Consider the following 57,671-nt stretch of genomic DNA (forward strand, 5'->3'; position numbering starts at 1 on the left):
CTAGATATGACAACAGCAAGTTTTAGATTGGTTCTTGAGGCCAATTGTGGAAGAAGCCAAGCACGGGACACCACTTCTTCTGCTGTCCCCTGTAAAATCCAAAATGGGATAGTAAAGACGACAAAAGTAAGCGAATAAGGATTCAAGCGAATGGATTCCAAACGATATTGCCCCAAGACCATCAAACCTAACAAGGTCAGAAGAAAAAGTGCCAAACCTAGGCCAAATCCTTTCAGAAGACTGCTAAGGAAATTTTCTCTATAAAATCCCAAGGTTCTAATAGATCTTTTCTCAACTTTTTTAGTCCATCTGAACACAGTGTTGAGAATAAAACCAAAGGACAGCAATGCTAAAATTAAACGAAAGTCACTTGTTTTATCCGTCAAGCTCTGCTGCAAGGTTTGCAAGTAAGTTGCAAGATTTTGACCAGACTCTCCAAAATTTCTAGCAAGTCCGATGAGAGCTAACAAGCTAATACCATACAAAGTATATGCAACAAACTCTCCTATAAAGACAAAAACAAAGGCTAACAAAGGACTTGTGTAAAAATTTAAACTCATTTGGGAAGATTGGAAGTCTTTAAATATTCTTTTATTCTTCATGTTCCTGCCCTCATTTCTTCTATTACATACTATTATTATATCATTTTATAGTAGCAATTCAAGAAGGAAAAGAAAATATAGATGTTATATTTTCTGACACGAAAATATAAAAATTTGCCTTTTCATTCATTTTCTGATATAATGGGAAAATATTCGGAAAAGGAGACTAAAAATGAAGAAAAAAATACTAGCATGTTTGCTCATTTTATTTCCCATTTTCTCACTAGGTATGGCAAAAGCTGATACTGTTAAGATTGTGTCTGATACAGCTTACGCACCTTTTGAGTTTAAAGATTCAGATCAAACCTATAAGGGGATTGATGTTGATATTATCAATAAAGTCGCAGAAATCAAAGGATGGAACATCCAAATGTCTTATCCTGGCTTTGATGCAGCTGTAAATGCAGTGCAGTCAGGTCAGGCAGATGCCATTATGGCAGGTATGACAAAAACAAAAGAACGTGAAAATGTCTTTACCATGTCTGATACCTATTATGATACAAAAGTTGTCATTGCTACCACAAAGGCGAATAAAATCACCAAATATGAGGAACTTAGCGGGAAAACAGTTGGAGTTAAGAATGGAACTGCCGCTCAACGTTTCCTCGAAAGTATCAAAGATAAATACGGTTTTTCTATTAAAACCTTTGATACAGGTGATTTGATGAATAACAGTCTAAGTGCTGGTGCTGTAAATGCCACCATGGATGACAAACCTGTTATTGAGTATGCGATTAACCAAGGACAAGATCTCAGCATCAATATGGATGGTGAGGCTGTTGGAAGCTTTGCTTTTGGCGTCAAGAAAGGGAGCAAGTATGAACACTTGGTTACCGAGTTTAATGAAGCCCTAGCACAAATGAAGAAGAATGGTAGCTTGGAGCAAATCATCCGAAAATGGACCGCTTCTACAACTACGACAAGCCCAACGACAACTACTGCTGCTGGACAAAAAGCTACTCCCGTGAAAAGCAAGTACATTATTGCCAGCGACTCATCTTTCGCCCCATTCGTCTTTCAAAATTCAAGCAATCAATACACCGGTATTGATATGGACCTCATCAAGGCCATTGCCAAAGACCAAGGTTTTGAAATTGAAATTACCAACCCAGGATTTGACGCAGCCATTAGTGCTGTTCAAGCAGGACAAGCAGATGGTATCATTGCTGGTATGTCTGTAACAGATGCTCGTAAGGAAACCTTCGACTTCTCAGAATCATACTACACAGCAAATACGATTCTCGGTGTGAAAGAATCAAGCACCATTGCTTCTTATGAAGACCTCAAGGATAAAACTGTCGGTGTTAAAAACGGAACTGCTTCTCAAACGTTCCTTACTGAAAATCAAAGCAAATACGGCTATAAGATTAAAACCTTTGCAGATGGCGCATCTATGTATGACAGTCTGAACACTGGCTCTATCGATGCCGTGATGGATGATGAGCCAGTTCTCAAATATTCTATCAGCCAAGGACAAAAATTGAAAACTCCAATCGCTGGAACTCCAATCGGAGAAACAGCCTTTGCGGTTAAAAAAGGCACAAATCCTGAATTGATCCAGATGTTCAATAACGGACTTGCGAACCTCAAAGCTAACGGAGAATTCCAAAAAATTCTTGACAAGTATCTAGCTAGCGAAACATCATCTGACTCTACAAGTACGGTTGACGAAACAACTATCTGGGGTTTGCTTCAAAACAACTATAAACAACTTCTTAGTGGACTCGGAATCACTCTTGCTCTAGCTCTTATCTCATTTGCAATTGCCATTGTCATCGGTATTATCTTCGGTATGTTTAGCGTTAGCCCATACAAATCTCTTCGTCTGATCTCTGAGATTTTCGTTGACGTTATTCGAGGAATTCCGTTGATGATTCTTGCAGCCTTCATCTTCTGGGGGATTCCAAACTTCATCGAGTCCATTACAGGCCATCAAAGTCCAATTAACGACTTTGTAGCTGGTACCATAGCCCTCTCACTCAATGCTGCTGCTTATATCGCTGAAATTGTTCGTGGTGGGATTCAAGCTGTTCCAGTTGGGCAAATGGAGGCCAGTCGCAGTCTTGGTATCTCTTATGGAAAAACCATGCGAAAGATTATCTTGCCACAAGCAACTAAATTGATGTTGCCAAACTTCGTCAACCAATTCGTTATCGCTCTTAAAGATACAACCATCGTATCTGCTATTGGTTTGGTGGAACTCTTCCAAACTGGTAAGATCATCATCGCCCGTAACTACCAAAGTTTCAAGATGTATGCAATCCTTGCTATCTTCTATCTTGTAATTATCACGCTTTTGACTAGACTAGCGAAACGCTTAGAAAAGAGGATTCGTTAATGGCAAAACTAAAAATTGATGTAAATGATTTGCATAAGTATTATGGAAAAAATGAAGTTTTAAAAGGCATTACTACTAAATTCTATGAAGGGGATGTTGTCTGTATCATCGGTCCTTCTGGTTCTGGTAAATCCACTTTCCTCCGTAGCCTTAACCTTCTCGAGGAGGTAACGAGTGGTCACATCACTGTGAATGGTTATGATTTGACTGACAAATCAACCAATGTCGACCATGTTCGCGAAAACGTTGGAATGGTCTTCCAACATTTCAATCTCTTCCCTCACATGTCCGTTCTAGAGAATATCACTTTTGCTCCTATTGAACACAAACGGATGACCAAAGAACAAGCTGAAAAATTGGGGATGGAGTTGCTGGAGAAAGTCGGTCTTGCAGACAAAGCTAAGGCAAATCCAGATAGCCTTTCAGGTGGTCAGAAACAGCGTGTAGCTATCGCTCGTGGACTTGCCATGAATCCTGATATCATGCTCTTCGATGAGCCAACTTCCGCTCTTGACCCTGAGATGGTCGGAGATGTACTAAACGTTATGAAGGAATTGGCTGAGCAAGGTATGACCATGATCATCGTAACCCATGAGATGGGATTTGCTCGTCAGGTGGCTAACCGTGTGATCTTTACGGCTGATGGTGAATTCCTGGAAGATGGGACACCAGATCAAATCTTTGATAACCCGCAACACCCTCGTCTAAAAGAATTTTTGGACAAGGTCTTAAACGTATAAAACGAAAGTGTGAGGTTCTCCTTACACTTTTTTAATTGCGTATTGGATTTTTGATTTTTTTGAAAATTATGATAAAATAAAAGCTATGATAATGAGAAAATCTCATCCCTAGTCCAACTAGGAAAAAATATAGAAATTAGGTAGCTAGATGTCATCAAAGGTTATTGTTACAATTTTCGGTGCGAGTGGAGATTTAGCCAAACGCAAACTCTACCCTTCCCTTTTCAGACTCTATAAATCAGGCAATCTCTCTGAACATTTTGCAGTTATCGGAACAGCTCGTAGACCATGGAGTAAGGAATATTTTGAATCTGTAGTTGTCGAGTCCATCCTTGATTTGGCAGATAGTACCGAGCAAGCCCAAGAATTTGCTAGCCACTTCTACTATCAAAGCCATGATGTGAATGATACGGAACATTACATTGCTTTGCGTCAATTACAAGCCGAACTTAACGAAAAATACCAAGCTGAACACAACAAGCTCTTCTTCTTGTCTATGGCACCCCAGTTCTTTGGAACCATTGCCAAGCACCTCAAATCTGAAAACATTGTTGATGGCAAAGGTTTTGAGCGCTTGATCGTTGAGAAACCATTTGGTACAGACTACGAAACAGCTAGCAAACTCAATGAAGATCTCCTTGCGGCCTTTGATGAGGAGCAAATCTACCGTATTGACCATTACCTAGGTAAAGAGATGATCCAAAGTATCTTTGCTGTTCGTTTTGCCAACATGATCTTTGAGAATGTTTGGAATCGCGAACACATTGATAATGTGCAGATTACCTTTGCAGAACGCTTGGGTGTTGAAGAACGCGGTGGCTACTATGATCAATCTGGTGCTCTTCGTGATATGGTGCAAAACCATACTCTCCAACTCCTCTCTCTTCTAGCCATGGACAAACCAGCTAGCTTTACAAAGAATGAGATTCGTGCTGAAAAGATAAAGGTCTTTAAAAACCTCTATCATCCAACTGAGGAAGAATTGAAAGAACAGTTTATCCGTGGTCAATATCGCTCTGGAAAGATTGATGGTAAGAAATACATTTCCTACCGTAGCGAGCCAAACGTTAACCCTGAGTCTACAACAGAAACCTTTGCGTCTGGTGCCTTCTTTGTAGATAGTGATCGCTTCCGTGGTGTCCCTTTCTTCTTCCGTACAGGGAAACGTCTGACTGAAAAAGGGACTCATGTCAATATCGTCTTTAAGCAAATGGACTCTATCTTTGGAGAACCACTTGCTCCAAACATTTTGACAATCTATATCCAACCAACTGAAGGATTCTCTCTCAGCCTCAATGGGAAGCAAGTCGGTGAAGAATTTAACCTGGCACCAAGTTCTCTGGATTACCGTACAGATGCTACTGCTACTGGAGCCTCACCAGATCCATACGAGAAATTAATCTACGATGTCTTGAACAACAACTCAACCAATTTTAGCCACTGGGATGAGGTAAGTGCTTCGTGGAAATTGATTGACCGTATCGAAAAGCTCTGGGCTGAAAACGGAGCTCCACTCTACGATTATAAAGCTGGAAGCATGGGGCCACAAGCTAGCTTTGACTTACTTGAAAAGTATGGAGCTAAATGGACCTGGCAACCAGATATCGCCTATCGTGAAGATGGCCGTTTAGAATAGCAAAAATATCCTGCAAGATGACTTGCAGGATATTTATTTTGTATTAAATCAAGCCTTCTAAGAGACCCTTCATAAAGTTTTCTGAGTTAAATTCCCCGATATCATCGATTTTTTCACCGAAACCAATCAATTTTACTGGGATATTGAGTTCTTCACGGATAGCCAGAACGACACCACCACGGGCAGTTCCATCAATCTTAGTCAATACAATACCGGTAACAGGGGTAATTTTCGAAAATTCCTTAGCCTGTACTAAGGCATTCTGCCCAGTTGATGCATCAAGAGCCAGGAAGGTTTCATGAGGTGCTTCAGGAACGACACGTTTGATAATACGACCAATCTTTTCCAACTCGGCCATAAGGTTGTCCTTGTTTTGCAGACGACCTGCTGTATCAATCATGAGAATATCAATCCCTTCGGCTACGGCGCGTTCCATTCCATCAAAGACCACACTAGCAGGATCAGCCTTTTCAGGTCCTGTCACAACGGGAACATCCACACGACGGCCCCATTCAGCTAGCTGGGCAACAGCTCCAGCACGGAATGTATCTGCCGCAACCAGCATGACCTTCTTGCCAGCTTGTTTGTAGCGATGAGCCAATTTTCCGATAGAAGTTGTTTTCCCAACACCATTGACTCCGACAAAGAGCATGACGGTCAAGCCATCTTGGAAATGGATTTGTTCATCGTAGTTGCCATCTTTCTCATAGAGCTCAACTAATTTCTCGATAATGACACGGCGGAGTGCGTCAGGCTTTTTAGCGTTTTCTAATTTGGCTTCATAGCGTAGTTCTTCTGTTAAGTTTGAAGCGACTTGCACACCGACATCGCTCATGATGAGCAGTTCTTCCAATTCCTCGAAGAATTCTTCATCGACAGAACGGAAGTTGGCAAAGAAGGCATTCAAACGAGCACCAAATCCCGTACGCGTTTTCTTGAGACTGCGGTCATATTTTTCCTGAACGGTTTCTTCAACCTGAGGAAGTTCTTCTACGACTTCAGACGCTAGCTTTTCTTCTGTCTCTTGGTTCTCTTCTTCTGGAGCTTCTTCTGTCTCTTGGATTTGCTCCAATTCATCAGCTTCTAGCTCAGGCTCCTCTTGGTTTGTTTCCTCAACCAGTTCTGGTTCAATGACCTCATCTGTCGTGACCTGAGGGAGTTCTTCTCGAGCAAGAGTTTCTTCCACTTTGTCCGTTTCTGTCTCTTCTTGGCTTGTTTCCTCGACTGCCGTCTGGTTTTCTTCAACCTCTTCTGACAAATCAAGATTTTCCAGAGCTTCTTTTACAACATCTTCAATTTTCGGCTCTTCTTTTTTTCCGAATAGACGGTCAAATAATCCCATATTCTAGTTCTCCTTTAACACGTATTCTTCGATAGCCCAAGCAACGGCTTCCTCGTCGTTGGTCATCGGGGTAATCACATTTGCAACTGCCTTAACTGCTGGAACTGCATTTTGCATAGCAACTCCCAAACCTGCCCACTCAATCATGGAAAGGTCATTGGCCTCGTCCCCACAAGCCATGACTTGACTTTGATTGATTCCTAAGTGTTTAATTAATTTCGATAAGCCTATTGCCTTGTGGACGTTTTTCGGTGACCATTCCAATAAGAGTTCACGCGATTTGAAGATTTCATATTGGTCAAACAATTCTGGAGAAATCTGTTGAATAGCTGCATCCAAAGGTTCTTGGGCAAAGGCAGTCACACATTTATTATACGTCATCTGACTAGATAGATCTTCAAAAGCGACAGGTACGAAAGTCAAGGCTGGGTTGAACTTAGCATATAGACTTTCATGGTCTGACTGGATTTGATAAACTGTACCTTCTGAAATGGCATCTAACGGTAATCCGAGTTTTTCAGTTTCCTCGTACAAGCGTGCCACATCGTCGATTGAAAAAACCGTTTTATCGAGAATCTCTCCTGTATTTTTCTGTACCAGACCACCATTAAAGGTGATGGTGTACTCGTCCTCCTGACCATCAGTCCCTAGCTCATGGAGAAAGAAATCCATAGCCTTCAAAGGACGACCTGTTGTCAGAACGACCTTGATGCCACGATCACGCGCAGCTTTGAGGACCTCCTTGGTACGATCTGTAAGCTTTTTATCCGTTGTCAGCAAGGTACCATCCAAGTCCAATGCAATCAATTTAATATCTGCCATTATAAGCCCTCCATATAAGCCATCACTGACTGGTCCTTATGGTGGCCAATCACTGTCTCTGCTAATTCTAAAATCTCTGGTCGCGCATTTTCAGGAGCGATTGGGTGTCCAACAACCTGCATCATATGAAGGTCATTGAGATTATCGCCAAAAGCCATGACCTGATCCATGGTTAGACCAAGTTTTTTTGCCAGCTCAACAATAGCCACACCCTTATCAACATAGTCCAAGACAATATCAATGGATTCAAAACCAGTTGTCATGGCTTTCACACCAGGAACATTTTCGTTGACCCAGGACTCTCCAGCCTCTATCGTTTCTTCAGTAAAGTTCGTGGTAAATTTAAAAATCTCATCCGTGATATCTTCCAAACTCGCTACTTTTTGAATGTTTTCATTGTAGTGACGGCTAAACATGAGATAGGTCTCATCCACTGTATCCAATACATAACAAGCTTTTTTCCCAGTCAAGAGCATTTTTCTTTCATCAAAATAGGGCGATTTCTTTAAAGCTTCAAAAGTCCTCAAGTAAAAATCCCGAGACATAGTAGCCTCATACATATCCTCGCCATGAAACTCAACATAGCTCCCATTTTCAGCTATAAAAATCACTTCATTACGCACATCCGCAAACAACTTTTTCAGGGACAAGATACCGCGACCTGAAGCCACTGCAAAATAAATCCCCTTTTCCTTGTAGGAAACAAGTACGTTTTTAAGGCGTTCCATATCAAACCGACCCTCTCCATCTAGAAAGGTTCCATCCATATCGGTTGCTACAAGTTTAATCATAAAATCCTTCATTCTCCAATTGATAAATCTATCTTCTATTATACCATAGATAAGTTTAAAAAGATCCAGTACAGTAGGATAGCACTACTTTTTCGAAGAAACTTCAAAAGGCCTAAAAATTAGAATCGTAGAACTTTTTTCAGATAGTTTAAAAAGTTTGTATTCCCCTTCTCTTTTCTCTATAATGGAGAGAAAGGAGATGACTATGACAGAAATAAAACATGAAATTGATGCAAACTTTGCAGGCCGACTCAATATCCTGCGCGCGGGTGTTCTCGGTGCCAATGATGGGATTATTTCCATCGCTGGAGTCGTTATCGGTGTTGCCAGTGCGACAAGCAATATCTGGATTATCTTTTTATCAGGTTTGGCTGCTATTCTCGCTGGTGCTTTTTCTATGGCAGGTGGCGAATATGTCTCTGTATCCACTCAGAAAGACACGGAAGAAGCCGCTGTCGCTAGAGAACAATTGCTCTTGGATAAGGATATCGAATCTGCAAAACAATCCCTCTATGCTGCTTACCTACAAAATGGTGAGTGTGAAACGTCAGCCCAACTCTTGACCAACAAGGCCTTTTTGAAAAATCCTCTCAAAGCCTTGGTCGAAGAAAAGTATGGAATCGAATACGAAGAGTTTACCAACCCTTGGCATGCTGCCATTTCTAGCTTTATCGCCTTTGTACTGGGAAGTCTTCCTCCTATGCTTTCGATCACTGTCTTTCCAAGTGACTATCGCATTCCTGCTACTGTTTTTATCGTGGCCCTTTCCCTTCTCGTCACTGGCTATACCAGTGCTAAATTAGGAAAAGCACCTACGAAAACTGCTATGATCCGTAACCTCTGTATCGGACTTCTCACCATGGGAGTAACCTTCCTCTTAGGACAACTCTTTAGTATCTAAGATAAAAGAAATACCTCGATAAATATCGAGGTATCTTTTTTTACATTTGCACAATCTTGCGATAGCTTCTTGAGGTAATCATAAAGATTAAAACATAGACGATGAGGAAGATGGCACAAATGGACAATGTAACAGTCAACATCATGATCGCATCTAGTACCCCAATGACTTTTAGGATGAGGCTAAGCATATGATAGGCAAAGGCAAGGTGTAGGAAAGCAAAGAGCAATGGGAGGAAGAAAACAGTTAGGACCTGTTTATTAATGGTTTGCTTGATTTGCTTTTGATCGAGACCGACTTTTTGCAAAATGATAAAGCGTTCACGGTCTTCATAGCCCTCAGAGATTTGTTTGTAGTAAATAACCAGGACTGTTCCCACCATAAAGATGATGGAGAGGAAGATACCGATAAAGAAGACCCCACCAAAGAGAGCACTCATCTGCGCACTGCTATCAGCTAGATTGCTTCCGTAAACATAGCTTCCTTCTTTGCTTAATTCTCTATTAAAATCACCAAGGAATTTTGAATAGTCGTTGGCAAGTTTGAGTTGCTCTTCCTCACTAGCTGTTACATTCATACCACCGTAGTATTGATTAAAGATGGAAGAATTAGGATGCTGGTCAAGAAAGACTTGTAGGTCAGGAACAACCAGATAGTTATAGTCCGAAGTTAGAATATTGTACTGATTTGGGACATGTTCAAGAATAAAATCTTTTTTGATTTCTTCTTTGATCGTGTAGGTCTGGTTATTTAGAGTCAGTTCTTTCTGTCCTTGAAGTTCTTTGTTTTTAGTAAACAATCCAACTTCCTTTCCTGAAAGTGCAAGTTTCTGACCCGTCATATTCTCGTAGTCTTTTTGATCAAAGACCATAAAAATAGTTTTCGGTTGAACACGATTTTGACCTTTCTCAAAAATGGTTAATTTCGTACCTTCTTGATTTGCTACACCAAAGTTACTGTATGTAAGGACTTCTTTCTTTGTAACAGTCAATCCCTTATCACTAGCATACTGGTCTAGGAGTTTATTTATGTCTTCTTTTTCAACATTCTGCCCTGTAATCCCAAAATCATGTGGATTCATGACTTTCTTGAAAGTTTCAGAGCCTTTAAAGATACTCGTTGCAGCAGACATAGTCACCAAGACCATAGTTGAGAGAATAGCAATCGTCGCTAGACCAACCGCATTTTTCTTCATACGAAAAATGAGATTGGATACGGAAATCATGTTGTTAGGTTGGTAATAGTAACGCTTGTTTTTCTTCAAGATTTGTAGGAAAACTGTGATTCCTGCATTGAAGAGAAGATAAGTTCCCAAAATTACCAACAAGACTGCTACGAAGAAAATCAGAACAGCAGAAAGTGGATTTTCAACTGTAACTGCTAGGTAATAACCAGCTCCCAAACTGATTAGACCTAGAATGGTTTGAAGGCCTAAGAAACGTCCTTTTTTCTCACCACTGGCTTTTTCACGAGAGAGCTGAAGGGCATTCATGCGGGCGATGCGAAAGGCATTGATAAAAATCAAGCCTAGGAAAATAGCGCCAAAAACGATAAGAACTAGGATAAAGACTATTGGTTGGAAGGTTGAAACGAGCTCCACCTTCATTTTCATCAACTTCAGAAGAAGGGCAAAGATTAGCTTATCAAAGAGAGCTCCTAGGCCGAGACCAGCTGTCAGCGTTAAGGAACCAAAAATAATAAGCTCCTTAAAAACCATACTGATCAAATGGCGCTTTTCTAATCCAAGCATACCATATATACCCAGCTCTTTGGAACGGTTCTTCATGACAAAACTATTGGCATAAAAGACGATGATGGCAGAGGCTATAGTGACAATCACCATACCAAGACCGAGTGTCATAGAGATAGTTTCTCCACCCCTAATCTTGCCAATATTAGGGTTAAGGGTCAATGAGTAAAAGAGATAAGTAATGGTCACAGCTAAGAGAACAGCTAAAGCAAAGGGATAGTAGAGTTTGCGGTTTTTAATCAAGTTGGATACCGCTAACTTATTGGTTAATCGGAACATACTAATTCACCTCGCTTGCCATAACAGTCAAAGTATCAGAGATTTCTTGGAACATCTGACGCTCTGTCTTGTCTCCACGGTAGATTTGGTTGTAAAGAATGCCGTCCTTGATAAAGAGAACGCGCTTGGCCCTGCTGGCTGCTGCCGTTGAGTGAGTTACCATGAGAATGGTTTGGCCACGTTCATTGATTTCATCAAAAACATCTAGAAGAGCTGTAGATGACTTGGAATCAAGGGCTCCAGTTGGCTCATCGGCAAGAAGAATTTCAGGTTCAGTGATGATGGCGCGTGCTACTGCTACCCGCTGTTTTTGACCACCAGAGATCTCGTAAGGGTACTTCTCTTGTAATTGGTTGATACCCAAATTTTCAGCGGTCACTACCAATTTCTTCATCATCTCCGTGATAGGTTTTCGAGATAGAACTAATGGAAGTAAGATATTGTCCTTAACAGACAAGGTATCTAGCAAGTTAAAGTCTTGGAAGACAAATCCCAACTTCTCACGACGAAAACTCGAAGCCTGGGAATTCTTAATAGTGGCTGTGTCTGTTCCGTTTAAGTAAACCTGACCACGAGTTGGTTTGTCAAGCATAGCTAAGATATTGAGTAGGGTTGATTTCCCTGAGCCAGACTCTCCCATGATAGCAACGTAGTCACCCTTTTCTACGGTAAAGTGAATATCTTTGAGAGCTTCTACTTGGTTGCCTTGGAAACGTGTTTTGTAGATTTTTTGAACGTGTTTTACATCTAAAAGTGTCATGATCTTCTCCTTCTTAATATCCCATCAATTGAAACTGTGCTTGCATCATAGCGCATCCCAGTTGAACACGCTCGATATCTTTTTGACTTGGTTTTCTTCTTTTCTTTTGTAAGATTCTTTTCATGGTTTTGCTCCTTTGTTCTTTATGAGTCTAGTTTATCTCAAAAAAAGAGGTCTTGCCATAACCTAACCTTACAAAAGGGACTTTAATCTTACATTTTTGTAAGATAGAAGAATATCAAGCAATTTCGCTATCAATATTTTACCATAAAAGAAAGGCAAGAAGAAAACCCTTGAAAATACAAGGGTTAAGATTCACTATTCAGTCTGCGTCAATCAGTAAGAAATGTAGCTACGATTTGATAATATATTCTTTCATTTAATTATATTTCTATATAAGTAGAACAGTTTTCTTCTAAAGAAAAATCGTCTTTTATCAACATAGTTAAATCTTTTGAAGTCAAATTTTCTCTTTGATCAATTCGAACAGCTTGATTCATTATTAAGTCTTCATAAAGATTTCGAACGAAACGACCGTTAGAAAAATTGGTGGGATTACTTTCTAACTTATCATTAAAATAATTTAATAATATTTCTTTTAGCTTGTCGTCTATCTGGTAGTCATCTTTTCTTGCTAGAGTTTCAAGAATATCTAACAATTCTGTAGAAGAATAATTTTCAAAATTAATAAAATAATTAAAGCGAGACTTCAAACCAGGATTCGATTCAAAAAAATGATTCATTGGATCAGTATATCCTGCAACAATAACAATTAGATCATCTCTTGAATCCTCTAAAGCCTTTGTCAATTCTGTTAAACATTCTCGTCCATATGAATCAGTATTGTCATTTTCTGTAATACTATAAGCTTCATCAATGAATAAAACGCCACCTTTTGCTTTTTCAATGACACTTTTTACCTTTAAAGCTGTTTGACCTTGATAACCAGCGATTAAATCCGTTCTGGAGACTTCGGTAAAATGCCCCTTTGAAAGAAGGCCTAATTTATAATACATCCGACCTACAATTCTGGCCACTGTCGTCTTTCCAGTACCAGGATTCCCCATAAACGCCATATGTAAAGTTCTCTTTGGTACTTTTAGCCCAGAATCTTTTCTTTTGGACTGAACTTTTTGATATATAACTAACCTCGAAACTTCCTCTTTAACTTTTTGTAAACCAACTAATTGATTTAATTCCTTCATCAATTCATCCAGAGAAGAGTTGTTACGTTTTCCTAACTCCTTCCCTAATATTTCAAAAATATAAGAGTAACCTAAATAACAAGCTAAATTATCAGATAATTCTTTTAGCGTTTGACTTATCTTGCTTATTTTATTCTCTTTTTGAAATAAATATATAGATTTATATAGATCAGCTACTTTATTTGTGTCAGAATGATCAATTATAATCTCATTCACTTTTGTGTGAAAAGTCGACTCGTTACCCAGTTGTCGATCCAATTTTTTGGTGCTCTCAATTAGCTTGTCACGAGATACAGTCATAATTTACCTCAAAAATATAAATACTAAAGTGATTATCAACATTCCAATAGATACTCCTGATACAATAAAGAGTGTAAGAAGACAATTTGAAATAAATTGAATTTGTTGTTTACTTTCTTCTAACTCTCTTCTAAGCTCCTCGAGTTCAGCAGTATGTGAAATAGGTTCTAAAGGGATTTTAGCTGAAAATTGTTCTAATTTATCAATTCTTTCATCTAACGAAGATAGAATTCTTTTATGTTCCTCAATGGCTTCTTTGTGATTGTTTTCATTGAATTTTTCTTTAAATTGCTTTAGTACTTGGAGTGTAGATGCCTGTTTCTCGATTGTTTTATCAATACGAGCTTGTTCTTTTAATATTTTTTTATTTGTATGATCAATTGCTGCTACAGAAGAAAGAATTGCTTGAATATAATCCTTATCTAACGCCTCCAAAGCTTTATAAACTTGACCAAATTCTTCAATAAGTGTTTGTTGATTATCATAAAATTTTGAAATGTAATTTTGAATTTGTTCAACTAAAGTATTAAACTCTCGCCCGTTTACTCCATGTTCAGCAAATTCAAAACCAAAGAAATCATCGTGGGTTCTAACTTTGTCAAAATACAATTCCTCTTGACTTTGTTCAGCAAACTCTTTCAGATGTTCTTTCGCTTCATCAAAATCATGATGGCTAAGATTTATTTCAAATTTTTCTTGTTCTTGCTCAACTACTTCTTGTTCCATATTTATCTCCCTAATCTAATAATTCTTGTAATAATGCATCAATCTCATCAAAGTCACTTTTATCGTCTGTCCTAGACTCAGAAAAAATATCTGATAATTTTTCTTTCATCAAAGATGCAGCCAGATCATGTCTTTCTTTAATGGTACTAACGATTGAATTTTTTTCAACTTGTAGCTTAATATTTTTGACATCTAACAATTGATCTTGAATGACTAGCATTTCATTATTTTGATCAATTTTCTTAGAACTTAATTCAGTAATCTGTTTATTGACAATTTGCTGATCAATCATTTTTAATACAAAAGCGCCAATAATTCCAGATAAGGTCGCTCCCATAAATGTTCCAATAACACTACCAATTGTACCCAAAAGTGGTATAGAGATAGCCAAAACTGGAAAACTTGCTGTTAGAGATGCTCCTAATGCTTCTCCCACTACAATAGCACCTGTAGCTGTTAAACCTGCAACAACAATTTTACCGATCTCTAGCATCATTATCTGAACACTTTTTTCTTTGTTCTCTGGATTATTTAGATAATCAATCGCTTCTTTTAATGACTTCCAACCTTGGTGTATAAATGTCCATGCTTTTAGAAAAGTGTTAATTACAGGTCCAACTATCGCAGAAGCAATCATCGTAACCACTGATTTCCCAACGTTTAATAAGTGATTTGATAAGTTGTTTACAAATGAAATGATGGCCTCTTTTACCTTTTCAATAAAAGTTGATAAGTTTCTTTCTGTATCTTTAAGCCAAGAGATAAATTTTGAAATTAACTCTCGCAAAAATTCTGATAGTAACTGTAAAAGCGCTGCTTTCAAAGCTTTTCCGGAAACTTTTAACGCCTCATTGCGGCGTGATTTTTTACCAGATTTTATAGCTCGCTTCTCAGCTTCGTCTCTTACTCGGTCGTATTCAGCGCGTGCCTCTTTATCTTTCTCTCTTAACTGTTTCTCTTCTTTTGAACTAATATTATGGACTTCTCTAGCATATTGCCCTTTAGAATTTGGATTATCTAATAATTCAGTTGTAGATTGATCACCCTTCGCTTGATTAATTTCACTCCTTATTTCGTTAAGATTAGCTTTGCTATTTGCGAAAGCATATTGTTGATCTTCATCCATAAAGGCATTGGCTTTTGGATCACGTATAATCTCTCCAGCAGAGACTGTGTGATCCATTTGAGTTCCTTTTTCTTTTGAACCTCTTGGTCTATTTTCATCTAAAAATTTTCTCGCATCTTTTTTTATGGTATTCACCATTTTACCTGAACGAGTTGAGTGTGTTTTAATATTTCCTAATTCATCTCTTTCAAACTTTTTTTGCCATTTTGTATATCTGTCCTCATATATACTTCTATCCGAGTTATGAGTAATAAATTTTCCTTTTTCAAAATTTTCAGCAGTTTGTATATGTGCTTCTTTTCGCAAATCTAGAGTTTGACCATTGTTATCTTTAATAAACTCATTACCAATTTGAGCAGCAAGTTGAAGTTGTACTTGTTCCCAAACTATATTTTCAATAGATTCTTGAAGGTATTCATTATTTTGTAATTTTTCTCTATCTATATCAAGTTGCTCTATGTGTTCAACAACATCCTTAAGGTTATTTTCTAAAGAATTTTCTATTTCAAGTAACTTTTCATAGTCAAAGTCAATTTCAGAACTTTGTAATTCAAACGTTTTATTTTCGTTAGCCATATTAATCTCTCTAAATTATTGTATTCACTGATTTATTATACCATTTCAGGATTTGATTTGACAAGTTTAAAAAAACTTCGTCCTCTTGGACGAAGTTCATGCTTCTACTATTATCACCAAAACCATCCATCATTATCTTCAATGGCTTGGGCTTCCTTACGCTTGCGTGGTCCTGTTCCGTACATTTCGGCTTCGATTTCTTCTTTAGTTGGCAGGATAGAGGCAAGGATGATGTAGATTATCACACCAATTCCAAAATTTGCTACGGTAAAAATTGCGAAGAGAAAGCGGACTAGGGTTACATCAAAATTCCACTTGTCTGATAGACCAGCTAAAACTCCTGACACCATACGATTTCGTCTCATTTTATAAAATTTTGTATTCATGATTGTTTCCTCTTTCGGTATTCTTACAAATAGTATAGCATGAAACGCAACCAAGAACATCAGTCCGTAGGCCGATTTATGATGACGAGTTTACCTCGACAAACTCCACAGCGATAGCGTTTGGTATCAATCCTTCTCTTACGCTGATAACTTTGCTGGCAGGATTGGTACTGATAGACTAGGTAGGCACTTTGAGTTTGTGTTTTCAAGGTTGGTACATAGCGCAGTCCATCCACTTCTTTCAAAAGTTCCTTAAAATCTCGATCCCTATGGCGATAACCTTTTTTCTGAAAATAAAGGTGGTAGTGACAGAGTTCATGGCGCACGATTTTGCGAAAGACTTCCAAACCTAGTTCCTGATAAACCTTGGGATTAAAATCCAAATGCCCATCCTTTGGGAAAAATCGTCCACCTGTCGTTCGCAGACGAGAATTCCACTGGGCTTGGTGGGTAAAAGGTCTACCAAAGTCTTCGAGGGAAACAGACTGAACGTACTCAGTTAGATTCATCTGGAGCTAGGAGCGACAGATTAACTTTTTCACGTTCAGTATCGATTTTTTTAACCCAAACCGTTACCAAATCTCCGACGGACACCACTTGGCTGGGATGTTTGATAAATTTGCGACTCATATGGGAAATATGAATCAAGCCGTCCTCGTGAATCCCGATATCAACGAAGGCACCGAAGTCAACGACATTACGCACCACACCCTCCAGCTTCTGTCCGACAACAAGATCCTTGATATCCAGAACATCTTGACGAAGCACAGGTGTATCAAAAGAATCACGGAAATCTCGACCCGGTTTGAGAAGATCAGCAATGATATCTTTAAGGGTTTCTGGACCGAGGTCTAGTTCTTTCGCCATTTCTTTGACTGAAAGGGACTTGAGTTTGCTTTGAGCTTCTTCATTCAAGTCCTTGATATCCAAGCGTTTGAAGAGTTCCTTGACCGCAGCATAGTTCTCTGGGTGAACTCCAGTATTATCTAGGATATTGCTACTTTCAGGAATACGGAGGAAACCTGCAGCCTGCTCAAAGACTTTAGCTCCCAAACGAGGAACCTTCTTAATTTGAGCGCGTGAAGTGATTTTTCCTTCTTCTTCACGGTATTTGACAATATTTTCAGAGATGGTTTTATTGAGTCCAGCTACGTGTGAAAGAAGAGCTGGGCTTGCCGTATTGACATTGACACCGACTTGGTTTACCACGGTATCCACGACAAAGTCTAGACTTTCAGACAGTTTCTTCTGACTAACATCGTGTTGGTATTGACCAACACCGATTGACTTGGGATCGATTTTTACCAATTCAGCAAGGGGATCTTGCAAACGACGGGCGATAGAGATAGCCGATCGTTTTTCAACGGTTAATTCTGGAAATTCCTGACGAGCAAGGTCGCTAGCAGAGTAGACAGAAGCGCCACTTTCATTGACGATAACATAGCTGACTTCAGGGAAATCTTTCAGAACTTCCGCCACAAAGGCTTCACTTTCACGACTAGCAGTACCATTTCCGATGGCTACAATCTCTACACCGTATTGACCAATCAAATCTGCCAAATCTTTCTTGGCTTCTTCGATTTGACGAGCAGAGGCTGGTTTGACAGGATAAATGACCTGAGTTGTCAGCATTTTTCCTGTTGAATCCACGACAGCTAGCTTGGCACCTGTACGAAAGGCTGGGTCAAACCCAAGAACCACGCGCCCTTTCAGCGGAGCAACCAAGAGCAGATTGCGCAGATTGTCAGAAAAGAGTTGAATAGCTCCCTCTTCTGCCTTCTCAGTTAATTCTGTCCGAATGCGTCTCTCGATAGATGGCAAGACCTTTTTCTTAACAGATTGCTGAACTACTTCATCTATGTAGGCATTTTTCACCTTGAAACGAGCTGCAAAGAAGGTAAGAATACGGTCCGTCGCATGTTCAAAACCGACCTTCAAGACACCTATCTTCTCTCCACGATTGAGGGCCAAGGTACGATAACCCTGCATATTTCCAACTGTCTCAGAAAAATCATAGTAAATCTGAAAAACCTGCTTTTCATCGAGACTTTCATCCTTAATTTGAGAAGTAAGTTTAGAGTGTCTCAGCACCTCCTGATAAGTCATGGCGCGCAGTGTAACATCTTCCGATAAGGCTTCGACCAAGATATCAACCGCACCAGCCAAGGCTTCTTGACCAGTCGCAAATCCTTCACAGATAAACTTCTCAGCTTCTTTCTCTAAATCAGCTACATTCTGCAAGATCAAGCGAGCAAGAGGAAAGAGTCCAGCTTCTCGGGCAATGGTTGCCTTGGTCCGACGCTTTTCCTTATAAGGAAGATAGAGTTCTTCAACGTCTGCTAATTTTTCAGCTGCCAAAATAGCTTCTTCCAATTCCTTGGTCAGTTTGCCTTGTTCTCGAATCTTAGCTAAGACAGCTTCTTTACGGTCGTTGAGATTTGTCAGACTTTTATCCAGGTCAATAATAGCCTTAATTGCCACCTCATCCAGACTACCAGTCATGTCCTTACGGTAACGCGCGATGAAGGGAATTGTCGCCCCCTCAGCCGTCAAACTTAGAACGGTATCGATTTGCTTTAAGGTTACACCCAAATCTTGGGAAATTTTTTCATATTTTTTATCCATGAATCTATTATACCATAAGGAACAGCCCTTGTTTCGTCCTACCCTTTTTTACCTCTTTGATTATCAAAATAATCCCTTTTCCACAAAATAATAGTATAATAGAGGTAGAATTTAGAAAAGAGGTAGGCCCATGGCTGTTAAATTTACAAAAACCGATGACTTGGACAAGATGTTTGAGGAATTTGCCAAACTTCCTGACTTAACACAGGTCACTTTCCCAGATGACAAAGACAAAAAAGAAAAAGTTGAGAAGAAAAAATAGATGACTGTTTTCCAATCTCTTCCTCCTAGCATCTTACAAGCCGGGGCTATTTTTCTCTCCATCATGATTGAAGCCCTTCCCTTTGTCCTGATTGGGAGTCTTATTTCGGGATTGATTGAGGTCTATATCACGCCTGATAAAGTTTATGAGTTTCTTCCTCGAAATCGTTGGGGGAGGATCTTTTTTGGTACCTTCATTGGCTTTCTCTTTCCTTCTTGCGAATGTGGAATCGTTCCGATTATCAATCGTTTTCTGGAAAAGAAAGTGCCCAGCTACACAACGGTTCCTTTTCTGGTGACTGCTCCCATCATCAATCCTATCGTTCTTTTCGCTACATATTCTGCCTTTGGCAATTCAATAAAACTTGCCTTCTTGCGAGCTCTGGGAGCTATTGTGATTGCTTTGGTTCTGGGGATTTTCCTAGGATTTTTCTGGAAGGAACCCATTCAAAAAGAGAATCCTATCGCTTGTCATGAACATGACTTTTCACACTTGACTCCTGCTAGAAAGGTCTTTCAGGTCTTTATACAAGCTATTGATGAGTTTTTCGATATGGGCCGTTACTTGGTCTTTGGCTGTCTCTTTGCGGCTATCGTGCAGGTCTATGTCCCGACTCGGATCTTGACCTCTATCAGTGCTAGTCCAGTCCTTGCTATTCTCTTGCTCATGTTTCTAGCCTTTCTCCTCTCTCTTTGTAGCGAGGCAGACGCCTTTATCGGTGCTTCTCTCCTCTCGAGCTTCGGCCTAGCGCCAGTCCTTGCTTTTCTGGTCATTGGCCCCATGCTTGATATCAAAAATCTCCTCATGATGAAACACTATCTCAAAGCGCGCTTCATCTGGCAATTCATGGGCATCGTGACAGTTCTTGTCTTGCTTTATTCTTACATGATAGGAGTGATGCTATGATTCGATTTATCATTTTACTGGGCTATTTTGTCTTAACTCTTTATCTGCAGCTATCTGGCAAGCTTAGCCACTACATCAATCTCCACTATTCCTATCTAGTCTATATCTCAATGGTCCTTTCTCTTCTGTTGGCTCTGGTCCAATTCTACATCTGGATTAAAAAAATCAACTCTCACAGCCATATGGAAAGTCGTCACGCTAGACAAATCAGCATCCTTTTACTGTCTCTACCTCTCTTAATTGGAATTGCCTTTCCGACAGTAAGTTTAGATTCGAGAACCGTATCTGCCAAAGGCTATCATTTCCCACTCTCTGAGGGAATCGACACAGCTATTCAGGCAAGCGAAGGTACATCTAGTCAATACCTCAAACCCGATACCAGTACCTATTTTTCCAAGTCTGCTTATGAAAAGGAAATGAGGACAACAGCTGATAAATACCTATCCCTGCCAACCATTCAGGTTACAGATGAAAACTATATGGAGGTCATGGAAGTTCTCTATGACTATCCTCAAGAGTTTGAAGGAAAGAAAATCGAGTTTACAGGCTTCGTCTATAACGATCCTAGCCATCCAGATAGCCAGTTCCTCTTTCGCTTTGGCATCATCCACTGTATCGCAGACTCTGGAGTATATGGACTCCTGACCAAGGGAAACTCACGCCAGTATCCTGACAATACCTGGATTACCGCTAGAGGAACCCTGACCCTCCACTACCATAAAGAACTCAAACAAAAACTCCCAACACTAGAGGTTGAGAGTTTCACAAAAGTAGATAAACCAGAAAATCCTTATGTATATCGCGTGTTTTAATAAAAAGAGGCAATATCAGAGTTTCTGCATTACAGAATTCTAATATTGTCTTTTCATTTTTTCTTATGCTCATTTCAATCCAGCGTACTATCTTATTTTTTGATCATTTCTCTGATAGAATGTTCAGAAACCCATTTAGAGTAGCTTATCATTCTTTCATCAGTTAAAGCTTCTACCGCTATAGTCACGCACATATCAACCGCTTCTTCCACGGAAACAGTAAAGTGATAACCATTTAATTGTAAAAACTTCACCAAAACAAAGAAAGCTGTTCGTTTATTGGCGTTTGCAAAGACATGCTTCTTTATCAATTGGACAAATAATATTGTTGCTTTATCAAAAATTGTTGGATAAAGAGGCTTGCCAAAAACAAATTGTTCTGGTAAATTCACAATCATATTTAACGATGAAGAGCTAACTGTTTGAATTTGCTCATTTGGAGAATACCGTTGAATTACTAAAGCATTGATTTTTTCAATTTGCTTTTCTGTTAGATAGACTGTCATTTTTCCACCAAAGCTTTGAAAACATCGTCGTATTCTTCAAAAATTGTATCCAATTTTAAGTTAAAGGCATCATCAGAAACATAAGAGACCTGATGATCCAATTCTTCAGGAGTAAAGATAATTTCGCCACTTGGTAACAATTTTGCTTCATATTTAACACCACTTGGAATATTGAATTCGCTTGGAATTGTAATGGTGATTGAATTTCCTTGTTTTCTTGTTTTTACGACCATCTTATTTCCTCCTTTGAAGTATTATAACAAATAATTACGGTAATTACAATGATAGTGTAAAACTACTATTTCATATCAGAGCTTAACCGGAATACTCAGCATAAGTGATTTTTTCAAGGTTTCCAATTCTTCCAGAGATTTTTGAATTGCCAATTGTGATTTTGCTCTTTCTATCATATATTCAATATTTGTTAGAGGATTTGCATTTCCTTCAGTCCACAGCATTTCCCACAGCTGATCAATTTTATTTTTTAATTCGCCTGTAATCATACTAGTCTCTTTTCTTTGGTTTTAAAGTTATGAATATCACTATTTTAACAGATTTTCAATCAACCTTCAATTATGTTTCTCGCTATAAAAATTTCTTTCAAAAATAAAAAAGCAAACACAAAATATGGTTCACTTTTTTAAACTTTTCTACTCTCCATCCTTCCAGTTCCGAGCAATCTCTTCGTCTTTCTGGAGTTGGTCTACCAATTCCTCTACGGAGTCAAATTTGACCATATCGCGAACACGGTCCAGCCAGTAGACCATGACTGTCTCACCGTAAATATCGTCTGAAAAGTCGAAAATATTGACTTCAAAACGTGGTTCTTCTCCATCGAAAGTAACATTTTTCCCAACACTTGCCATGCCACGATATCTCTGACGTTGCACTTCGATATCGACTACGTAAACACCGTCCGCTGGCATGTAAGTTCGGTCTCTTAGGACCAGATTGGCTGTTGGATAACCAATAGTCCGCCCACGAGCATTTCCATGAACGACCATTCCACGAGATGGGAGCGGAGTGCCGAGCAGATGCTTGACTTCCTTTACATCTCCATCAAGAATTGCCTGACGAATCCGTGTAGAACTAATCTTGCCCTTTTCATCCTCAACTGGAGGAACAATGATGATCTCTCCATCAAAATAGTCCATCAGGTCATCCGCAGTTTTCTTATCTGAGCCAAAGGTATAGTCAAATCCTGCTACAATAATCGCTGGTTTTAAAGCTCGAACATAGGTATCAAAGAATTCTTGACCCGTTAGACTAGCAAATTTGCTACTAAAGTCAAGTAGGAAAAGAGCCTCTACTCCGTGCCACTTCATCTTGTGCTCTCGTTCCTCATGATTGACGATGTGAAGCATGAGTTCAGGTTGGTAAGGTTGTAAGGCAAGTTTTGGCGATTCTGTAAAGGTCATCACGACAACTGGCAGATAATCCTTCATCGAAGCCTTACTGGCTACTTCAAAGAGTTTCTGATGCCCCTTGTGGATGCCATCAAAATAACCTAGTACAAGGACTGTATTACCTGGTACTGCAATATCTTTTTCGTTCTTAATAGGTACTGTTGTAATCATGAAACTATTATATCATAGAGAAAGTCTTTTCGCTAAGAAGAAATCCCAAATGTCGTTTTTTGCGCCTGAACTGACCGTAAGAGAAAATTTAGGGCTTTAGTTTTAAAAAATAGCACCTCCTAAGAGATGCTATCGTTTGTTAACTAGTCTACTGTTTCTTCCAAATCTTTTAACTTAACCGAAACAATCTTAGAAACACCTGATTCTTGCATGGTAACTCCATAGATAGAATCCGCTGCCGCCATCGTCCCCTTACGGTGGGTTACGACGATGAACTGACTATCCTTGTCAAAGCGATTGAGGTAATCCCCAAAACGTTTAACATTAGCTTCATCCAGCGCCGCCTCTACCTCGTCCAAGATAACGAAAGGAATGGTCTTGACTCGAATGATAGAGAACAACAAGGCAAGAGCAGAAAGGGCTTTCTCACCACCACTCATGAGGTTGAGAGATTGGATTTTCTTACCTGGTGGTTGGACAGAAATCTCCACACCAGCTGTTAAAAGATCGCCCTCAGTCAATATCAAATCTGCCTGACCACCGCCAAACATCTGTCTAAAGGTCACTTTAAAGGACTCACGAATAGCTTCAAAAGTGGATTTGAAGCGTTCCTTAACCTCATCATTCATCTCTGTGATGGTCTCAAGGAGCAGGTTTTTCGCAGACAAAATATCATCTCGTTGGTTATTTAGGAAATCCAAACGGTTGTGGACTTCTTCGTACTGTTCAATAGCATCCAAATTGACTGGACCGAGTGAGCGAATAGCCTTCTCAAGATCTTTAACCTCTTGCTCTGCTAGATTGAGATCTTCCAACTCATGCGCTTTTTCTAGAGCCTCGGTATAGCTGATCTGGTACTGGTCAGTTAATTGAGCTTGTAGATAGCGCAAGCGTTCGCTGATCTTTTCTTTCTTGGCTTCAGCACGCGTTTGTTTGCGAATCCACTCTTCATTTTGCTGACGAGCTTGATCCAAATGGCTGGCAATATCATCCAGCTGACCTTCGATATCATCCAACTCAAATTGCTTGCGAATCAAATCTTGTTGGAGGTTTGTTTTCTGAGTTTTGGCCTCTTCCGCCTGCTGACTTAGCAAATCCGTATCAACCTTCTCAAGATTATCAACCTTTTCTTGGAGGAGGCGCTGGATTTCCTCTTGTTCGATATCTAGATTATCCAGTTCCTTACCTAGGCGTTCAATATCAGTCACTTCGTAACGTTTTTGTCCTTGCAGTTCTGACTTAAGCAAGCGCGCTTGAGAGATCTGTTCCTGCAAGTTTTGATAACGTTCTTGAATTGCGTTTTTGTTAGACTTAATTTCTTCAATCTCAGTTTCCAGATTTTGCTTTTCTCTGGCAATAGTAGCAAGGCGCTCTTGGCATTTTTCCTTATCCGCTTGCCAATCTCCTTCAGTAAGGCGATTTAATTCTTCTTTTTGAAGTTTCCAAAGAGTTTCTAACTCTTCCACTTGCTGATTGGTTTGCTGATAAGCAAGGTACAAACCTTGCTCCTGAATACGAGCTTGCTCACCCTGAGATTTGATAGCTTCTAATTTTTCTGCCAATACCGCCATCTCGTCTTGCAAGGTCTTCAAAGTCGCCTCTTCTGAACGCAGACTGGATTCTTCTTCAGCAATTTCTTTTTGCAATTGCTCCAGCTCTGGCTTGATGAAAATACTGTTATTTTGACGATTGGCACCCCCCGCGTAGGAACCACCTGTACGCAACTCTGTCCCATCCAGTGTCACCATACGAACCTGATAACGAACTTGGCGGGCTGCGGCACGCGCATGTTCTACAGTATCAAAGATAGCCGTCGTAGCAAGCAAGTTTTTGAAAATGGCTTCTAGTCTCTTATCAAACGACACCAACTCATCTGCCATGCCCAGAAATCCTGGGCTTGCAGCGATAGCATCTTGATTCTGACTAGAAATCGTACGCGCTTTGATCGTTGTCAAAGGAAGGAAGGTCGCACGACCAGCTCTGTTACGTTTGAGGAAATCAATTGCCTTAGTTGCCGCGTTCTCATCTTCTACGATGATATGCTGACTGCTAGCTCCAAGTGCAATCTCCAAAGCAGTTTGATAATGTACATCAAAGGTCAAATGTTCACTGACTGCACCAACGATCCCACCAAGACGATCTTTTTCTTGAAGAACACTCTTAACACCCGCGTAAAAGTTACTATGATTTCTTAGGATGTTTTCCAAACTCTGGGCTCGAGCCTGCTTATTTTTGAGACTGTCCAGACGGTCAAAGAGTTGGCTCTGCTGGGCTTGGAAAGAAACTTTCTGCTCCTCTTGCTCCTTGGCACTAGCTTGGTAGTCAGCCAATAATTTCTGAACCTGCTCCTTGGCAGTTTCAAGCTCAGCCTGCTGTTGACTGGCCTTTTCTTTAGCTGTAGCCAGTTGTTCTTTCAGTTTCTCAAGTTGATCAGCTTGTTTTTGAGACAGCTGACGGCTGTTTTCCAACTCATTCTCGATGCGGGTCAGTTGGTTTGAGACATCCGCTTCTTCTTGTAAAAGCGCAACAAAACGTTCACGCAGGAGCTCGATCATTTGGTCAGGATCATCTGAAAATGCCAACAACTCCGCTTCTAAACGATTGAGTTCCTTGTTGTTTTCAGCTAGACTTTCCTCTAACTGTTCCAAGTTCGCTTCTTTTTCAGATTTTTCTTTACTCAGAGCCTTTCTCTTATCTTCCAAAGTCGCCAAACGGGTTTGTGCTTCTTGTTGATTGAGGGCTACCTGCTCAGATTCCAGTTTAGACAAGGCTAGTTTTCGCTCTAAGTCACTGATCAAACTAGTCAAATCCATTAAGCTCCCTTGGTCTTTAGCCATTTGAGCTTGGAGATCCTGGCGTTTCTTTTTAAGGCTTTGATTTTCCTCTTCTAACTCTTCACGCTTTTGGTAATAACTGGTCAAGAGTTCCTGAACCTGCGTTAGCTCTTCTTCTGTTAGCTCTAGTTCAGTCTTGTTTTCCTTGATTTGGGCAACCAGTACATCCAAGTAAATCGCCTTGCGTTGACTATCCAAGTCGAGAAACTTGCGCGCATTCTCAGCTTGTTTTGCAAGGGGCTTGATTTGATTGTCCAACTCGTAGATAATGTCCTCTAAGCGGTCGAGATTGTCTTGAGTTTGTTGCAGTTTGCTTTCTGTTTCTTTTCGACGAGTCTTGTATTTTAAAACCCCAGCAGCTTCTTCAAAAATAGCTCGGCGTTCCTCTGGCTTAGAATTAAAAATCTCCTCAACCTTCCCTTGGGAAATGATGGAGAAGGAATCCCGTCCCAAACCGGTATCCAAGAAAAGGTCATGAATATCACGCAAGCGCACTTTCTTGCCATCAATTCGATACTCGCTATCTCCACTACGGTAGATATGGCGTTCTACCTTAATGACTTGCCCTGCATCCTTGATAAAGCCATCTTCATTGTCCAAGGTCACGATAACAGAGGCATAATTGAGCGGCTTACGACTTTCTGTTCCAGCAAAGATAACGTCAGGCATCTTACCACCACGAAGGCTCTTGATACTGGATTCCCCCAAGGCCCATCGTAGACTTTCTGTGATATTTGACTTCCCAGAACCATTGGGCCCAACGACAGCTGTCACACCTTGGTCAAAGACAACCCTGGTCTTGTCAGCAAAGGACTTGAATCCCTGGATCTCAATTTCCTTTAAATACATGAATCAAGCCCTTTCTCAACGGCATTTTTTGCTGCCTCTTGCTCTGCCAATTTTTTAGAACGGCCTTGGCCTTTTCCTATACTCTTGCCCTCAACCAGAACTTCTACATCAAAAACCTTATCATGGGCAGGTCCCGTTTCAGAGGTCACCTGGTAGCGAATATCCACATCTCCATTAACCTGGAGAAACTCTTGAAGGTGTGTCTTGTAATCCTTAATCATTTCAAAGTCACCTGCTTCAACCTTGGGAATCATGACCTGATAGATGAACTCTTTTACCCTAGCAACATCCTTGTCTAAAAGCAATGCTCCCAAAAAGGCTTCAAAGGCATCTCCAAGAATGGTGTCACGATTGCGCCCACCAGACTTTTCTTCCCCTTTCCCCAGCTTGATAAACTGATCAAACTGGCAATCACGCGCAAAACCAGCCAAACTCTCCTCACGGACAATCATGGCACGGAGTTTAGACAAATCTCCCTCTGGTTTCTTAGGATATTTTTTATACAGATATTCTGAAATCAATAATTGCAGAACAGCGTCTCCTAAAAATTCCAAGCGCTCATTGTGTGAAATTTTTAAGAGGCGGTGCTCATTGGCATAACTCGTATGAGTAAAGGCAGTTTCCAGTAAGTTTTTGTCTGCAAATTCGATTGCAAAACGCTTCTTTAGTACAGTTTGTAATTCTTTCATACCAACCTCTTTCTAACTGATAACAGTCTTTTTTATTATATCAAAAAAAGCCCCCTGAGTCACTTTAAAACGGGACTAGAGGGGATTTGAGCATTTTTTAGAATAAAATTTTTAATTTTAGGGGCAAATTTGGGGCGAGATAAAGAAAAAGCCTTATTTAAGGCTTTCTTGGGCTATTTACATCCACCCTGAGGGAATCGAACCCCCATCTCAAGAACCGGAATCTTACGTGATATCCATTACACTAAGGGTGGAAACTTGTCTTATTATAACAGAAATTTGCTCTAATAACAAGTTTTTTTATGGGTAGACTAAGCGTCCATTAGTGGGATGCATCCCCGTTCCAGATAGAGTTTTTCACGATAACATAATCAACATGTTTAAGGTCAGCAAGCCTGCGTCCACCTGCGTAGGAAATAGCACTTTGTAAGTCCTGCTCCATCTCAGTAAGGGTGTCTTGCAAATGCCCTTTGGCAGGAAGCAAAATGCGTTTGCCTTCCACATTTTTATATGCTCCTTTTTGATACTGTGAAGCTGAACCATAGTATTCTTTGAACTGTTCCCCATCAACTTCGATTGTCTTCCCTGGACTTTCGATGTGTCCTGCAAAGAGGGAACCAATCATGACCATGCTAGCACCGAAACGGATAGACTTGGCAATGTCACCATGGGTACGAATCCCACCATCAGCGATGATTGGTTTGCGAGCAGCCTTGGCACACCAGCGAAGGGCAGCCAATTGCCAACCGCCAGTGCCAAAACCTGTTTTCACCTTGGTGATACAAACCTTACCAGGACCGATTCCAACCTTAGTAGCATCCGCACCGGCATTTTCCAATTCACGCACAGCTTCTGGAGTTCCGACGTTACCAGCGATTACAAAAGTATCAGGTAATTCTTTCTTGATGTGCTGAATCATTGAGATCACACTATCCGCATGTCCATGAGCAATATCAATCGTGATATACTCAGGAGCATCAGCCTTGAGCTGGCTAACAAAGCCATACTCGTAATCCTTGACACCTACAGAAATGGAAGCAATGAGCCCTTGATCGTGCATACGTTTGATAAAAGGAATGCGTCCCGCTTCATCAAAACGGTGCATAATGTAGAAGTAACCGCCTTTAGCAAGTTGCTCTGCTACGTTCTCATCCAAAATCGTCTGCATATTTGCTGGCACAACAGGTAGTTTAAAAGTGTGTTTTCCAAACGTAATACTTGTATCCGCTTCTGAACGGCTTTTAATCACACATTTATTAGGGATCAACTGAATATCTTCGTAATCAAAAATTGGAAATTCATTTAACATATCGATGTCTCATTTCTTTTATAATGACCTACCTATGCTTACGCATCTCTACGCCTTTTCCCGACGTTTCCTTGATTTATTATAAACCAAAGTACAGTTTTTGTCAAATATTTGTAATAATCACATTATATCGTTCGGAAATTACTTATATAAATAGCAAAAAAGTGAAGAGATTACCTTCTCCCCACTTCTTCATCAATAATCGCTTTAAAATTTTCTTCTGAATTTTCCATCATTTCACAAAATGCACTATAGGATGAGGCATTCTGAGGTATTCGAATAGACCACTTCTTCAATTGAGCTCCATAACCAGCTACTTTTCCTATTTCACTATTTACTGACTGCTCCATACTAGGAAAAATCAGTCCAGCTTTCTCAGCTTTTAAAATATAAGAATAGGAAATCAGCTGGAACAAGTCCTCGCGGTTAATTCCTTTTTCAGTGAACTCCAGTTTTTTATATTTAGCATCTAGAACAATCTTTCGTTCTCTATCATAAAAATCTGGATATACTTTTCGTTTCCCAACAGAAAATACTGAAATTCCATCCGTCTTATCCTTATTTCTGGGATGTACAAAACCTTTTGGCAACAAGGTGTAAACATACTCTTCCCAAAGCCAGGCAACATCAAAAAGAATACCATGGATTTTTTGTTCCTGATCCCCTAGACCGTGTTTTTCTTGGCTTAGGATCATCAGACAAAGTTCTTGTAACTTTCTGTACTCTCTGAAATAGGCGTGTCGGACAGGTTTGATTTTATTCATTCTAATAATCTTGGCACGATCAGCTAGTTTATAAGCTGAGGTTACACGAGTAATTTCTGTCATATTTTCACGATTACTATCGAGCAGAACTCCGAAACTTTTCTGATTCTTTATGTACTCAATCGTATATCGAATCAACTGCATGAGTGGATTATCATAAGTAAACTCTCTAGTTATATAGGCAATATTTCCCATAAAAGGGAGATTTTTTTTCAGATGATTTCCAACATCTAGTACACCCTTTACATGACTATCGTTATGAAAAAATCGCTGGTACTCCTTATAAAGACCCTTTCTGAGAGCAGCTTGCAGATATTTGGGAAAGAGGTAAATCAAAAGCTGATAGAGTTTATCCTCTGGAGATAGACCGACATCCAAACTAGTCAGATTGATATTGAGAACCTTTTGTAAAAGATAATGCAAAAAATAGTCGTTACTTTCATCAGAAAAACGAGAGGAAATCGTTAATCTTTCCTGACCATATCCAAGAAAACCAATTACATTTCCTGTCTTGATTTCCTGATTAACTGTTTCAAAAATCTTTTGGTCCTTGTCTAAATCGGGAGTATGAGTCAAATCATTTGGAAAAATAAAGATATTGTCCTCTCTAGAAAGGTTATCCAGTGTTCTATCAAGAAGAGCTTGACTTAGTTTGGGATATTCTGCGACAAAGTCTTCTTTAGCAATTCTATGCTGATTATCAGTTATCCGCATCATTATCACCAATATCTTGGGGTTCTTGCTCTTTATTTGTCAGATCAAATGCTTTTTTCAATGTTTGCAGAGTTTCATCTTCTTCATAAGAACCACGCAAGTAGTCTTCTAGTAGCGGTTTAATATAATCAGACCAGAGTAATTCATAGTCAAAATCAACATCCTTCAACTTAAGGAAATAACTTGGTCCGATATGATAATGGCTATTTAGCTCCTGAACGTTTTCGATAGCAGCGTTCAAATTTCTAAGACGAATTTTAGCTTCTTCGGCTTTATCACCAAGCACCTCATCAAGCATACCAACTTGACTCTCGGCAGTAACTTCAACAAAGCGGAAACGACGACGCATAGCAAAATCAAAGGTATCCACTGAACGATCAATATCATTCATTGTTCCGATGATGTAAACATTTTCGGGGATATAAAACTTTTCATCAGTTTCGTGTAGATTTGCATATTGGGTAGAAACACTTCCCTTTTCACCACGGTAGCCAGGGTCAATAGAGAAAAAGAGTTCACCGAAAATCTTAGAAATCTCCCCACGATTGATCTCATCTATGATGAAAACGAATTTCTTGTCTGTGTTAATCATTGGGGATACATAATCACATAAACCATAACTTTCTTTCATGTGCTCCAAAACAATTTTTTGATAAGTTTCGTACTTTAAATTAGTATCTTCACCCTTGTACAAAAGATACACTTTTTCTTTGGTAGCAACAGGAGAATCAAACTTCACATTCCCTTGACTATTTAAACTGGCTGGAACAGAACTACGAGGAAAGAAGTATTGTCCTTGCTTTTCATTGATAGCATCCGTTAGCTTCCTCCACGCTTCCTCAAAATTATCTTGTCCTCCAGTTTTCTGAGCATCTATAGCATTCTGACAAAACTTCTTAAAAATACCTTCTTTTAATTTAAAAAATATACTGCCATCCTCATTTGAATCCGGTCTTAAACCCTCTACAAAATCTGTATAATCATAGGAAGGGTGAAATTGTACAAAGCCGATTTGGTCTTCGTTGTCACCCGTTAACTCCATAGCAATTTCTTTAGCAAGATAAGTTTTTCCTGTGCCAGGTGCACCACGGAGGATGAGGTTTTTGGATTTTTTTAATTTATCTAAATAATCGTTAATATTTTTATCCATAACAACTTTCTCTATATTTTTTCTGTATGTACCATTTATAATAGATTTATATAAATTGATACGTTCTGAATTTCTATCCCAGTTGATGGTTTGTCTTGTACCTTTTTTACCTTGGTATTCCCATCCACCATCTACTTTCAACCAATTAACACCAATACAATGTTTAAACTCTGTTTTTGTTTCATCAAAGTAATATGTTTTCACACATTGTCCAATACCTAAAATTTTGTTAAATCCTGAGGTAGCTATTATATAATCATTTATTTTTATGTCATGTGCAAACTTCCAAATAAATAAATTGCTCCGCTTTCCTTGCTTCAATTCTTCAGGATTATTGTAATCTAAAATATTAGATAAACTAGAATCGAAATCTATACAAGCTATATTCTCTTCTTTGAATAAAGACCAAACTTTTCCACCTCCTCCTGCAACTATCATCCAATAATTTAATTTTTCTTCCATTTTGTAGCTCCATTTTCATATTATAGGCTAGTTAGTATTTAATATTTCAAAATCCTATTTCACATATAGAATATCATATCCTATAGAAAAAGAAAAGAATTTCTAAAGAAAAAGCCCAGTGTTAGGAGCTTCAATATCTCTTAACACTAGACTTCTTTTCAATATTAATAATACTCACCCTGACGGTAATCCCATGAGTTAAAGGTATCTGACAGGTGCATCATGATTTTATCAATGTCAAGCCCTTTACGAATCACAACTGGTGCTGGTGAGATTGAACGGTCTCCTCCTTGTTCTGGGATGAGTTTTCCGTCCTTATCGACCATAGAAACCATCACACCTTGCTCGTAGCGGGTTTCAATGGTTTTGTCAGGTTGGATTGAGGCAACGTAGTCGTCTGCTTCGATAACAAGATCCACTGCTCCTTCGATACGTTCCCCAATTCCTTCAACCTTACCACGATTTCCTTTTCCAGAAGGGTTTGCAGATGAGGCATAAACCATTTTACCTTCTTCCCAAAGTTTAGCAGCCAACTGTTCACCAGCTTTACCAAACTTGATGACAAAACAGCTAGTACCACGAACGTCTGTCATGAGTTCTTCACGACCATCACCGTATGCTTTCAATTTCTCAAAGGCTTCTGGTTTCCATGGAAGGATACAACCTAGAAGAATGTCTTCGTCCCAATGTTTTTGGTAGAAGGCTTCAATTTCTGGATTGAGTTGGGCTAAAGCGCGAAGCTCATCCATGCTTCCACAAAGTACAACACCTGGTTTGTTACGGTTACGCTCTTTAGCTTCAAACTTACGCTCAAGTCCTTCCTTATCACTAGTCATGATGATGTAACCAACTTTTGTAGGGCAAACGATACATCCGCCCTCACCTTTTAAAATGTCATAGCCTTCCTGTGAAAGTGTTCCGTTCCATTGAATGTGTTTTGTCATAGTTCTATTTCCTTTTCTATTTTTATTCTAATCCTGCCAATAGGCTGGGCGTTGTTTTTCATAAGCAGCAATCAAATCTTCGTACTGCAAGGTAATACCGATATCATCCAAACCATTTAAGAGCTTGTGTTTCCATTCACTATCGATTTCAAAAGTGAATTCTCCAACTGGTGAGATGATTTTCTGTTGTTCCAAGTCCACAGTTACCTGATCGGTCGGTTTGAGTTGGGCTAACTTTTCTCTAACCCCCCTAGGCTGAACAATGGGCAACATGCCATTATTGAGTTCATTATTATAATGAATGTCCCCGAAAGATCCTGCAATCACGACCTTAAAACCATAGTCGGCTAGAGCCCAAGCTGCGTGTTCTCTCGAAGAACCTGCCCCAAAGTTATCACCTGAGATGAGGATACTGGCTTTTCGGTATTCAGGTCGGTTAAAGACAAAGTCTGGATCCTCAGTGTAGTTATCGTCCAGATAACGCCAAGCATACATGAGGTACTTACCAAAGCCTTTCTTATCAATCAACTTGAGAAACTGCTTGGGGAGGATTTGGTCTGTGTCGATATTATCATTCATGAGAGGAACGGTCGTTCCCGTATAAACTGTAAATTTCTCCATATCCTCTCCTTACTGGGCCTCTGGCATTTGCCGAACATCTACGAAGCGCCCTGCGATAGCCGCTGCAGCTGCCATGGCTGGACTGCAGAGATGGGTCTTAGCACCAAATCCCTGTCTGTCTTCAAAGTTACGGTTGCTGGTTGAGGCACAGTGGACGCCATCAGGAACCTTGTCGGGATTCATCCCTAGACACATAGAGCAACCTGGATCTCTCCACTCAAAGCCAGCATCAAGGAAAACCTTGTCCAAGCCCAACTTCTCAGCAGCTCGTTTCACAGGACGAGAGCCTGGTACTACGATTGCTGTTAGATTGGGAGCTATTTTCTTTCCTTTGACAAATCGCGCAGCCAGTTGTAAATCGCTGAGACGAGCATTGGTGCACGAACCAATAAAGATATAGCCCAGTTCAATATCTGCCGGCTTTTGACCTGGCTCCAAGTCCATGTAATGATAAGCACGTTCATCGTTCATATCCTTAATTTCTGGGAAGCTACTGTCAAAGTCAACGCCCATAGCAGGATTAGTTCCCCAGGTCACCATGGGTGCCAAGTCAGAGACATCCATCTGGATAACCTTATCATAGACAGCATCATCATCACTGACAATTGTTTTCCAATCCGCCACAGCCTCTTCGAAATCCTCTGGAACACATTCTCGTCCCTTGAGATAATCATAGGTAGTTTGATCTGGATTCATGATGCCCATCTTAGAGCCAAACTCGATGGACATATTGCAGATGGTCATTCGCTCTTCCATGGTCAGAGCATCAATCGCTTCCCCACGATATTCCACCACATAGCCAACACCGCAGGCAACGCCATACTTGGCAATCAAGGCGAGAATGTAATCCTTAGAATAAACTCCTTTTTGAGGAACACCAGTGAATTCTACCAGCATTTTCTTGGGTTTGACCTGCCAGAGGGTCTGGGTGGCAAAGACATGCTCGACCTCACTAGTCCCAATCCCAAAGGCGATAGCTCCGAAAGCCCCGTGGGTGGCTGTATGGCTGTCTCCACAGACGATGAATTTTCCTGGTTGGGTCCGTCCTGTTTCTGGACCAACCATGTGAACAATCCCTTGCTTCTCAGAACCGTGGGCTGCATGTTCAATCCCAAACTCCTCAACATTTTCAGCAAGCTTATCAATTTGAGCCTTAGAAATCACATCTCGAATATCGTAGATATTGACCGTTGGTACATTATGATCAAAAGTTCCAAATGTCAAGTCTGGCCGTCTCAATCTGCGCCCCGCATCTCGTAATCCTTGAAAGGCTTGGGGACTGGTCACCTCGTGAATATAGTGTTGATCTACATACATGAGTTGGGGCTGCCCCTCTTCTCCTGTGATGACATGACGGTCCCATAATTTATCAAAAATCGATTTTCCTGCCATCTATTACCTCCAAATGAAATATAAGGCTACAAGTGTGGTTACCATCCCAAGGAACCAAACCGTTTTAAAATACCATTTTCTAGTCTTGTGGTGAAAGGTCATTCCTGCTAACCAAGCGCCAAATCCACCACAGACAAGTGCTATAGTCAAGAGAATTTTCTCTGGGATGCGCCAAGCACCTCTCCTTGCCTTGGATTTGTCAATGCCATAAATCAAGAAAACCATGACATTCCAAATCAAAAGAACTAGAGTAATTTTTTCATCTAACTTCATAACCTTGCAATAATAGCTTCCGTCATTTCCTTGGTCGAAGCCTGACCTCCTATATCTCTTGTTAAAATGCCTGCTGCCAAACTGGCTTCTATAGCTTGTTCGATACGCCCTGCATCCTCAGAACGCCCAAAACTATCTCTCAGCATCATGGCAACTGATAAAATCATGGAAATAGGATTGGCAATTCCTTGACCTGCAATATCAGGTGCCGAACCATGAATAGGTTCATAAAGACTTGGACCTTTTTCAGAATGACTAGCTGATGGCATGACTCCAAGCGTGCCAGATAGAACGCTTGATTCATCTGATAGAATATCTCCGAAAAGATTTTCTGTCACGATGACATCAAATTTAGCAGGATTTGTAATCATAAGCATGGCAGCTGAGTCCACTAACTGGTGTTCCAAGGTTACATCTGGGAAATCCTGCGCAACTTCCTCAGCCACTATTCGCCAGAGTTTTGATGTTGCTAGAACGTTTTGCTTATCGATACTAGTAACGATTTTTCTGCGATTGCTTGCGATTTCAAATGCCTTGCGAAGAATCCGCTCTACTTCTTCATAGCTATAGTCATTGATATCACGCGCTTTGCGCTCTTCAAGGATATGATCCCCAAAGTAGATACCACCTGTCAACTCACGTACCACGACAAAGTCTACACCAGCAATTCGTTCCGGTTTGAGAGGTGACAAATGCTTGAGACTGTCAAAAATCTTAACAGGTCTAATATTGGCATAGAGATTGAGTTCCTTACGAAGAGCCAGCAAGCCTTGTTCAGGGCGAATCGCTGCCCCATCATACTGGGGACTACCGATAGCCGCAAGGAGAATAGCATCTGCATCTCTACATGCCTTGAGGGTTTCATCAGGTAAGGGATGCCCCGCAGCATCAATACCTGCACCTCCAAAGGGGCATCTATCTATCTCATAGTCAAAGCCAGTTTTTGAAGCTAGAGCTTCCAGAACCGCTAAACCAGCTTCCATAATTTCTGGACCGATTCCATCACCTGCTAGAGCTACGATTTTCTTTGTCATAGCATACTCCTTTACACATTAGGCATATCGCGATAGGAAACGCTGCGTCCCATCTCACCAGCATTCTCCTTTTGAACAAAGGTATTAGCATTGATGTAGGCAATAGCTGAAGCCTTCAGTACATCGAAATCAATCCCTGCTGCATTAAAGATGGTCTCTGTATCTCTGTTTTCAACAGTCACCAATACCCGAGCCTGGGCATCAATCCCATCTGTCACCGCATCAATAGTGTAGGATACCAAGCGAACAGATTGATTGAAGAACTTGTCAATGGCGTTAAAGATTGCTTCAACAGAACCTTGTCCTGTCGCATTAAATTCGACCTTCTCACCATCCATATTAGCTAGGCTAACGAGCGCTTCAATATCATTATCCGCATGAGTTTGGAGTTGCAAATCATCAAAGTGGAAGCCTTCTGGATTTTCAACCATGGTTCCAGCTACCAGAGCTCGAATATCTGCATCTGTGATTTCTTGTTTCTTGTTCGCTAACGCCTTGAACTTAGCAAAGAGTGGTTTGATATCCTCTTCTGTAAAGTCTAGAGCCAATTCTCTTAGTTTCTCAACAAAAGCATGGCGACCTGACAATTTTCCAAGCGGAAGACTATTACTCTTAACACCAACCAATTCAGGTGTGATGATTTCATAGGTAAGAGGATTTTTAAGAACTCCATCTTGGTGAATACCAGACTCGTGAGAGAAGGCATTTCCACCAACCACCGCTTTGTTTTTAGGAACTGGAATACCAGAGAAGCGAGAAACCATTTCTGACGTATTAATGGTTTCATTTAGGACAATACTTGTTTCTGCTTGGTAGTAATCTTGGCGAATATTGAGGGCCACTGCTATTTCTTCAAGGGCTGCATTACCGGCTCGCTCCCCGATACCATTGATGGTCCCTTCGACTCGTCCTGCACCATTCTTGACAGCAGAAAGGCTGTTAGCCACTGCCATTCCGAGGTCATCATGACAGTGAGGTGAATAGATAATCTGACGATTCGTCTTGACATTCTCAATCAAGTGTTTGAAAATAGCTCCGTACTCTTCTGGCGTGGTAAATCCAACCGTGTCAGGGATATTGATATAAGACGCACCTGCATCAACTGCTGTTTGAACGACTTGCAAGAGGAAATCCAACTCTGTCCTGGTCGCATCCTCTGGAGAAAATTCGACAATTTCAAACTTAGAACGTGCGTAAGAAACATGCTCCTTAATAGCTTCTAAAATCTCTTCCTTGCTCTTATTTAGCTTATACTTGCGGTGAATCGGACTGGTAGCGATAAAGACATGAACCTGTGGATACTTGGCATCCTTAAGCGCCTCGTAACAAGCATCTATATCAGACTTGACCGAACGTGCCAAACCAGTTACAGCAGTTTTCTTTAAGACCTTGGCAATTTCCTGAACTGCCAAAAATGAATCTGGACTCGCTGCCGGAAAACCAGCTTCGATGGCTGAAATACCCCATTTCTCCAGCTGTCTTGCGATAGCAACCTTTTCCTTGATTGAAAAATTAACACCTGGTGTCTGCTCACCATCACGGAGACTGGTGTCTAGAAACTCAACTCTACGCATAAGAATTCCCCCTTCAAAATTTCAGTATAGAAAAAACATCTCGCTCGGGAACCCAAGCGAGATGTTGATTTACTCCCGCTTGGTAAGCCAAACAGGACTAATGCTTCTGCACTAGCCCGAGTACCTCAACAACAAAGCAAATTGATTAAACTTAGCTGTTTTCATGTTTGACTTTCTCCTCCGTTTGATATCTTGTTTAGTATTTTAGCATAGCTAAAAACACTTGTCAAGAAAAAATCCATTATTTTCTGAAAATTTCTTCAGTAAAGAATATTTTGCTAATTGAAAGTATTTGAAAACTCAAGTAACTTTCCTTATTTTTTCACAGTCAAATTCCAACTTCTTTCGATGAGTTCTAACACTTCTTCATCTAGCAAACTATCATCAAGCGCCAGACTAATCCAGTAGCGTTTGTTCATATGAAAGGCTGGATAAATGCCTTTTTTTGAAAGCAAGTCAGCCACTTGATCGTGTTTGATATTGACTGCTTCGACTAGCCCTTCTCTGCCCTTTTCCAGCTTATCCCATGGGATTCTCATCATAACAGCATACCACTTCTTATTTCCTTCATGTCTTAACACTGCTGTATCAGGCGACTTTTCCCACAGATACTCCAACTGATTACCATACTTTTCCTGAACTTTAGACATGATTCGCTTAGTCTGAGGACAGATAAAATCCTGCACATCAAAGCAATCCTTCCGAATCTGGTAGAGAATCTCCAAACAAGCCTCGCGGACACTTCCTACAAAACTTCCCCGCATACTTTCCATATGTACTTGAGGATAGAGGTCACCCGTTTCCTGGTCAAAGACCTGAAAACTCACATTATCAGTAGTAATGGAGACTGTCATGAAAAAGTCACCCTGCAAAATCTGGCAACTGTAAGTCCAGACTTCCTCATTTTCTACAAAACCATAGGCATGGGCTTTTTCTTTATTAAACTGATAGGATTTAAAAATTTCAAACATAAGTTAAAACTGCTACCAAAAGCTAGCAGTTCCTTTCTATTTTTTAAAAGACAACCTTGGTTCCATGCAATTGTGTCACGCCCAGCTGGTCGATAAAGGTTTGACGGTTGTCAAGGTCAATCCCCCCACCTGGTAGAATTTCAATTTTACCAGCTGCATGTTCCAAAATTCTGTGGTAGTGAGCAAAACGTTTCTCTAGTGAGTCCCCAGACACACCAGCGCGAGTTAAGATACGAGTAACACCAGTTTGGCTTAGCCAGTCAATAGCCTCCAATTGCTCTTCATCACTCAATTCATCAAAGGCCATGTGAAAGACAATTTCCATCCCTTTAGATGCGGCAATCAGCTTCTCAAGATTAGCCTTATCCAACTTCTTATCGGCAGTCAATGCCCCAAAAACTACTCCTTGACTTCCAGCCTGAGCAGTCAAACGAATGTCTTCCAGCATAATTGCTATTTCAAGATCAGTATAGACAAAGTCGCCACCACGGGGACGAATCATGGTCATAATGGTGCTATCATAGTTAGCTGCCAGTTCAACAGCTGCCTTAGTCACTCCATAGCTTGGTGTTGTCCCACCAACTGCTAGATTATCACAAAGTTCGATTCGACGAGCTCCAGCCTGCATCGCTTTTTCAAGTAAGGTCACATTTTCAGCACAAAATTCGTAAATCATTTGATTCTCCTCGATGTTTTCTTTGAATTTATTATATCATATTATTTTAAATATGCTTTCATTTTTATCAAGGCAAATAACTACTATTTTTATCTATTCTTTGTCAGGAATGACTTTAAAGAGATAGTAGGTGATAAAGATGGTCAGGGCTCCCAAACCGATTTTAACAGGCAAAAGAGGGGCAAAATAAATAGAAATTCCCATCAAGATATAGATAGATACGATGATTTTTTTCTTGCGTTCTCGCGCGATTGACTTGGTTTCCCGAAAATCAGCTACATAAGTCTGATAAAGCTTTGTATGATAAAGCCAGTCTTCAAAACGCTTAGAAGATTTTGAAAAGCAAGCGATAGCTAACAAAAGAAAGGGTGTTGTTGGCAAAAGTGGTAGGACAACTCCAATAACAGCTAAAGCCAGTGAAATAAAGCCAATACAGAGATAAATAATACGCATGATTTCTCCTAGATAAATTACTCTTCCTCTAGTTTCGCATACAAGGGGGAAATTTGTCAAGCATCAACAAAAAAGAGCCTGAAATTCATTTTCAGGACTCTTCATTTTATTTAATTTTCTCTTCTTCGTAGTCGCCATTACTACATACAACCTGCTTGCCACCACCACGGACTTTTTTCTCCACAAGGAAGTGTCCGCATTTTGGACAATCACGGCCAATTGGTTTGTCCCAAGAAGTAAACTCACATTCAGGATAGCGATTGCAACCATAGAAGATACGATTGCGCTTGGTTTTGCGTTCAATGATTTGTCCTTGATGGCAGCTTGGACACTCAACACCAATCTCCTTAACAATCGCTTGTGTGTGACGGCAGTCTGGGAAATTACTACAAGCATAGAATTTACCAAAACGACCGAGCTTAATCACCATCGGACTGCCACAAACTTCACAGTCAAATCCAGCTGGCTCATCCTTGATCTGGATTTTTTCCATTTCGGATTCAGCCTTGGCTACTTCTTTGGAGAATGGTTTATAAAATTCATCAATGACACGTTGCCACTGCTCCTTACCAACTTCGACATCATCCAGTTTTCCTTCCATCTCAGCTGTGAAGGTCACATTGACGATATCTGGGAAGTATTCAACGATGAGTTTATTAACAATTTCCCCCAACTCTGTTGGTTCAAAACGTTTAGCTGCCAGACGAACGTAGTAGCGTTTTTGGATAGTTTCAATAGTCGGAGCATAGGTTGACGGACGTCCAACCCCATTTTCTTCCAAGGTCTTGATAAGAGTCGCTTCTGAATAGCGAGCAGGTGGTTGGGTAAAATGTTGCTCTGGCTTGCTATTGACCTGCTTGACCACATCTCCAACAGCCATATCTGGCAACATTTTGTTCTTGTCAGAGTCATTGTAGATAGCAAGATAACCATCAAACTTAACTTGGCTTCCATTCGCTGCAAACTGAACTCCATTTTGAGAGAGCTTGACAGCCATGGTATCAAAGATAGCTCCCGTCATCTGGCTCGCTACAAAACGGTTCCAGATAAGGGTATAAAGTTTGAGCTGGTCTTTGTCCAAGTACTTAGCGATGCTTTCAGGTGTGTTAAAGACACTAGATGGACGAATGGCTTCGTGGGCATCCTGAGCACCTGAGGCATTCTTGACCTTGCTACCATGCTTGGAATACTTGCTACCAAAACGGTCGTTAATGTAGCTTGCCGCTTCATTCTGAGCCACAGGACTGATACGAGTCGAGTCTGTACGCATATAGGTAATCAAACCTTGCACGCCTGATCCGATATTGATCCCTTCATAGAGCTGTTGAGCCACCATCATGGTCTTTCGAGTACGGAAATTGATTTTGTTAGCCGCATCCATCTGCATGGTTGAAGTCGTATAAGGTAGGGGCGCATTGCGTTTGCGCTCTTTCTTATCTACCTGGTCTACTGTGAAATCTTTGCTAGTCAAATGGGATAAGACTTCTTTGACTTCTTCGTTGGTAGTCAATTTCATCTTTTTGCCATTCATACCATAGAAAGAAGCTTGAAATTGCTTGGTTCCCTTCTTAAAGACACCATCAATTGTCCAGTATTCTTCTGGTTGGAAGGCATTGATTTCATTTTCACGGTCAATGATAAGCTTAAGTGCAACCGACTGCACGCGTCCTGCTGATAAGCCCTTCTTGACCTTTTTCCACAAAATAGGCGAAATCGAATAGCCTACCAAGCGGTCTAAGACTCGACGAGCTTGTTGGGCGTCGACCAAGTCCATATCAATCTTGCGAGGTTCTTTAAAGGCATTTTTTACAGCGTCCTTAGTAATTTCATTAAAGACTACACGGTTGGCATCATTCTCGTCCAAGTTGAGAATGTGAGCCAAGTGCCAGGAAATTGCTTCTCCTTCACGGTCCGGGTCACTCGCCAGAAAGACTTTATTGGCCTTTTTGGCTTCTTTTTTCAAGTCATTGATGAGAGGACCTTTGCCTCGGATATTGATATACTGCGGTTCATAGTTATTTTCAATGTCGACCGACATACTGGATTTTTTCAAATCACGGATATGCCCGACACTGGCTAGAACCTTGTAGTTTCTGCCTAGATATTTCTCAATCGTTTTCGCCTTAGCAGGCGACTCCACGATGACTAGATTTTTTTTAACTGTTGATTTTTTCTTCTTTGTTGCCGTAGCCACACTATCACACCTTTTCAAAGTAATAAACTTTATAAAGTGTAAACCATTTTTCTATAGCTGTCAAGACCTAAGTCTTATATATAAGAAGAAAAGTTTATCTGAGTGAACAAATTTCTCCTTAAAATTCAAACTCAGCCAGCACATCCTGACCACTGGCAATCAGTTTTGCTCCCTCTTGGATCAGGTGGTGACAGCCATCTGAATGGCCATCTAAAATGTTTCCTGGAATGGCAAAGACATCGCGCCCTTCCTCCATAGCACGCTCACAGGTGATGAGACTGCCCGAACGCATCCTTGCCTCTGCTACAATAACCCCACGACACAGTCCTGCTATGATACGATTTCGAGCTGGAAAATGAAATTTCAGAGGTTGCTCGCCAGGTCCATATTCACTGAGAACCAGATGGTCATTGCCAATGTACTCCTGCAAGCGTTTATTGGTTTTAGGATAAAACACATCCAATCCTGTTCCAATCACAGCAATCGTTCTTCCTCCATTCTGGAGTGCAGCCATGTGGGCAGCCGTATCAATCCCTTTGGCTAAACCACTGACCACGATTAACTCATTTTCCAAACCTTGGATAATTTTCTGGACCGACTTAGCACCTTGGCTCGAACAAGAACGACTCCCCACAACAGCAACTTTCGGAAACTTTAATAAGTCCAGATTTCCTTTATAAAACAAGAGCACTGGAGCATCATAAATCTCACTCAGATTCCAAGGATAACAGTCGTCTAGAATCGAGAAGGATGGGAATTTTTGGAACTCCTTCTCCAACTGTGCATCATCTATCTGGAAATAGCGTTCCATAAAGACAGCAGGATTACGACATCCTGAAATTTCTGCAATATCACCTAGCAAGAGCTCCTGATCTACAGTCTCGTCGTATTCAAGAACAGTTAAAATTTGTTGATTGGTCAAGCCAGCTTTTCTCAATTTGTAAATCTCATAGTTTGTAATCTTCATAAACAACTCCATTTCTTTTCCTAGTCACTTATCTATTCGTAAAAAAAAATAAAAAGAAGACCAGTTGATCTTCTTTTTTTCATTTATTCCGCTTTAGTAGTTGACCAACTACTTTCAACCATCGGTAAGATAGTTTTTAAAGTTTCCCCATCCCCTTCAAGTGAAACATAGCGTATTTTACCATCATTTGATCGGAAAACCCAGGTAACGAGGTATTTCCCTGACTTAGCAATTGCATTGACAACATAGGCTTCATAACCTCCAATGGTCGATTTGGAGCCCCAAACCTTACTGAAATCAGAGCTTTGTTCTTTGGAAGTTAAAATACTAGATGAGACAGTCACAACATCCAGTTTAGCATATTCTTCTTCGATGATATTAAACTGCTCAGCCTTGAAGGTATTCAGCGTAACAATGTTGATATCTGTTCCATCGCAATACTGTATATCATTTCCACCTTCTACTTCATGGAATCGAACCCATGATTTGGGTACCTTGACAAAACCATATTCATTCGAACCGATGATTTGAGTCTCTTCCTTCTTCGCTTCGGAAACAGTAGAGCTAGAGCTACTCGTTTCCTGACTGCTAGAAGAACTAACAACTGCAGACGAACTTTCTTCGGTTGCTGTTTGTGATTTATTAGAGCATGAAGCTAGAAAAACACTAGCAGTAACTACAGTACCTAAAATTAATAATTTTTTCATCCTACCACCTTTCCATCTGCATTATAAGAAAAATAAGGACTCCTGTCAAATTCTAACCTAATCTATTCTGTTAGTTTCCGATTTTATAGCTCTCATTTAAAGCAAAAACTCTTGAAAAATCTTCAAGAGTTTTGTTTTTTTATTTCTATTCTTCATCCATACTTAAGACGCTAAGGAAGGCTTCTTGTGGGACTTCTACTGATCCGATAGCTTTCATCCGTTTCTTACCTGCCTTTTGTTTTTCAAGGAGTTTGCGTTTACGAGAAACGTCACCACCGTAACACTTGGCAAGTACGTTCTTACGAAGGGCCTTGATATCAGTACGGGCCACAATCTTGTGCCCAATTGCTGCTTGAATTGGAACCTCAAATTGTTGACGAGGGATGATTTTTTTGAGCTTATCAACGATGAGTTTCCCACGTTCGTAGGCAAAATCCTTGTGAACGATAAAGCTGAGGGCATCGACCTTATCACCATTGAGAAGGATATCCATTTTGACCAGCTTAGATGGACGGTACTCTGACAATTCATAGTCAAAGCTTGCATAACCGCGCGTTGAAGACTTGAGCTTATCAAAGAAGTCAAAGACGATTTCTGCAAGCGGAATTTGATAGATGACATTGACACGATTGTCATCAATATAGTCCATGGTCACAAAGTCCCCACGTTTGCGTTGAGCTAATTCCATTACTGCCCCAACAAACTCCTGTGGTACCATGATTTGCGCCTTAACATAAGGCTCTTCAATGGTAGCAATCTTGGTTGGGTCTGGAAACTCTGATGGGTTAGACACATCCATAGACTCCCCGTCGGTCAAGTTAACCTTATAGATAACAGATGGAGCTGTCATGATGAGGTCAATATTGAACTCACGTTCCAAACGTTCTTGGATAACATCCATATGGAGAAGTCCAAGGAATCCACAACGGAAACCAAATCCCAGCGCCTGAGATGTTTCTGGTTCAAACTGCAAACTGGCATCGTTGAGCTGCAATTTTTCTAGGGATTCACGAAGGTCATTGTATTTATTTGACTCGATTGGGTAAAGTCCTGCAAAGACCATAGGGTTCATTTGCTTGTAGCCATGTAATGGCTCTGCCGCAGGATTGGTTGCCAAGGTAACTGTATCACCCACACGAGTGTCTTGAACTGTCTTGATAGAAGCCGCAATATAACCAACGTCACCTGTCGCTAGGAAATCACGCCCTACTGCTTTCGGCGTGAAAATACCAACTTCCGTCACATCAAAGGTCTTGCCATTGCTCATGAGTTGAATCTTATCGCCAGGTTTGACAACTCCGTCCATGACACGGACTTGAAGAATAACACCACGGTAAGCATCGTAGACAGAGTCGAAAATCAAGGCCTTGAGAGGAGCAGTTACATCACCAGTAGGAGCAGGAACTTTTTCCACGATTTGCTCGAGGATTTCTTCGATCCCAATACCAGCCTTAGCAGAAGCTAAGACCGCTTCACTGGCATCCAGTCCAATGACATCCTCAATCTCTGTACGAACACGCTCTGGATCAGCTGCTGGTAGGTCAATCTTGTTAATGACTGGCAGAATTTCCAAATCATTGTCCAAGGCTAGATAAACGTTGGCAAGAGTTTGCGCCTCAATCCCTTGGGCGGCATCGACCACCAAAATCGCCCCTTCACAGGCAGCTAGAGAACGCGACACTTCATAGGTAAAGTCCACGTGCCCAGGCGTATCAATCAAGTGGAAAATATAGGTCTCCCCATCTTTAGCAGTGTAATTGAGCTCGATGGCATTAAGTTTAATGGTAATCCCGCGCTCTCGTTCTAGGTCCATACTATCCAGAAGCTGGGCTTGCATTTCACGACTAGAAACCGTCTCGGTCTTTTCCAAAATACGGTCCGCCAGCGTTGACTTCCCGTGGTCAATATGGGCGATAATAGAGAAGTTTCGAATCTTCTCCTGTCGTTTCTTTAATTCTTCTAAATTCATGATGCTCTTCCTTTCAGGGTATCTATTTATTATAAATTGTTTTTAACATTTTGACAAGACCATACCCTGCTAGGAGTACTAATCTTCGGCGATAAAGCCGTCATTTTCGATAAAGTAGTGTTCGGCCATTCCTTGGTCTGTAAAGACGATTCCATGAAGGACACCACCATAGACAGCTCCTCCATCCATGCCAATCTTGCCATCTTCTGTTATCCAAAGTTCAGCAGTACCTCGGTCTTGCTTGAGCAAACCATAAACCGGTGTATGCCCAAAGACAATGGTTTTCCCGGTATGATTTTCAGCTTCGTGGAATGGTTTTCTGAGCCAGACTTTCTTGTAATCTGTGGTTTCATGCCAATCATCCAAGGTCAAGTCAATACCCGCATGAACAAAGATATACTTGTCTGTCTCTACCACAAATGGCATTTGACGAATAAATTCGACCAAGTCTGCCGCTTCTGTCGCAACCCGTTTGGCATCCTCTACGCCATCAACTGGTGCATCCAAGGGGCGACCTAGGATAGAGTTAATGGTTGTATCTCCACCATTGCGACGATAGTGGTCATAGCTTTCCTCAGGATTGTCCAACCAAGTCAAAAACATATACTCGTGGTTTCCTGATAGACAGATAGCCCCTTGATTGTCGACCAAGTCTTTGACCATTTCTAGAACACGGCGACTATCTTCACCTCGGTCAATCAAATCCCCTAGAAAGAGCAACTGAGTTTGACCATCCCAGGTTTTGAGCAGATCTTCTAGCATACCTGCTTTCCCGTGAACATCTCCAATTACGTAATAGTCTGTCATTTATTTCTCCCTCGTTTGCAATAATTCTCTAGCTTGGGTAAGGGCCGCCTCTGTTACATTCTCCCCAGCCAACATTTTAGCCACTTCCTCTACTCGCTCTTCTAAAGTCAAGAGACGAACTGTCGAAACAGTTGAATGTTCGTCGCTAATCTTTTCAATAAAGAATTGGTAATCTGCAATCGCAATTACTTGTGGTAGATGAGAAATAGCAAGAACCTGACCATGCTGACCAATCTTATGAATCTTTTGAGCGATGGCTTGGGCCACACGACCTGAAACACCTGTATCCACCTCATCAAAGACAATACTAGTCTTACCTTCCTTACGAGAAAAGGCGGATTTAATAGCTAGCATGAGGCGGGATAATTCCCCACCGGACGCAACTTTAACCAAAGGTTTAAAGTCTTCACCTGGGTTGGTGGAAATGTAAAACTCGACCGTTTCATTTCCCTCACGACTGAATTTCCCCTTGTTAAAGCGAACCTGGAACTGCGCCTTCTCCATATAGAGGTCTTGCAGTTCTTGTTTAATCTCTGCTTCAAGCTGCTGGGCCAAGTCATGGCGAGCAGATGCAAGCTGACCTGCCAAACCAACAAGATTAATTTCCAATTTCTTGAGCTCTGCTTCCATGTCTTCGGAAGAAAGATTATTACCCGTCAAGAGATTATACTCATCTGTAATCTTAGCAAAATAAAGCAAGACATCGTCTACAGTCCCACCATACTTGCGGGTAATAGTATTCAGAAGGTCTAAACGATTTTCGACCTGCATGAGGCGATTGCCATCAAAATCCAAGTCTTCAATAATATCTTCCAAACGCTTGCTAATATCTTCTAAAACATAGTAGATTTCTGATAGAGAACTTGAAATTTCACGGTATTCAGGATCGTATTCTTCAACACTTTCCATGTCATTCATGGCTGAACGAACATTAGCTAGGCTAGAAAACTCCTCATTGTCCAACATGCTATAGGCATTGGTTAGCGTATCCGCAATATTTTTATGATTGAGGAGTTTATCTCGTTCTTGGTTGAGAGCCAAGTCTTCACCAGCCTGCAAGTTCGCTGCCTCAATCTCTGCCATTTGAAATTCCAACATCTCAATACGAGCCTTATGTTCCTGCTGATTTTTCTTGACTTCAAGAACTTGTTTACGCATTTTGCGATAGGCATCAAAACTCGTCTGATAGGTCTCCTTCAACTCCAAGAAAGCAGCATCACCAAACTCATCCAACATCTGGATGTGCAGTTGAGGACGCATCAACTCTTCTTGGTCATGTTGCCCATGGATATCCACAAGGTGTTGCCCAATAGCACGCAAGACAGAAAGATTGACCATCTGGCCATTGACGCGACTAACACTTCGCCCATTTTGAAGAATTTCACGGCGGATGATGATTTCATCACCCATTTCCAAACCTTGCTCATCAAAAAGTTCCTGTAAAAGGCGACTATTTTCAACCGAGAAAAGCCCCTCTATCTCTGCCTTAGGAGCACCGTGACGAATAACGTCTGTCGTTGCACGAGCCCCCAACATGAGATTCATAGCGTCGATAATGATAGACTTTCCGGCACCCGTTTCCCCAGTCAAAACAGTCATACCCTTTTCAAAATTGAGCGAAATCGCCTCAATAATGGCAAAGTTTTTTATCGAAATTTCAAGTAACATACTGACCTACCATTTTTTAACTTGTTCAACAATTTCTTCAGCTGCCTCTGCTGTTCTAGCTACAATTAAGATAGAATCATCATCAGCTAGACAGCTAAAAATCTGTTCAGGAAATGCTTCGACCAACTGACTCTTCACAAAAATAGTATTTCCAGGAATGACAGAAAGGTTGATCATATTTCCCATTAACTCAGAACTCACAATATTGTCCTCAGCCAACTGCAAACTCTTAACAATTGATTTTGGCAATTCATAGATATAAGTGTTGTTTTTCAAAGGAATTTTAACAATACCAAGCTCTTTGATGTCCCTTGAGACAGTGGCCTGAGTAGCAGAAATACCTGCTTCCCTCAAGTACTCAACAATTTCTTCCTGAGTACCGATCTGATAATCCGTAACAAATCTTCTAATTTTTTCAAGTCTCTCTTTTTTATTCATCTTTAAATTCTCTATGTGCTCTCTCTACAACTTTTTCTATTTCGGGGGCAACTTGATTGCTTGCTCCCTCTTCCTTTTTTAAATATGCCAAAAATTCGATGTTTCCATGTCCTCCTTGGATTGGTGAATAGTCTAATCCAAGCACTGAAAAACCTTGTTCAACTGCCATAGCAGTGACAGATTCAAGGACAGTTTGATGAACCTTGGCATCGCGAATGATTCCATTTTTCCCGATTTGCTCACGACCTGCTTCAAACTGAGGTTTGACAAGTGCTACCACCTGCCCTTGATCTGCTAAGACACGGTGCAAGGCGGGTAAAATCAGACTGAGGGAAATGAAACTCACATCAATACTGGCAAAACTTGGTTCCTGCTCAAAGTCAGTCTTTTCAGCATAACGAAAATTAAACTGCTCCATGCTGACAACCCGTGGGTCTTGGCGTAATTTCCAAGCCAACTGATTGGTACCGACATCAACTGCAAAGACTAACTCAGCACCATTTTGCAACATGACGTCAGTAAATCCTCCAGTGGAAGCCCCAATATCAATCGTGGTTGCGCCATCCACTGATAAATCAAAGGCCTGCAAGGCTTTTTCTAATTTTAAGCCACCACGGCTGACATACTTGAGTTTTTCACCTTTGAGTTTTAGCTCAGTGTCATCTGGGATTTTCTCACCTGGTTTGTCAAAACGCTCCCCATTGAGGACAGCTACAACCAGACCTGCCATAACACCCCGCTTGGCCTGTTCTCGCGTTTCAAACAAGCCCTGTTTATAAGCTAGTACATCCACTCTTTCCTTAGCCATTGATTCTCAAACTTTCTACTACTTTCACAATCGGCTCTTTTTCAAAGCTGACTTCCTGGGCGATTTCTTCTAATTTAGCCTCGGCTTGATCAAGAGTTTGGTTACAAAAGGCAATAGCCTCCTCCAAGCCCAACAAGGCTGGGTAGGTTGACTTTTCTGCCTGCAAATCCTTTTGTGGAGTCTTCCCGATTTCCTCAAAACTAGCTGTCACATCCAGCACATCATCTCGAACTTGAAAGGCCAGCCCAATCAATTCACCAACCGTTTTCAATTTTGCTTGGATTTCTGGTGCTAATTCAGCTATGATAGCAGCTGCTTGGAAAGGATAGGCTAGTAACTTACCTGTTTTATTAGCATGAATGATCTGGAGTTCTTCCAAAGACAAATGTTGGTGTTCACCTTCCATATCTAAAACCTGCCCTGCAACCATTCCCAGACTTCCTGAAGCAAGGGATAAGTTGGCAATCAAGTCCACCTTGATCTGACTTGGCAAATCTGCCTGCACTATCAAAGCATAGGGATCTAGGAACAAGGCATCTCCTGCCAAAATTGCCATCGCTTCGCCAAATTTCTTGTGATTGGTCAAACGCCCTCGTCGGTAATCATCATCATCCATGGCAGGAAGGTCATCGTGAATCAAGCTCCCTGTATGAATCATTTCCAAGGCCGCAGCCACCTGCGCGTGAGCAGGTTTAATAGCGACTTGCAAGGCTTCCAAAACTTCTAACAAGAGAAAAGGCCGAATACGCTTGCCACCAGCATGAATGGAATAGAGAACGGACTCTCGTAGACTAGAAGCAAACTGCTGGTCTCCATAAAAATCTTCCAAGGCAGACTCGACAAGAGCTAATTTTTCTTGCTTCTTCATTCGAAATCACTTTCTGTTCCGTCTTCTTGCATGACCTTGACCAAGGTCTTTTCAGCCTTGTCCAGCGTCGCTTGGAGTTCTTTTGACAAGACCATGCCCTTTTGAAAGGCAGTAATCGCATCTTCCAGAGCAATTTCACCATTTTCTAAACTTTGGACAATGGTCTCCAGTTCTGCTAGATTTTCCTCAAATTTCTTTTGTTTTGACATCTTTAACCTCTAATTCTACTTGACCATCCCGCATCAAAAGCGTCACTTGGTCTTTTTTCTTCAAACTCTCAACCGAATCTACAACGGTCTCTTCTTTTTTGACAATAGCATAGCCACGCGCGACAATTCGGCTCGTATCCAACATCAGAAGTGCTTCCGAAAGTCGCTTGACTTCAGCAACCTTAGCATCATAAACCAGAGCCATCTGGCTACGGAGGAGCTTGTCCAACTGAGTAAGCCGGTCCTGAAAGCGTTGAATTTTGGTAACAGGTGATAGTTGTACCAGTTGATGAGTCCTTGCTTGGACTAGCTGTTTATTGTCAGAAATCCGTGTTCGCAAACTTTGTTTTAATCGCAGTTGCAATTGATCCAAGCGTTGCAAATAACCATCATACAAGCGCTCTGGCTGTCTAAAGATAACAGACTGACTGCATTTTTTCAGAGCTTCTTTTTTTCTTGACAGGACATTTTGTACAGCTGTCGCCATCCGTTTTTCCTGATTTTGCAGATGGGTCAAGAGATCCAACTTAGTTACAGGCGTTGCAAGTTCAGCAGCAGCCGTTGGCGTTGCCGCTCTGCGATCCGCCACAAAGTCTGCCAAGGTAACATCCGTCTCATGCCCCACACTAGAAATGATTGGCAAACGAGATTCAAAAATAGCTCGTACCACAATTTCTTCGTTAAAGGCCCAGAGATCCTCGATGGAACCTCCACCACGACCAATGATGAGGACATCTAGATCCTCACGCTGATTGGCACGAGCGATATTCCGTGCTATTTCCTCCGCAGCTCCATCTCCTTGAACCTTGGTCGGATAGAGAAGAATATCGACACCTGGAAATCGCCTGCTGATGGTCGTGATAATATCTCGAATAACGGCTCCACTGCGACTGGTTACTACACCAATTCTCTTAGAAAATTGGGGCAGAGGTTGCTTGAAGCGTTCTCGAAACAGGCCTTCTTCTGTCAATTTTTTCTTGAGTTGTTCAAACTGAATCGCAAGCGCCCCAACTCCATCAGGCTCTGCCTTTTCAATGATGATGGAGTAGCTCCCACTGGGTTCATAGACCTGTACACGACCAATCACATTGATTTTCATTCCTTCTTCGAGGTCGAAGCCTAATTTCTGATAGATCCCTGACCAGATGGTCGCTTGAATGACTGCATGGTCATCTTTTAGGGAGAAATATTGGTGAGTAGGTCGTTTACGAAAGTTGGAAACTTGACCAGTTAAATAGACCCGTTCCAAGTAAGGGTCTTTATCGAATTTCATTTTCAGGTACTTGGTCAAACTTGTTACCGATAAATACTTTTCCATCTCCACCTACTATTCATTTTCTTGCTTTTCCATGGGTATTATTATACCAAAAACATGCCTAAAAATCACCTTTTTCCTACTGAAACTAAAGGAAAAATAGAAAAAGGAGGCATGGCCTCCTCATCTAATTATTTGCTGTTTCGTGCTTCTTCCAAAATCTTTGCAATCTTGGTGGTCAAAAGGTCGATAGCAACGGTATTGCTGACTCCCTCAGGAATGACGATATCGGCATAACGCTTGGTCGGCTCGATAAACTGGTGGTACATGGGTTTGACCACGCCCAAATACTGCTCAATAACGCTGTCTAGACTACGGCCACGCTCCTCCATATCACGCTTGATACGACGAATAATGCGCACATCATCATCTGTATCCACAAAAATCTTGATATCCATCAAATCGCGCAGACGCTTGTCCTCCAAGACCAGAATCCCCTCAACGATAAAGACATCCTGAGGCTCCTGACGATAGGTCTTGCTACTTCGTGTATGCTCTGTATAGTCATAAGTCGGGATGTCCACCGGACGTCCCGCCAACAATTCCTTAATCTGCTCGATCATCAAGTCTGTATCAAAGGCAAATGGATGGTCGTAGTTAGTTTTGACACGCTCTTCAAAGGTCAAGTGAGACTGATCCTTGTAGTATGAATCATGCTCAATCATGGAAATCTTTTCATCAGGAAAGTGCGATAAAATGGCTCTTGAAACACTGGTTTTCCCTCCACCAGAACCACCTGTCACTCCGATAATGATTGGTCTATTTTGCATGCTATCCTCCGTTTTTTTATCCGTGGTCTATTCTATCACATTTTTTGCAAAATTTATAGTCAGATTTGGATAGTCTAGGGGAAACAAATCCATCCCTACACCCCAGTTAGACTAGCCAAAAACCTTTCTTGGTTTGTAGAAATTGTCCTTTTTTTCTAGAATAGCTAGCAATGTATCTCCTTCAAAGGCAGCCAATTCTTGGTCTGTTTGGTCTAACTCGATAAAACGACCAAAGCGAATTTCTGTAGCTTGTTCTGGAGTTAGGGTAACTTTAACAAGATCCCCCGTTCCAATCTCTAGAGGATGGAGAAAGTCCAACTGACCAGCCTCCACTTTTGCAGCAATTTCGTCCAAGGTAAGAGCATCTTCCAGTTGTAAACCTGCAGCACTGGTTCGAGTCAGATGCGACATATGAGCCGCATAACCAAGCTTTCCTCCCAAGTCAACTGACAAGGTACGGATGTATGTCCCTTTACTACATTTCACACGAAAAGCAAAACGTGCAAGATGCCCATCATAAGAGATGGGACTTGTCCGTTCAAAGCTATAAATAGTTACCTGACGTTCTGGACGCTCCACTTCCTGACCAGCACGCGCATACTCATAGAGCTTGCGACCATTGACCTTGACAGCCGAGTACATAGGCGGAATCTGAGTAATAGGCCCAGTCAGACTGGCAATCGCTTCATCGACAATGGTTTCATCCAAGGGCGACAAAACAGGAGTCTCTGCGACCACTTCCCCACTAGCATCCTCGGTCGTCGTTGAATAACCGAGAGTAATCTCCCCCTCATAGACCTTGCCCTCATCCTGCATAAACTCGACCATGCGGGTCGCCTTGCCAACCGCAATGGGCAAAACACCCACCACATCCGGATCCAAGGTTCCACCATGACCAATTTTCTTAGTTCCCAAAATCTTACGCAGTTTAAAGACCGCATCGTGCGAGGTCATCCCCGCTTCTTTTTTTAAGTTAATAATACCGTTCATGTGTTGCTTTCTAGTTTCATTCATGAAATATCTTCTTCAAGAATTGTAATGTAATTATCTTTTGTAACAAAAGATTTGCTGCTTTTCTTCTAGTGTTGGATATACCTCGTTTATTTCCTTCTCCCGTTTTCATCAAAGTTTTTCTTCAATGCAATCTCTGTTGAAATCATCGCGCCAACTAAAGGGATTGTCTGAATCATCGTGATAATAAAGCCAACAGTACTCATTGTCTCCGTTCCCTTTTCAAAAACAATGGCCATGGCAATCACGGAGAGAGGTGCTGAAAGTAGTCCGCAAAGATACCATACTTTCCCCAAATATTGATTCGCAAACTTCCATGTTTCTTCATTTCTCATGGACCTTTTTGTTCGGTATCCGAAGAAATAATTGATTTCTTTCGGTGTTCTCCTGAAAAATAGCCAGCCAAATAAAAGCATAGTTAACGGAATAAGTAAAACTACGATTAGCATGAATATCCTAAATCCCATTTAAATTCCCTCCATTACTTTTACCTCTAAATGATAGATTCCGATCATGTCAGCAATCTGCTTGTCTTTTTGATCGATTTGATCCACTAGTTGAGTACGTTCACGCTAAAAATCATCGCGCAATTGCTCAATTTGACTTTGTAGCATTTTTTTACACGTGCGCTAGAACGTGCTATCCTATCAAATACATTTCTTACAAATCGCCCATTTGCATTTTTATTTTCAGGATTGTTACTATGTAATTCTAAATATTTTTTTAATGTTTCTTTTGCAGAATCATGCAAAATGTATTTATCATTTAATCTTTTTTCGTTTATAGCTTTAAGATTTCGTTTTTCGGAATCTGAAATATCCTTCTTGTCAATTTTTTTATTAGCTCTTTCAACTTGTTCTTTTAGATTTTTTTCTCTTACTTCTCTATCCTTTATATACTCGCTATTAGATTTTGCACCTTTACTTTTATTAAGTGATTCATTAGTTGCTGCTAAATTTTCCTTTTTGTTTGCTAAATCTGCAGTATCTATATCAGCAATCTTTCTCCAAGAATTTTCAAAAATTTGTTTACGTGCTACAACGTGATCCAAATTTGCGTTTTCATTTAATTTTAAAGTTTTTCCAGTATATTCATCCTTTAAATTTCCAGATTTTTGCTTTTCTTTCATAGCATTATTTGCATCAGTATACCTTTTATCTTTCATTATTTTAGCACCCTCTTCTTTTGTATAACCATTAGGATGTTTATCGTTATACTGCTTAAGAAGCGTGTCACTTGTCATATCTAAACCAATTTGATTCGCAAATTGATCCCAGATTTCATCTAAAATAACATCTCCTAATTTATCTGGTGAACTAATCTCTTTACATTCTAGTTCTAATTTTTCGAGATTAGAAAACTCCATTGTAAATTGCTGTTCCAATAGTTCTTCTAATTCGTCATAGTTTATATTTTTAGACTCATCTACTTCTTCAGTACCCAATACTAATAATTCATTTTCCACTGCTTCCTCACTCCCCCTTCAGCGCTTCAAATTTCGCTTTCATGGTTGGATTTTTTCGTGTCAGTTTTTTAACCGAAACATCTTCCAACTTGTTGTTAGCTAGACGGAGTTGGTTTTCAGATGTGGTTAGGAACTTTTTGACCTCTTCCATGCGTTTGATGGCCTTGTCGATTTCATCGATAGCTTTACCAAAGTTGGTTGAAGCTGAGTTGTAGTTTTTTGCAAAAGCTACTTTAAAGGCATCCAAGTCTTCCTCAAAGTTAGTGATATCAATGTTTTGCTCACGGACAAGCGCTAACTCTTGCTTGTATTTTAGCGAATTAAGCGCTGCATTTCGTAGGAGACCAATCAACTGGATAAAGAACTGAGGACGAACCACATACATCTTTTCATACTCGTGGCTGACGTCAACAATTCCTGTATTAAAGTAATCGTTATTGGCCTCAAGCATGGTCACCAAAACGGCATACTCACAGTTCTTCTCCCGACGGTCCTTGTCCAATTCTTTGTAAAAATCGGCATTCTTGTGCTTCTTCTCTGTTCCATCCGCTTCATTTTTCATTTCAAACATAATGGAAATGAATTCTAGACCATTTTCATCAAAATCACGGAAGATAAAGTCCCCCTTAGACCCACGCGCAGAGACCTTGTTATCCTTCTCAAAGTAGGCATTCGGAAAGGCAAAACTACGAACCTTATTGAACTCACTCTCTGCATACTGTTCCAAACTCTCCCCGATAGCTTTTGTAGATTGTTGAGCCTTGAAATTCTTATAAAACTCAACTTGTTCACTGGCTGCCTTGAGCTGAGCTTCGTAATTTTGCTTAACAGAAGCCAAAGACAGCTCATTTTCTTTTTCTTGCAAGAGGAGCTGATTTTTGACCTGATCCCGTTCTTTTTCTAAATCAGAGAGAGTCTTTTGCAGTTGGTTTTCATGCTCTAAACGCAAGGTCGCCAATTGGTTTTCCAAGGCCTGTACTTCCTTATCCTTTGCCAATAAAGCCTGATGACTTGTCTGTTCAACTTCTTTCTTGGCCAACTCTTTCTCTGTATCAAAGTTTTGGATTTGACTCTGCAATTGCGCAATTTCTTGGTCCTTCTGAGCCAGTTTAGTCTGTTGCTCATTCATGGCCTTTTGCTCAGCTAAGGCCAGCTCCTGCTTCATTCGATCGTGCAGTTCCTTATCAAACTCAGCTGTTCTCACTTGGGATAAAAGTTCGGCATACTGACTCTCATTTACTGTAAAGACTTCCCCACAGTTGGGACATTTGATTTCGTTCATAACCTTCCTCTTTCTAGACTTCTGTAACCATTATATCATGCCTGAGGAAAAATCAAAAACAGCGAGTCGAAACCCACTGTTTATATCTGTTACTTTAAATTTTTTCCAAGGCCAAACGCAAATCTTCAATCAAATCCTCTACATTTTCAAGTCCGATAGACAAGCGGATTTGGTTTGGTGTGACACCTGCTGCTTCTAGGTCTTTTTCTGACAATTGACCGTGAGTAGTTGTGGCTGGATGGACAACAAGCGATTTAGCATCTGCTACGTTTGCCAGGTCAGAGAAGATTTCCAAATTATCAATTACCTTGCGAGCTTCTGCCTCTCCACCTTTGACATGGAAGGTAAAGATTGAACCAACACCTTTTGGCAAATATTTCTCAGCCAAGGCATGATATGGACTGTCAGCTAGTTTTGGATAATTTACCTTCTCTACCTTAGGATGGTTGAAAAGGAAATCAACAATTTTCTCTGCATTTTGCACATGGCGTTCCACACGAAGAGAGAGAGTTTCAAGCCCTTGGAGCAAGAGAAAGGCATTAAATGGTGACAAGGCAGCACCTGTATCACGGAGCAATTGAACACGAACAGCGATAATAAAGGCTGCTGCACCTACATCACGAGTATAGCTCAAGTTGTGGTAACTTGGGTCTTCCTCAACAAATTGAGGGAACTTCCCTGAAGCCTCCCAGTCAAAACGACCACTATCGACAATCACTCCACCAATAGTCGTACCATGCCCACCGATAAACTTAGTTGCTGAGTGAATGGAAATATCTACACCGTGAGAGAAGACGTTAATCAAATATGGTGTGGCAAAGGTGTTGTCCGAAACGAGAGGAATCTGGTGTTTATGCGCAATCTCAGCCAATTTTTCCAAGTCAGGAATGTTAATCAAGGGATTCCCCAAGGTTTCAATCAAGACAAGCTTGGTATTGTCATTGATAGCTGCTTCTACTTCCTCCAAATTATCCACATCCACAAAGGTTGTTGTAATCCCATAACGAGGAAGGGTTTCTTTCAAGAGGTTGAAGGTCCCACCGTAAATAGTTGATGCAGCCACTACATGGTCACCTGCGTGAGCAAGCGCCAAAATAGTGTAGGTTACAGCAGCCATACCTGATGCTGTCGCTAGCGCTCCAACACCACCTTCAAGAGCAGCAATTCTTTCTTCAAAAGCTGCTGTTGTAGGGTTGGTAATACGAGTATAGATATTCCCTGGTTTTCTCAAGGCAAACAGATCTGCACCTTCCTGCGTGTCATCAAAAACGAAGGATGTTGTTTGATAAATCGGTACTGCACGAGACTTAGTTGCTGGATCAACTACTTGCCCAGCATGTAATTGTAGGGTTTCAAATTTAAAATCACGAGTCATAAGACGACCTCCAAATAGCTTCATTAGGGATATTGTATCATCTTGGGCTAGTCTTTTCCAATACCGTTTTTCTATATTTTGATATAAGGAACAACTATGACTAGTCTTACATATCAAACAAAAAAGCACGATTCACTCGTG

Annotated in this window: 54 protein-coding genes and 1 tRNA gene (1 of these 55 only partly in view); 7 read left to right on the forward strand and 48 right to left on the reverse strand. The window is 40.7% G+C overall.

The window, feature by feature from the left end; all coding sequences use genetic code 11:
* Window positions 1–602, reverse strand: partial view of a CPBP family intramembrane glutamic endopeptidase gene (locus tag ACXYSL_RS00850; protein WP_458623703.1) — the 5' portion only. The gene continues 352 nt to the left of window position 1, outside the view; only the first 602 of its 954 coding nucleotides appear in the window; it begins with the start codon at window positions 600–602; the stop codon falls past the left edge of the window.
* Between the two features lie 172 nt (window positions 603–774).
* On the opposite strand from ACXYSL_RS00850, the gene ACXYSL_RS00855 reads away from it, so the two are divergent.
* From ACXYSL_RS00855 to zwf, 3 genes are all read left to right on the forward strand, one after another.
* Window positions 775–2,940 carry an ABC transporter substrate-binding protein/permease gene (locus tag ACXYSL_RS00855; protein WP_458623704.1) on the forward strand — a complete coding sequence of 722 codons (2,166 nt, stop codon included), beginning with the start codon at window positions 775–777 and terminating at the stop codon, window positions 2,938–2,940.
* Entirely contained in the window at window positions 2,940–3,680 is a 741-nt protein-coding gene (locus tag ACXYSL_RS00860; RefSeq protein WP_458623705.1) for an amino acid ABC transporter ATP-binding protein, read from the forward strand. Before ACXYSL_RS00855 ends, ACXYSL_RS00860 begins: the two co-directional genes overlap by 1 nt.
* Window positions 3,681–3,828: 148 nt before the next feature.
* Window positions 3,829–5,316 (forward strand): glucose-6-phosphate dehydrogenase, encoded by a 1,488-nt coding sequence (gene zwf, locus ACXYSL_RS00865; RefSeq protein ID WP_458623706.1) that lies wholly within the window; start codon window positions 3,829–3,831, stop codon window positions 5,314–5,316.
* A 43-nt stretch (window positions 5,317–5,359) separates the two neighbouring features.
* On the opposite strand, the gene ftsY is transcribed toward zwf, so the two are convergent.
* The 3 genes from ftsY to ACXYSL_RS00880 are packed head-to-tail and all read right to left on the reverse strand — an operon-like array spanning window position 5,360 to window position 8,271.
* Window positions 5,360–6,658 carry a signal recognition particle-docking protein FtsY gene (ftsY, locus tag ACXYSL_RS00870; RefSeq protein ID WP_458623707.1) on the reverse strand — a complete coding sequence of 433 codons (1,299 nt, stop codon included), beginning with the start codon at window positions 6,656–6,658 and terminating at the stop codon, window positions 5,360–5,362.
* Between the two features lie 3 nt (window positions 6,659–6,661).
* Complete coding sequence (locus ACXYSL_RS00875) at window positions 6,662–7,480, reverse strand: Cof-type HAD-IIB family hydrolase (RefSeq protein ID WP_458623708.1); 819 nt, start codon at window positions 7,478–7,480, stop codon at window positions 6,662–6,664.
* Window positions 7,480–8,271, reverse strand: a complete 792-nt coding sequence (locus ACXYSL_RS00880) for a Cof-type HAD-IIB family hydrolase (protein ID WP_458623709.1) — start codon at window positions 8,269–8,271, stop codon at window positions 7,480–7,482. Before ACXYSL_RS00880 ends, ACXYSL_RS00875 begins: the two co-directional genes overlap by 1 nt.
* Window positions 8,272–8,476: 205 nt before the next feature.
* Between ACXYSL_RS00880 and ACXYSL_RS00885 the strand changes: the two genes are divergently transcribed.
* The gene (locus tag ACXYSL_RS00885) at window positions 8,477–9,172 is read left to right on the forward strand and encodes a VIT1/CCC1 transporter family protein (RefSeq protein WP_000136037.1); all 696 of its coding nucleotides are present in this window, start codon (window positions 8,477–8,479) and stop codon (window positions 9,170–9,172) included.
* Window positions 9,173–9,212: 40 nt separating this feature from the next.
* On the opposite strand, the gene ACXYSL_RS00890 is transcribed toward ACXYSL_RS00885, so the two are convergent.
* From ACXYSL_RS00890 to ACXYSL_RS00925, 8 genes are all read right to left on the reverse strand, one after another.
* Window positions 9,213–11,201 (reverse strand): ABC transporter permease, encoded by a 1,989-nt coding sequence (locus tag ACXYSL_RS00890; protein WP_458623710.1) that lies wholly within the window; start codon window positions 11,199–11,201, stop codon window positions 9,213–9,215.
* Between the two features lies 1 nt (window position 11,202).
* The gene (locus ACXYSL_RS00895) at window positions 11,203–11,961 is read right to left on the reverse strand and encodes an ABC transporter ATP-binding protein (protein ID WP_213952023.1); all 759 of its coding nucleotides are present in this window, start codon (window positions 11,959–11,961) and stop codon (window positions 11,203–11,205) included.
* 383 nt (window positions 11,962–12,344) lie between these two features.
* Window positions 12,345–13,466 carry an AAA family ATPase gene (locus ACXYSL_RS00900; RefSeq protein WP_458623711.1) on the reverse strand — a complete coding sequence of 374 codons (1,122 nt, stop codon included), beginning with the start codon at window positions 13,464–13,466 and terminating at the stop codon, window positions 12,345–12,347.
* A gap of 3 nt (window positions 13,467–13,469) precedes the next feature.
* The gene (locus ACXYSL_RS00905) at window positions 13,470–14,192 is read right to left on the reverse strand and encodes a hypothetical protein (protein ID WP_458623712.1); all 723 of its coding nucleotides are present in this window, start codon (window positions 14,190–14,192) and stop codon (window positions 13,470–13,472) included.
* Between the two features lie 10 nt (window positions 14,193–14,202).
* Window positions 14,203–15,894, reverse strand: a complete 1,692-nt coding sequence (locus ACXYSL_RS00910; protein WP_458623713.1) for an AI-2E family transporter — start codon at window positions 15,892–15,894, stop codon at window positions 14,203–14,205.
* A gap of 113 nt (window positions 15,895–16,007) precedes the next feature.
* Window positions 16,008–16,280, reverse strand: coding sequence for a PspC domain-containing protein (locus ACXYSL_RS00915; protein ID WP_001092797.1), 273 nt, complete (start codon window positions 16,278–16,280; stop codon window positions 16,008–16,010).
* Window positions 16,281–16,339: 59 nt separating this feature from the next.
* A complete protein-coding gene (locus ACXYSL_RS00920) occupies window positions 16,340–16,789 on the reverse strand; it encodes a SprT family protein (RefSeq protein ID WP_458623714.1) in 450 nt (149 codons plus the stop codon).
* Window positions 16,776–18,905 (reverse strand): Tex family protein, encoded by a 2,130-nt coding sequence (locus tag ACXYSL_RS00925; RefSeq protein ID WP_458623715.1) that lies wholly within the window; start codon window positions 18,903–18,905, stop codon window positions 16,776–16,778. Before ACXYSL_RS00925 ends, ACXYSL_RS00920 begins: the two co-directional genes overlap by 14 nt.
* 130 nt (window positions 18,906–19,035) lie before the next feature.
* Between ACXYSL_RS00925 and ACXYSL_RS00930 the strand changes: the two genes are divergently transcribed.
* The 3 genes from ACXYSL_RS00930 to ACXYSL_RS00940 are packed head-to-tail and all read left to right on the forward strand — an operon-like array spanning window position 19,036 to window position 20,885.
* The gene (locus ACXYSL_RS00930) at window positions 19,036–19,167 is read left to right on the forward strand and encodes an SPJ_0845 family protein (RefSeq protein WP_000268696.1); all 132 of its coding nucleotides are present in this window, start codon (window positions 19,036–19,038) and stop codon (window positions 19,165–19,167) included.
* On the forward strand, window positions 19,168–20,073 hold the full coding sequence (locus ACXYSL_RS00935) for a permease (protein ID WP_458623716.1): 906 nt from the start codon (window positions 19,168–19,170) through the stop codon (window positions 20,071–20,073).
* Window positions 20,070–20,885, forward strand: a complete 816-nt coding sequence (locus tag ACXYSL_RS00940; RefSeq protein ID WP_458623717.1) for a TIGR03943 family putative permease subunit — start codon at window positions 20,070–20,072, stop codon at window positions 20,883–20,885. Before ACXYSL_RS00935 ends, ACXYSL_RS00940 begins: the two co-directional genes overlap by 4 nt.
* A gap of 92 nt (window positions 20,886–20,977) precedes the next feature.
* Here ACXYSL_RS00940 and ACXYSL_RS00945 read toward each other — a convergent pair whose 3' ends face one another.
* The 36 genes from ACXYSL_RS00945 to ACXYSL_RS01120 all read right to left on the reverse strand — a co-directional run bounded on the left by ACXYSL_RS00945 (window position 20,978) and on the right by ACXYSL_RS01120 (window position 57,530).
* Window positions 20,978–21,391 carry a type II toxin-antitoxin system death-on-curing family toxin gene (locus ACXYSL_RS00945; protein WP_458623718.1) on the reverse strand — a complete coding sequence of 138 codons (414 nt, stop codon included), beginning with the start codon at window positions 21,389–21,391 and terminating at the stop codon, window positions 20,978–20,980.
* Complete coding sequence (locus tag ACXYSL_RS00950; protein WP_033585340.1) at window positions 21,388–21,624, reverse strand: AbrB family transcriptional regulator; 237 nt, start codon at window positions 21,622–21,624, stop codon at window positions 21,388–21,390. The genes ACXYSL_RS00945 and ACXYSL_RS00950 overlap by 4 nt, the downstream gene beginning before the upstream one ends.
* 75 nt (window positions 21,625–21,699) lie before the next feature.
* Window positions 21,700–21,894, reverse strand: a complete 195-nt coding sequence (locus ACXYSL_RS00955) for a hypothetical protein (protein ID WP_033585341.1) — start codon at window positions 21,892–21,894, stop codon at window positions 21,700–21,702.
* A 147-nt stretch (window positions 21,895–22,041) separates the two neighbouring features.
* Complete coding sequence (locus ACXYSL_RS00960; RefSeq protein WP_033585347.1) at window positions 22,042–22,968, reverse strand: bifunctional riboflavin kinase/FAD synthetase; 927 nt, start codon at window positions 22,966–22,968, stop codon at window positions 22,042–22,044.
* A 143-nt stretch (window positions 22,969–23,111) separates the two neighbouring features.
* Window positions 23,112–26,651: a chromosome segregation protein SMC gene (gene smc / locus ACXYSL_RS00965; RefSeq protein WP_458623719.1), complete on the reverse strand. Its 3,540-nt coding sequence runs from the start codon at window positions 26,649–26,651 to the stop codon at window positions 23,112–23,114.
* Window positions 26,642–27,340, reverse strand: a complete 699-nt coding sequence (rnc, locus tag ACXYSL_RS00970; protein ID WP_458623720.1) for a ribonuclease III — start codon at window positions 27,338–27,340, stop codon at window positions 26,642–26,644. The genes smc and rnc overlap by 10 nt, the downstream gene beginning before the upstream one ends.
* 182 nt (window positions 27,341–27,522) lie before the next feature.
* A tRNA-Arg gene (locus tag ACXYSL_RS00975) sits at window positions 27,523–27,594 on the reverse strand.
* Between the two features lie 68 nt (window positions 27,595–27,662).
* A complete protein-coding gene (locus ACXYSL_RS00980) occupies window positions 27,663–28,649 on the reverse strand; it encodes a GMP reductase (RefSeq protein ID WP_458623721.1) in 987 nt (328 codons plus the stop codon).
* A gap of 173 nt (window positions 28,650–28,822) precedes the next feature.
* Window positions 28,823–30,127 carry an McrC family protein gene (locus ACXYSL_RS00985; protein WP_458623722.1) on the reverse strand — a complete coding sequence of 435 codons (1,305 nt, stop codon included), beginning with the start codon at window positions 30,125–30,127 and terminating at the stop codon, window positions 28,823–28,825.
* Window positions 30,114–31,739, reverse strand: coding sequence for an AAA family ATPase (locus ACXYSL_RS00990; protein ID WP_458623723.1), 1,626 nt, complete (start codon window positions 31,737–31,739; stop codon window positions 30,114–30,116). Before ACXYSL_RS00990 ends, ACXYSL_RS00985 begins: the two co-directional genes overlap by 14 nt.
* Window positions 31,740–31,903: 164 nt before the next feature.
* Window positions 31,904–32,683 carry an L-threonylcarbamoyladenylate synthase gene (locus tag ACXYSL_RS00995; protein ID WP_268714431.1) on the reverse strand — a complete coding sequence of 260 codons (780 nt, stop codon included), beginning with the start codon at window positions 32,681–32,683 and terminating at the stop codon, window positions 31,904–31,906.
* A 27-nt stretch (window positions 32,684–32,710) separates the two neighbouring features.
* Entirely contained in the window at window positions 32,711–33,304 is a 594-nt protein-coding gene (leuD, locus tag ACXYSL_RS01000) for a 3-isopropylmalate dehydratase small subunit (RefSeq protein ID WP_070567513.1), read from the reverse strand.
* A 9-nt stretch (window positions 33,305–33,313) separates the two neighbouring features.
* Window positions 33,314–34,696 (reverse strand): 3-isopropylmalate dehydratase large subunit, encoded by a 1,383-nt coding sequence (leuC, locus tag ACXYSL_RS01005; protein WP_049536563.1) that lies wholly within the window; start codon window positions 34,694–34,696, stop codon window positions 33,314–33,316.
* A 3-nt stretch (window positions 34,697–34,699) separates the two neighbouring features.
* Window positions 34,700–34,969, reverse strand: a complete 270-nt coding sequence (locus tag ACXYSL_RS01010; protein WP_049536564.1) for a DUF1294 domain-containing protein — start codon at window positions 34,967–34,969, stop codon at window positions 34,700–34,702.
* Entirely contained in the window at window positions 34,966–36,003 is a 1,038-nt protein-coding gene (gene leuB / locus ACXYSL_RS01015) for a 3-isopropylmalate dehydrogenase (protein WP_458623724.1), read from the reverse strand. The genes ACXYSL_RS01010 and leuB overlap by 4 nt, the downstream gene beginning before the upstream one ends.
* Window positions 36,004–36,014: 11 nt before the next feature.
* A complete protein-coding gene (locus tag ACXYSL_RS01020) occupies window positions 36,015–37,577 on the reverse strand; it encodes a 2-isopropylmalate synthase (RefSeq protein WP_458623725.1) in 1,563 nt (520 codons plus the stop codon).
* A 314-nt stretch (window positions 37,578–37,891) separates the two neighbouring features.
* Window positions 37,892–38,548 carry an MmcQ/YjbR family DNA-binding protein gene (locus ACXYSL_RS01025; protein ID WP_000461561.1) on the reverse strand — a complete coding sequence of 219 codons (657 nt, stop codon included), beginning with the start codon at window positions 38,546–38,548 and terminating at the stop codon, window positions 37,892–37,894.
* 43 nt (window positions 38,549–38,591) lie between these two features.
* Window positions 38,592–39,224 (reverse strand): copper homeostasis protein CutC, encoded by a 633-nt coding sequence (locus tag ACXYSL_RS01030; protein ID WP_000638773.1) that lies wholly within the window; start codon window positions 39,222–39,224, stop codon window positions 38,592–38,594.
* Window positions 39,225–39,317: 93 nt separating this feature from the next.
* Complete coding sequence (locus tag ACXYSL_RS01035; protein ID WP_001220350.1) at window positions 39,318–39,677, reverse strand: YbaN family protein; 360 nt, start codon at window positions 39,675–39,677, stop codon at window positions 39,318–39,320.
* 106 nt (window positions 39,678–39,783) lie between these two features.
* The gene (gene topA / locus ACXYSL_RS01040) at window positions 39,784–41,871 is read right to left on the reverse strand and encodes a type I DNA topoisomerase (RefSeq protein ID WP_057489171.1); all 2,088 of its coding nucleotides are present in this window, start codon (window positions 41,869–41,871) and stop codon (window positions 39,784–39,786) included.
* Window positions 41,872–41,989: 118 nt separating this feature from the next.
* Window positions 41,990–42,838: a DNA-processing protein DprA gene (dprA, locus tag ACXYSL_RS01045; RefSeq protein ID WP_458623726.1), complete on the reverse strand. Its 849-nt coding sequence runs from the start codon at window positions 42,836–42,838 to the stop codon at window positions 41,990–41,992.
* Between the two features lie 83 nt (window positions 42,839–42,921).
* Window positions 42,922–43,545, reverse strand: a complete 624-nt coding sequence (locus tag ACXYSL_RS01050) for a hypothetical protein (RefSeq protein ID WP_458623727.1) — start codon at window positions 43,543–43,545, stop codon at window positions 42,922–42,924.
* A gap of 145 nt (window positions 43,546–43,690) precedes the next feature.
* The gene (lepA, locus tag ACXYSL_RS01055; protein WP_001047201.1) at window positions 43,691–45,514 is read right to left on the reverse strand and encodes a translation elongation factor 4; all 1,824 of its coding nucleotides are present in this window, start codon (window positions 45,512–45,514) and stop codon (window positions 43,691–43,693) included.
* A 78-nt stretch (window positions 45,515–45,592) separates the two neighbouring features.
* Window positions 45,593–46,321: a metallophosphoesterase family protein gene (locus ACXYSL_RS01060; protein ID WP_458623728.1), complete on the reverse strand. Its 729-nt coding sequence runs from the start codon at window positions 46,319–46,321 to the stop codon at window positions 45,593–45,595.
* Complete coding sequence (gene recN / locus ACXYSL_RS01065; protein ID WP_458623729.1) at window positions 46,322–47,989, reverse strand: DNA repair protein RecN; 1,668 nt, start codon at window positions 47,987–47,989, stop codon at window positions 46,322–46,324.
* A 6-nt stretch (window positions 47,990–47,995) separates the two neighbouring features.
* On the reverse strand, window positions 47,996–48,427 hold the full coding sequence (locus tag ACXYSL_RS01070) for an arginine repressor (protein WP_001034408.1): 432 nt from the start codon (window positions 48,425–48,427) through the stop codon (window positions 47,996–47,998).
* Window positions 48,420–49,235, reverse strand: a complete 816-nt coding sequence (locus ACXYSL_RS01075) for a TlyA family RNA methyltransferase (RefSeq protein ID WP_458623730.1) — start codon at window positions 49,233–49,235, stop codon at window positions 48,420–48,422. The genes ACXYSL_RS01070 and ACXYSL_RS01075 overlap by 8 nt, the downstream gene beginning before the upstream one ends.
* Complete coding sequence (locus tag ACXYSL_RS01080) at window positions 49,228–50,103, reverse strand: polyprenyl synthetase family protein (RefSeq protein WP_458623731.1); 876 nt, start codon at window positions 50,101–50,103, stop codon at window positions 49,228–49,230. Before ACXYSL_RS01080 ends, ACXYSL_RS01075 begins: the two co-directional genes overlap by 8 nt.
* Window positions 50,100–50,312: an exodeoxyribonuclease VII small subunit gene (locus ACXYSL_RS01085; RefSeq protein ID WP_000043230.1), complete on the reverse strand. Its 213-nt coding sequence runs from the start codon at window positions 50,310–50,312 to the stop codon at window positions 50,100–50,102. The genes ACXYSL_RS01080 and ACXYSL_RS01085 overlap by 4 nt, the downstream gene beginning before the upstream one ends.
* Window positions 50,290–51,630 (reverse strand): exodeoxyribonuclease VII large subunit, encoded by a 1,341-nt coding sequence (gene xseA, locus ACXYSL_RS01090; protein WP_084873224.1) that lies wholly within the window; start codon window positions 51,628–51,630, stop codon window positions 50,290–50,292. The genes ACXYSL_RS01085 and xseA overlap by 23 nt, the downstream gene beginning before the upstream one ends.
* 128 nt (window positions 51,631–51,758) lie before the next feature.
* Window positions 51,759–52,397 (reverse strand): uridine kinase, encoded by a 639-nt coding sequence (gene udk / locus ACXYSL_RS01095; RefSeq protein ID WP_009730252.1) that lies wholly within the window; start codon window positions 52,395–52,397, stop codon window positions 51,759–51,761.
* A gap of 111 nt (window positions 52,398–52,508) precedes the next feature.
* Window positions 52,509–53,387 (reverse strand): tRNA pseudouridine(55) synthase TruB, encoded by an 879-nt coding sequence (truB, locus tag ACXYSL_RS01100; protein ID WP_084939900.1) that lies wholly within the window; start codon window positions 53,385–53,387, stop codon window positions 52,509–52,511.
* Window positions 53,388–53,497: 110 nt separating this feature from the next.
* Window positions 53,498–53,875 (reverse strand): SdpI family protein, encoded by a 378-nt coding sequence (locus ACXYSL_RS01105; protein ID WP_000506903.1) that lies wholly within the window; start codon window positions 53,873–53,875, stop codon window positions 53,498–53,500.
* An 86-nt stretch (window positions 53,876–53,961) separates the two neighbouring features.
* Complete coding sequence (locus ACXYSL_RS01110; protein ID WP_084873226.1) at window positions 53,962–54,873, reverse strand: hypothetical protein; 912 nt, start codon at window positions 54,871–54,873, stop codon at window positions 53,962–53,964.
* A gap of 7 nt (window positions 54,874–54,880) precedes the next feature.
* Window positions 54,881–56,155: a DUF2130 domain-containing protein gene (locus ACXYSL_RS01115; protein ID WP_084873228.1), complete on the reverse strand. Its 1,275-nt coding sequence runs from the start codon at window positions 56,153–56,155 to the stop codon at window positions 54,881–54,883.
* Window positions 56,156–56,249: 94 nt separating this feature from the next.
* On the reverse strand, window positions 56,250–57,530 hold the full coding sequence (locus ACXYSL_RS01120) for an O-acetylhomoserine aminocarboxypropyltransferase/cysteine synthase family protein (RefSeq protein ID WP_212576439.1): 1,281 nt from the start codon (window positions 57,528–57,530) through the stop codon (window positions 56,250–56,252).
* Window positions 57,531–57,671: the final 141 nt, after the last annotated feature.

It is taken from the genome of Streptococcus sp. V913 (genome assembly GCF_054353455.1).

Excerpts from the sequence above, each read along its gene's own strand:
- ACXYSL_RS00855 (WP_458623704.1), top strand. The coding sequence starts at position 775 with ATGAAGAAAAAAATACTAGCATGTTTGCTCATTTTATTTCCCATTTTC.
- ACXYSL_RS00860 (WP_458623705.1), top strand. The coding sequence starts at position 2,940 with ATGGCAAAACTAAAAATTGATGTAAATGATTTGCATAAGTATTATGGA.
- zwf (WP_458623706.1), top strand. The coding sequence starts at position 3,829 with ATGTCATCAAAGGTTATTGTTACAATTTTCGGTGCGAGTGGAGATTTA.
- ftsY (WP_458623707.1), bottom strand. The coding sequence starts at position 6,658 with ATGGGATTATTTGACCGTCTATTCGGAAAAAAAGAAGAGCCGAAAATT.
- ACXYSL_RS00875 (WP_458623708.1), bottom strand. The coding sequence starts at position 7,480 with ATGGCAGATATTAAATTGATTGCATTGGACTTGGATGGTACCTTGCTG.
- ACXYSL_RS00880 (WP_458623709.1), bottom strand. The coding sequence starts at position 8,271 with ATGATTAAACTTGTAGCAACCGATATGGATGGAACCTTTCTAGATGGA.
- ACXYSL_RS00885 (WP_000136037.1), top strand. The coding sequence starts at position 8,477 with ATGACAGAAATAAAACATGAAATTGATGCAAACTTTGCAGGCCGACTC.
- ACXYSL_RS00890 (WP_458623710.1), bottom strand. The coding sequence starts at position 11,201 with ATGTTCCGATTAACCAATAAGTTAGCGGTATCCAACTTGATTAAAAAC.
- ACXYSL_RS00895 (WP_213952023.1), bottom strand. The coding sequence starts at position 11,961 with ATGACACTTTTAGATGTAAAACACGTTCAAAAAATCTACAAAACACGT.
- ACXYSL_RS00900 (WP_458623711.1), bottom strand. The coding sequence starts at position 13,466 with ATGACTGTATCTCGTGACAAGCTAATTGAGAGCACCAAAAAATTGGAT.
- ACXYSL_RS00905 (WP_458623712.1), bottom strand. The coding sequence starts at position 14,192 with ATGGAACAAGAAGTAGTTGAGCAAGAACAAGAAAAATTTGAAATAAAT.
- ACXYSL_RS00910 (WP_458623713.1), bottom strand. The coding sequence starts at position 15,894 with ATGGCTAACGAAAATAAAACGTTTGAATTACAAAGTTCTGAAATTGAC.
- ACXYSL_RS00915 (WP_001092797.1), bottom strand. The coding sequence starts at position 16,280 with ATGAATACAAAATTTTATAAAATGAGACGAAATCGTATGGTGTCAGGA.
- ACXYSL_RS00920 (WP_458623714.1), bottom strand. The coding sequence starts at position 16,789 with ATGAATCTAACTGAGTACGTTCAGTCTGTTTCCCTCGAAGACTTTGGT.
- ACXYSL_RS00925 (WP_458623715.1), bottom strand. The coding sequence starts at position 18,905 with ATGGATAAAAAATATGAAAAAATTTCCCAAGATTTGGGTGTAACCTTA.
- ACXYSL_RS00930 (WP_000268696.1), top strand. The coding sequence starts at position 19,036 with ATGGCTGTTAAATTTACAAAAACCGATGACTTGGACAAGATGTTTGAG.
- ACXYSL_RS00935 (WP_458623716.1), top strand. The coding sequence starts at position 19,168 with ATGACTGTTTTCCAATCTCTTCCTCCTAGCATCTTACAAGCCGGGGCT.
- ACXYSL_RS00940 (WP_458623717.1), top strand. The coding sequence starts at position 20,070 with ATGATTCGATTTATCATTTTACTGGGCTATTTTGTCTTAACTCTTTAT.
- ACXYSL_RS00945 (WP_458623718.1), bottom strand. The coding sequence starts at position 21,391 with ATGACAGTCTATCTAACAGAAAAGCAAATTGAAAAAATCAATGCTTTA.
- ACXYSL_RS00950 (WP_033585340.1), bottom strand. The coding sequence starts at position 21,624 with ATGGTCGTAAAAACAAGAAAACAAGGAAATTCAATCACCATTACAATT.
- ACXYSL_RS00955 (WP_033585341.1), bottom strand. The coding sequence starts at position 21,894 with ATGATTACAGGCGAATTAAAAAATAAAATTGATCAGCTGTGGGAAATG.
- ACXYSL_RS00960 (WP_033585347.1), bottom strand. The coding sequence starts at position 22,968 with ATGATTACAACAGTACCTATTAAGAACGAAAAAGATATTGCAGTACCA.
- smc (WP_458623719.1), bottom strand. The coding sequence starts at position 26,651 with ATGTATTTAAAGGAAATTGAGATCCAGGGATTCAAGTCCTTTGCTGAC.
- rnc (WP_458623720.1), bottom strand. The coding sequence starts at position 27,340 with ATGAAAGAATTACAAACTGTACTAAAGAAGCGTTTTGCAATCGAATTT.
- ACXYSL_RS00980 (WP_458623721.1), bottom strand. The coding sequence starts at position 28,649 with ATGTTAAATGAATTTCCAATTTTTGATTACGAAGATATTCAGTTGATC.
- ACXYSL_RS00985 (WP_458623722.1), bottom strand. The coding sequence starts at position 30,127 with ATGCGGATAACTGATAATCAGCATAGAATTGCTAAAGAAGACTTTGTC.
- ACXYSL_RS00990 (WP_458623723.1), bottom strand. The coding sequence starts at position 31,739 with ATGGAAGAAAAATTAAATTATTGGATGATAGTTGCAGGAGGAGGTGGA.
- ACXYSL_RS00995 (WP_268714431.1), bottom strand. The coding sequence starts at position 32,683 with ATGACAAAACACATTCAATGGAACGGAACACTTTCACAGGAAGGCTAT.
- leuD (WP_070567513.1), bottom strand. The coding sequence starts at position 33,304 with ATGGAGAAATTTACAGTTTATACGGGAACGACCGTTCCTCTCATGAAT.
- leuC (WP_049536563.1), bottom strand. The coding sequence starts at position 34,696 with ATGGCAGGAAAATCGATTTTTGATAAATTATGGGACCGTCATGTCATC.
- ACXYSL_RS01010 (WP_049536564.1), bottom strand. The coding sequence starts at position 34,969 with ATGAAGTTAGATGAAAAAATTACTCTAGTTCTTTTGATTTGGAATGTC.
- leuB (WP_458623724.1), bottom strand. The coding sequence starts at position 36,003 with ATGACAAAGAAAATCGTAGCTCTAGCAGGTGATGGAATCGGTCCAGAA.
- ACXYSL_RS01020 (WP_458623725.1), bottom strand. The coding sequence starts at position 37,577 with ATGCGTAGAGTTGAGTTTCTAGACACCAGTCTCCGTGATGGTGAGCAG.
- ACXYSL_RS01025 (WP_000461561.1), bottom strand. The coding sequence starts at position 38,548 with ATGTTTGAAATTTTTAAATCCTATCAGTTTAATAAAGAAAAAGCCCAT.
- ACXYSL_RS01030 (WP_000638773.1), bottom strand. The coding sequence starts at position 39,224 with ATGATTTACGAATTTTGTGCTGAAAATGTGACCTTACTTGAAAAAGCG.
- ACXYSL_RS01035 (WP_001220350.1), bottom strand. The coding sequence starts at position 39,677 with ATGCGTATTATTTATCTCTGTATTGGCTTTATTTCACTGGCTTTAGCT.
- dprA (WP_458623726.1), bottom strand. The coding sequence starts at position 42,838 with ATGAAGATTACAAACTATGAGATTTACAAATTGAGAAAAGCTGGCTTG.
- ACXYSL_RS01050 (WP_458623727.1), bottom strand. The coding sequence starts at position 43,545 with ATGAAAAAATTATTAATTTTAGGTACTGTAGTTACTGCTAGTGTTTTT.
- lepA (WP_001047201.1), bottom strand. The coding sequence starts at position 45,514 with ATGAATTTAGAAGAATTAAAGAAACGACAGGAGAAGATTCGAAACTTC.
- ACXYSL_RS01060 (WP_458623728.1), bottom strand. The coding sequence starts at position 46,321 with ATGACAGACTATTACGTAATTGGAGATGTTCACGGGAAAGCAGGTATG.
- recN (WP_458623729.1), bottom strand. The coding sequence starts at position 47,989 with ATGTTACTTGAAATTTCGATAAAAAACTTTGCCATTATTGAGGCGATT.
- ACXYSL_RS01070 (WP_001034408.1), bottom strand. The coding sequence starts at position 48,427 with ATGAATAAAAAAGAGAGACTTGAAAAAATTAGAAGATTTGTTACGGAT.
- ACXYSL_RS01075 (WP_458623730.1), bottom strand. The coding sequence starts at position 49,235 with ATGGCTAAGGAAAGAGTGGATGTACTAGCTTATAAACAGGGCTTGTTT.
- ACXYSL_RS01080 (WP_458623731.1), bottom strand. The coding sequence starts at position 50,103 with ATGAAGAAGCAAGAAAAATTAGCTCTTGTCGAGTCTGCCTTGGAAGAT.
- ACXYSL_RS01085 (WP_000043230.1), bottom strand. The coding sequence starts at position 50,312 with ATGTCAAAACAAAAGAAATTTGAGGAAAATCTAGCAGAACTGGAGACC.
- xseA (WP_084873224.1), bottom strand. The coding sequence starts at position 51,630 with ATGGAAAAGTATTTATCGGTAACAAGTTTGACCAAGTACCTGAAAATG.
- udk (WP_009730252.1), bottom strand. The coding sequence starts at position 52,397 with ATGCAAAATAGACCAATCATTATCGGAGTGACAGGTGGTTCTGGTGGA.
- truB (WP_084939900.1), bottom strand. The coding sequence starts at position 53,387 with ATGAACGGTATTATTAACTTAAAAAAAGAAGCGGGGATGACCTCGCAC.
- ACXYSL_RS01105 (WP_000506903.1), bottom strand. The coding sequence starts at position 53,875 with ATGGGATTTAGGATATTCATGCTAATCGTAGTTTTACTTATTCCGTTA.
- ACXYSL_RS01115 (WP_084873228.1), bottom strand. The coding sequence starts at position 56,155 with ATGAACGAAATCAAATGTCCCAACTGTGGGGAAGTCTTTACAGTAAAT.
- ACXYSL_RS01120 (WP_212576439.1), bottom strand. The coding sequence starts at position 57,530 with ATGACTCGTGATTTTAAATTTGAAACCCTACAATTACATGCTGGGCAA.